We start from the raw sequence: 57671 nt of genomic DNA on the forward strand, positions 1-57671 counted from the left end.
CTGCGTAGCTGCCATATCCAAAGGGTCCGCCAGTACCGAACATGCTTCCCCATTTGCTAACTAGATTTCCGCTTGAATTATATTTCAAAATACGATGATTAAACGAATCTGATACAAACACATTCCCCTTTGAATCACTTTGAACATCATAAGGCCCTGCATATTGTTTGTCCCCGTATCTGCCAAAGCCAATTGTCATTTTGTAAGAGATGTTCAATCCAATCTCCTTGTATACCTCAATGCGATTATTGCCAGTATCAGTTATGAATAAATCCCCGTCCTCATCTGGCAGAATCTGATTTGGATACACTAGGTTCGGAAACATGCCTGTTGTATAGAGAAACCTGTCTGCATGATCAAATTTCATTATTCGGTTATTATAAGTATCTGCTACATATAAAGCCCCAGACTTTGGCTCAAAATTTATTCCCCTTGGATGATAAAACTGATAAAAACCTAATCCAGGTTCAAGACCGCCTATTTTCCGCTTGAAGCTGCCATTTTGATCAAACACTTGAATCCGGTTATTGTAGGTATCTGCAACATACACTTCGCCTTTATTGTTTATAGCAATGCCTTGCGGGAGTGCCAACTGTCCATTGTCTTTTCCATAGGAACCTATTGTAAGAAGATACTGGCCATCGGAATTATATTTTTGAATACGGTGATTAAACTCATCCGTGATGTAATAATTATTTTGCTGGTCTATCGCAATTTCTCTTGGAAAACCAAATTGATTATCCCCTTCCCCTTTTGTCCCCCAGCTTTTTAAATAATTAAATTGAGAATCGAACTTTTGAATTCGATAGTTTCCCGTATCAGCAACTAGAATATTCCCTTCGCGATCAACAGCGATTCCAAATGGCATATTGAATTGTCCAGGGGATTGACCGAGTGTACCCATTGTTTTCAGTATTTTACCAGAAGAATCCATTTTTACAATTCGATGATTTCCCATATCGGCCATGTATATATTACCTGAACTATCCTTAGCTAGAGCTACTGGAGTCCGGAACTCGTTTGCGGGATCGGTTTCATTTCCCCATGCATGCTTGTAGCTATAAGTTGCTTCTGCAAACCCGCTGCTCCCAAAGTAAAGGGAAAATAGAAGGAGGCACAGAACCATTCCCTTTATCCTTTTCATCTTTTCTCTCCTTTCCACTTCACAACAGTCGCAGCCCATGTGTACCCTGTACCGGCACTGACTGCTACAGCAATATCACCAGGATTTAAAAGTCCCCGTTCCTGGGCAAAATGGAGCCCAATGCATGGATCAAGTGCAGACATATGGCCATGGTGATTAAGATAGATGGCTTTTTCTTCAGGTAGTTCCAGTGATTGTAGAAGTTCTTTGAACATTGATCGTTTTGTATGCAGTGGCAATAGGAGTTTAATATCTTGAGGAGTATAACCGCTCTTATGAAGTGCTTTGCGAATTACATGGTCAAAATTTGAAATGGATACAGGATCCAGTCTTTCTTTCATTGATTGTGGATCTTTTACATCAATATAATGAAGATTCTTTTCGACTGTTTCGCGGCTGGAAAAATGTTTCGACCCTCCTGCAGGAGTTCTGACATCATCATGAAAGGACCCATCTGTCAGGATGGCGCTTTCCAATATTTCGCTCTGGGAGGAATCCCTGGTGACTAGTGCAGCCGTGCCACCATCCGCAAAGTTGAACATAAAGCGTGACCGCGGGTTTTCATAATCCACGATTTGTGATTCTTTGCAACCCCCAACAAGCAGGATGTTTTGGATTGATTGGTCAGAAGCAATCATGTCCTTAGCCACCTTTAAGGCAATCGGAAAACACGAGCTGACATTCATTATTTCAAATGCATAGGCATTTTTCGCACCCAATACATGCTGGATTTTTGGCGCGCTCGACCAGACATAATAATCCTTATGAGGGCTTCCAAAGTAAATCACTGCATCGATGGTAAGCGGGTCAATCCCTTCAATCGCCTGCCTTCCAGCAGCAATGGCCAGATCAGATGCATGAAGGCTTTCATCTGCCACATGCTTCTGGACTAATCCGAACTTTTCGATAATCACCTGTTCAGGTATACCCGTCTTTACAGCCAGATCGGCAGCTGTTTCTATTCCAGGAGGAAAGAACGCTCCAGTTCCATGTATGCCGATTCCCATTAAATAACCCCTCCATCTTCAGGCACCATCATTTTGGCTGTGCCCGTCAATACTAATTTCCCATCTTGGTTAAAACATTCTGTGAGCAGCGTCAGTATACGTCTTTCCTCATCTATTTCCTGAACCGTCCCTGTTGCGGTAATCGTTTCACCTATAAAAACGGGTGCTTTAAACCGGATATTCTGCTCGACATAAACAGCCCCTCGTCCTGGAAGATGAACACCCAGCAGCTGCGATAATAAGCTTGAAGTTAAAAGCCCGTGTGCAATCCGCTTCTTGAACCTCGTTGTTTTAGCATACTCCCCATCGATATGGATTGGATTAAAGTCACCGCTTATTCCTGCAAAAAGGACAAAGTCTGTTTCCGTAATGGTTTTACTGCAGGAGGCCTGCTGGCCGATACTATAACTAACCATCCCTTCACCTGCTTTCAATAAGTTTTGTTTTTTGAATTTTGCCCGTGGCATTCTTCGGCATTTCTTTTAAAAATGACACTATTTTAGGAATTTTATATTTTGCCAGATTCCCTTGACAGTATTGAATAACATCATCCTCCGTTAAAGCGCTTCCATTCTCCTTCACAATAAATGCTGCAGGCACTTCCCCCCAAAGAGGATCAGCATTCCCGACTACGGCTACTTCGGCTACACCCTTCATTTCGCTGATGACTTGCTCCACTTCAAGCGGATAGATATTTTCGCCGCCGGAAATGATCATTTCTTTTTTCCTGCCTGCAATAAACAGGAAGCCTTCATCATCTGTTTTCGCTAAATCTCCTGTCAGCAGCCACCCTTCTTTCAGTGCATCCTTTGAAGCATCAAGCCTGTTCCAATATTCCTTCATAATATTTGGCCCTCTAACAGCAAGCTCCCCAACCTCTCCTTTTTCAACCTCGATACCCTCAGAATCAATCAGCTTATATTCGGAAAATAACACTGGCTTGCCAATGGACCCTCTCTTTCGCGGCGCGTCTTCTTTCGTAAGCATAAATAGAGTCGGAGACGTTTCAGTCATCCCAAACCCCTGGCCGAATAAGAATCCTCTATCAAAATAGGCATCTATTAATTCTCTCGGACATGGTGCTCCGCCATTATAGAACCAGCGGACTGAACTCAAATCGGAGGTATGGAACGCCGGGCAAGTGAGTAATGCCTGATGTATGGCAGGAACTCCCATCACGATGGTTACTTTATATGCTTCAATCATTGACAGTGCTTTTTCAGGCTCGAACTTGCCTGGGATAACTATGGTTCCCCCTGAAAATAAGGATGGAAATGCAAACAGCCCAATCCCGCCAATATGAAACAGCGGAAGCAGAACGATGCAGCAGTCCTCTGAAGTTAAATCGATGGCAAGCTTATTATTGATGGCATTCCAGAACATATTGCTCTGTGTAAGGACGGCCCCTTTTGGCTTGCCGGTTGTTCCTGAGGTGTAACAGATAATATAAGGTGCATCCTCATCAATCCTGCTCTCAGGGTTAGGATACTCTCCTGGTGAACCATGACATAGTTCTTCCATGAACTCCAAACATTCCAGGTTACTTTGGTCAACTAGAGAAACGGCAAACTCCGCATTTTCTTTTTCGGCAAAGATGATTCTTGAACCGCTGTCATTGAGCTGAAAAATAAGTTCTTTCGCGCTCAATCGGATATTTAATGGAACTGCCACACATTCAATCTTAGCGATTGCAAAAAGAAGGACAATGTATTCAATCCGGTTGTGTGACAAAATAGCAATCCGTTCGCCTTTTTTTCCTTGCAGCTTTTCCTGAATCTTCTGAGCGGCTGAATCGACCATTTTATGCAGCCGCCTATAGGTTACTTTTCCATTATCTGTAATAACCGCTGTTCGATCTGGATGTGTGTATGCCCATTTCTGAATCCAATAGGCAATCCCTTTCATCGAACTCCCCCTTTTACTTTTTTAACCCTTGGAATATTAGTGTCATCGCAGCATCAAATGCTTCTTCTGGAACCTCTTTCTTTTCCCAGTACACCCATCTCATTCCCAGAAATTGACCAATTGACATTAAACAGTAGGCGACAGTCTCCTGGTCAAGATTCTTAAACTCACCTGCCTCCATTCCTTGAGACAAACTCTTTAAAAAACCATTGGCAAGCTTTCCGTAATACCAGCGGAATAGCTCCTGATCCACCACAACCGCCTGCTGGACAATGCTGTACAAATTGGGGTGATTTTTTACCCAGCTGAAGAAGGCGAAGAAGCCATTTCGCTGTGCATCTTCATAAGACGAGCTTCCTTCCATTCCTTCTTTAATCGCAATTCGCAAATCCCTGCTGTAGCTCCGGATTAACTCATCATAAATATCCTTTTTTGAAGGAAAATAATTATAAAAGGTTCCTTGAGCAACTTTGGCTTCCTGTGAAATATTAACGATGGAAGCTTCAAAATAACCTTTCTGCCCAAAAACCTCCTCAGCAGCTCTTAAAAGCTTTTCACGAGTTTCAATTCCTCTTGGGGTTAGTGCTTTTTCCTCAGACACATTATTAACTGACACCTGAATCACCTCTCAACTTTATTATAAATAATATTCTTAAAATTACAACAATAATTTTTGATTTTTAAAAATACCAGATGAGAGATCCACTCTTCTAATCCGATTGCACATATAAATTGATTCTTGCATTTAATTAAACACAGGACTGTTTGGCTGTTTCATACTTTTCCAAAGGGAAAATAAAAAAAGAAACACAGGAATTCCTCCAATGTTTCAAAACTAAATAAATACAATCCCTCCTAATGATCCTATCTATTCAACATTACATATCTCTTGCTATGCTTTTGAACTCCCTCATCATCCCTTCACAAATTCCCCTCCCACAGCAACTTCCTCAATTCCCTCCAAATTCCTCAAATCCGCCAGCGGATTCTCCTTCAGCAAAATAAAATTCGCCCGATAGCCTTCTTGAATCTGTCCTACATTCCTATCAAGTAAAGCCGTGTAAGAAGTCCATATTACATGGTAGAGATTGTGAGGTCAAAGCGATGGGCTTCTTTACTATATTCTTAGAGATGCAGGTATCGTGTCCCCTTTTATGGTCGATTGTTAAATAAATGCAGATTATCATTCATATCCTTAATTATTCGTTTTGTAAATGCTTCAATTGCACAGAAACGCTTCATTTCACCCTATGTCTTTTTTTGACGAAGAAAAGAAGAGTCGACATAATCGACTCTACTTAATTCATTTCTATAAATTCCAGCATTCAAAATGTGTACATAGGGTCTAAACTAATTGATTGACTCACTGCATAATGGAAAAAGGAGCCAAAAACTTTATTGACTGTTAAGTATTTTACATTATTTTCTGAAAAATTGATCTATAATAAGCTTATGTCAATAGCATTTTTTCATTTGCAAGATTAGCCAGTTCATCAATATTTTTGATTATGTAGGATTTTCCTTGTTTAGAAATATGCGCATTGTCTTCTAGCCATTTAATATTTTTTGCGACCGTAACTCTTGTAGTTCCTAAAAGATTTGCTAACTCTTGATGGGTAAAATTAATGGTTAATTTAATTTGTTTTTCATCAATTTTCTCACCGTATTGAATCGACAACTGGATAAATGCGGCACAAATCCTTGGCAATGCTTTCATGTAGCTTAATTGTAAAGACTGTGAACATAGGAGACGATATTTCTTTGTAATTAGATCAAATGCTTGGGAAATATACTGTGGTTTTTTAGAAAGAAATTCAAAAAAACTTTCCTTAGAAGTCCTTAGTAATACAACCTCAGAAGCGGTAATAGCATTAGTTGCATAACCCGAATCACCATTTAAAGAACACTCACCCAAGATTCCATTTTTCCCGATGATCGCAAGAGCTTTTTCCTCCCCATTGGGGGAGATTAAAAAAAGACGAACACGACCACTTTCAATTATGTAAATATAATTTCCTGTTTCGTTCTGATTAAAAATTGTTTCATGCTTTTTATAAGTAACTTTTTCACTATGATTCTTTAACTCAGACCAAGTATATGGAAGATTATCTAGCCAAGGGTTGAGAAAATTGAATTCTTGAACCACATCATTCATATTTATCACCTCATTAAAGGAAGGGATTTTGAAAATGAATACTGAAACGTTACTACAAGTTAGATCAGAGTTCCCAGGTTTGGAAAAAAAGATAATACTTTCTAGCTGTTCTCAAAGCGCTATTTCTCTTGATGTAATGAATGCCATGGATGAGTATAAAAATAGTTTACTAGATGAAGGAATGTCTTGGGAGACTTGGATGGAGAAAGTAAATCGAGCCAAAGAAAGATTTGCTAAAATCATTAATTGTGATTCGAGTGAGGTTGCAGTCCTATCTTCAGTTTCTGATTCTATTTCATCTATTTTACATTCACTTGACCTAAATAAGCAAGACGTTTGTATAACTGAAATGGATTTTCCTTGCGTAGGACATGCCGTCTTGGCACAAAAACATATCCAAGATTTTCATGTTACGTTTATTCCAGCAGAAAATAATATGATTCCTATAGAAAACTATGAAACTCATATTACGGAAAACACAGCTCTAACTTGTATCTCTCATGTTTCATATTACAATGGTTTTAAACAAAACATTAAGGATATTGCTAACATCGCTCATAAAAAAGGCTCTCTTCTATTAGTGGATGCCTATCAATCAGCTGGTGCGGTAAATATTGATGTAAAAGACATGGACATAGATATCTTAGTTACGGGAATGCAAAAGTATCTACTCGGGGTACCAGGTATATCCTTCCTTTATGTAAAAAAAGAACTGGCAGAACGGCTGTATCCAACTACAACAGGATGGTTTGGACAAGCAAACCCTTTTGCCTTTGATTTAAAACATTTAGATTACGCCCATTCAGCACAGCGTTTTAATACAGGTACACCTCCTGTTATCAATGCATACATTGCAGATGCTGCTTTGTCTTTCATTGAAGAAATTGGAATGGATACAATAAAATATCATCTAGCAAAACTTTCTTCCTTTACTATTAAAAAAGCTGCCGAACTTGGTTTTGAAATCGCAAGCCCTTTAGACAATAATAAGAAAGGCACATGTACGGCTATTTATGTTAATAATGCGAATAACATCGAAAAGCAATTAAAACAGGCGGGATTCGTGGTATCTGCACGGAAGGATGTTATAAGAATTGCACCACACATCTATAACAGTGAAGAAGATATAGTCAATTGCTTATTACAATTAAAAGAATTATCTCATTGAATGTTTTCGACTTTTAATAGATATAACAAGGCTAGCCTGTTTTTAAGGCTAGCCTTATTTATATAGAAATTAAAAATTACCTAAGGAGTTATCCATGTCTGTGCTTGATCATGCTGTCATATTATGAACCAAAATGTTGCTTGTATGTCACTTGTCACCCCAATTCAATTCGTTTTACTCATGAAACCACCATTACTATTCAATCGATGCCAGAGTTAGCCAGAGTGTACAAAAAAACACCTCAATAAGAGGTGCAGATAAACTATTATTTTCACTCTAATTCCAGCAATAGTCTTTGCTGACCTTTAACATGTATAATCTTTCCAATTTCCTCTAATTCTTCTAAATCCTTCTCTACGACTCTTGCAAATAGATTGCCAGGAAGCCATCCGGCTGGGAAAAAAGTTCGTGCATCTCTGCCATAGAAAAGACCGAAATCATATATCGGGGTGGGAACACCTCCCCATGCGTACGCAGGCATAAACGTATACAGAATATCACCTGGTTGAGGGAAGCATGTTAAGTTCTCCTTATTTGGATTATGTAGTGCAGTTTCTTGACATGCTTCAACTGGTAGCTGGATTGAAATTTCTTTCCCTGTGTACATAGCATGCCTTGCCATTGATGGGATCGGGTATTCGAGTAATTTCATGAATGCCTCGCTCGTCGAAGGAGCCTTATCACTTAACACTTGTGCTCGAATGGAAACATCTAAATCTAAGAATGCGATTTTTAATGTATTCATCACTTCACTCCTTATACTACACTCGGTTCAAAAATAAGCTTCTGATTTGCAAAGCGGCGGTAATGCAAACTTGAAACATCTATTTTTAGTGTTTTTCCTGTAACAATTGATGCAACGGCTTCCCCAATTGCTGGAGACATCATAAAGCCATGTCCGCTCATCCCCGCTGCTTGATAGTAACCAGGTAAGCCATCCACATCTCCTAGTATCGCTTGGTGATCAGGGGTACTGTCATACGTACCATCAACATGGCTATGGAAAACGAGTTCCTCAAGTTGAGGAAAAATTTCCGTTCCTACTTCAGCAGCGCGTAATTGAAAATCAAACATATTGTATGGTGGCTGCAAGTCTTTCCCAAGATAGCTTAAGTAAATTGTTCCATCGGTTAATTGCTTAGCTGCAAATCCCTTTTCAAACGAAATAAGTAATGGCTCAAGAATACGTTCAGTCACTCTGTTCGTGTAAAGAATACGCCTTACCTCAAAATTAATTGGCAAATCAACCCCTGCCGTCTCTGCCAGTTTCTTAGATCCTAATCCAGCAGCATTTACGACCTTTTCAGAAGAAATGTATCCCCTATTCGAACAATTTACTCCTTTTACAATTCCATTCTCAACGACGATATTTTCAACTGTATCACTTACAAACTTTACTCCTTTTCGCTTTGCTGCTGCAGCGAAACTATTTGTCACATGATACGCATCATCCGCGAAGCCATCTGTCTCACAAAATGAAGCCGAAATGAAACTTGATTCGTTAATTCCAGGAACGATCTCTTTTGCCTCACTTGGTGTGATAAATTTTGTTGGTATACCTAGTGAATTTTGGAGGGTAACACTTTTCGCGTACTTATTTTTTGCATCTTCAGAATGGAACGTGTATAAGTAACCTACATTTCTAAATTTTATTTCATACTCGGGATCGAGACGGTTATTAATTGATTGAAAAAACTCGGTAGACCTTTTGGACATGATACAGTTTATTTCAGTTCCCCATTGCTGCCGAACTCCCCCAGGGCAAATTCCAGTAATATCAGAAGCAATCCCAGTTTTATCAATGACTAACACATTCGAATACCCTGCTTCAGTAAGAAAGTAGGCAATCGAACAGCCGATTATCCCCGCACCAACTATTACAACATCATATTGTTCCATTTCACTCTTCCTTTCTAGTTATTACCGATTCAAGATGACAAGCTACAAAATGATTATTTCCAGCATCCTTCAATTCTGGCTGTACTGATTTGCATATATCCATCACATACGGACAGCGAGTATGGAATCGGCATCCTTCTGGGGGATTAACAGGACTCGGTATATCCCCATTTAAAATAACCCTTTGTCTTTTCAATTTTGGATCGGGTTTAGGAATGGCTGAAAGTAAGGCTTGGGAGTAAGGATGTTTCGGATTTTCAAAAAACTCATCCCGTTCTGAGATCTCTACAATTTTCCCAAGATACATAACAGCAATCCTATTTGAGATATGCTTTACAACACTCAGATTATGAGTAATGAACAAATAGGTTAGTTTATACTTTGCTTGTAAATCTTGAATGAGGTTTAACACTTGGGCTTGAACAGACACATCAAGGGCAGATACCGGTTCATCCATAATAATTAATTTAGGGTTCACAGCTAAAGCTCTTGCAATTCCGATCCGTTGTCTTTGGCCTCCTGAAAATTCATGAGGGTATCGATCAATATATGCAGCATTTAAGCCAACATCCGCCATGATCTGCTTCACTCTTTCTTTTCTCTCTTTCTTACTAATGTTTATGTGAATGGACATTGGTTCCTCAAGAATTTGCCCAACCTTTAAGCGCGGGTTTAATGAAGCATAAGGATCTTGGAAAACAATTTGCATATCTTTTCGTTTTTTCTTTAACTTTTTTGATGATAACGCACGGATATCTTCATTCTCGATTATGATTCTTCCTTCTGTCGCTTCAATGAGGCGTAAAATAACTCTTCCAGCTGTTGACTTTCCACACCCCGATTCACCTACAAGGCCAAGTGTTTCCCCCTTCTCAATATAAAAACTAATATCGTCTACAGCTTTTACTATATTTTGATTTTTAGAGAGCAACCCATCTCCTTCGATTGGAAACCACTTTTTAAGCGCCTCTACTTGAAGTAACTTCTCCGGCATTCGTTTCCACCCCTTTTTCAATCCAATTATCAGAATACATCCAGCATCTTACCTTATGACCTTGTAAATCAATGAGGTTTGGCTCATCCTGCAGACAGATTGGTTGAACACGTTCACATCTGCTAGCGAACCTGCATCCGCTTTTGACCTCGGATGGATGTGGAACCTGCCCAATAATAGGATTAAGTCGGTCGACTCGATTATCTATACTTGGAACTGATTTAATTAACCCTTGTGAATAAGGATGTTTAGGTTCCTCGAAAAACGTTTCCACATCAGAATATTCAACAATCCGGCCAAGATACATAACAGCCACTTTATCTGCTGTTTCTGCAACAACTCCGAGATCATGTGTGATCAGTAAAATTGCCGTTTCCAGTTTCTCTTTAAGCTCATTCATAAGTTCTAATATTTGTGCCTGGGTTGTTACATCTAGAGCAGTTGTCGGTTCATCTGCAATGAGTAAATCTGGATTACAAGCTAATGCCATCGCAATCATGACTCTTTGTCTCATGCCGCCTGAAAGTTGGTGTGGATACTGATCGACTCTTTGTTCTGCAGAAGGAATTCCTACTACCTTCAACATCTCTATGGCTCTTACCCTAGCTTCCTTTTTTGATAGGCCTTGGTGTTGAGTAAGCACTTCCATAATTTGATTTCCTACAGTAAAAACGGGATTTAAGGAAGTCATTGGTTCCTGAAAAATCATTGAGATATCGTTTCCACGAACTCTTCTAATTTCCTTTTCTCCCATTTTGACAAGATCTTTTCCTTTAAAAATAACCTCTCCATCAATTATTTTTCCATGTGGCTTTTGAATTAGCTGTAAAATAGAAAGAGAGGTCACACTTTTTCCACTTCCTGATTCCCCTACTAGACCAAGCGTTTCACCCTTTTTTAATTCAAAAGATACCCCGTCTACTGCCGCCGTTTCAGCACCGTCGTTATAAAAATAGGTTTTAAGGTTGTTAACCTCCAATAAGTTTTCCATACCCGCACTCCTATCCACCTCAAATATAGATATGCCTTGGTGTACCCGTTAAAATTTCGCATCCACCATCCTTCACAAGAACAATATCCTCCACGCGGACACCCACTTTTCCAGGTACATACAAACCTGGCTCAATGGTAAATACCATTCCTGGTTCCAGAACTTCTTCAGAATCGAGGACAACTCTTGGATTCTCATGAATCTGTAAGCCGACGCCATGTCCTAATCCCCTTAAGCTATATTCTTCAACGCCTTCACGTTTAAATACATTTCTAGCCACAGCATCTAATTCGTGTCCAGTCATTCCAGATTTAACAGCTTCAATGGATTTTTCTAACGCCTCATGAACGAAGTCATAGTATTTCTTTAACTCTTCATTAGGTGATCCTATAACGATGGTTCTAGTCATATCCGACATATATCCCATGAATTTTACTCCATAGTCAATTAAGAGGAATTCGTTATTGTTAATAATTTTAGAAGAAGGAATCGCATGTGGGAATGCTGCACGATTCCCTGCGGCAACAATTGTGCCGAACGCTGGGCCTTCATGTCCCAATTTGCCCATCAGATACTCCAATTCGACAGCAACTTCTTTTTCAGTCATGCCTGGCTTCACTAATGGAATCAACTCCGCAAAAGCCTGGTCTGATATGGCAATAGCCTTCCTAATCATCTCAATTTCAGTATCATCTTTTACTTTTCGGATAGTTAGGAGTTCTTTCGTTAGGGGAAACCATTCATATTCGCTAAACATAGATTTCAATCTATTAAATAAATGAACGGATACTGATTCCGACTCAAAGCCAATCTTTGAGATGTCTTTCCCTTTAAATACGGCTTGTATTGTGGTAAAAGGGTCGATCCCATGAGTGATAATTTCAAAATGTGGAGATTGCTCTTTTGCTTGTTCTGTATATCGTTGATCAGTAATCAACCCACAATACTCATTCGTAAGTAATAAGTATCCATTGCTTCCTGAAAATCCGGAAAAATATCTTCTATTTTCATATGAATAGATGAAAATAGCGTCTAGTTCCTTTTCTTGGAGAAAGCTTCTTACTTGCTCGATTCTTTTTTGCATCATTCCACCTCCGGCCCCCTTAAGATAAGTAGATAGGGTGGTACCCCTCCATTAACACAAGGGATAACACCCTACCCTCTTTTAGGATTTTAATTATTTTACAGACCAGTCTTTAGCGTTAAATGTAGCACCTCTAAAGTCAGGTTCGAACCCTACAACTCTATTATTTACTACAAATGGAGAGACTTGTTCGTATAATGGAATCCAAATCTCATCCTCCGCAAGTTTCTCTCCTACTTGCCAGATTAATTGCTGACGTTTTTCAAGATCAATTTCTTTTGTTTGAGCCTCAAGCAATTCATCAACTTTCGGATTAGAATAACCAACAAAGTTATACCCATTAGGAGGCATATACGCACTGCCGAAGTAGCTTCTATATTCATCTGGATCTGCTTCAATACCAAATCCTAGAATATAAGCATCATAGTCTTCTTTCGTCACTTCTCTTTGCTTTCCATCATCAGTAGTAGGTAATAGTTTCGTTACAAGCGTTGGGAAATCAAGTGAACGAATTTCCATTTTCACACCTAGTTCTTCCCACATTTGCTTTAATAAGACGCCTGATTTTTCTCTTTCTTTCGTACCAGTAGGAACCTCCATTAAAAAGCTTAGCTCCTTGCCATCCTTTTCATAAATACTCTTGCTATTTTTTTGATATCCAGCTTCTTTAAGCAATGCATCTGATTTAGAAGTATCATAGTCATAAACTTTTAAATTCGGGCTATGTGACCAGTGAGCGGATGGGAACACATCATCTGCTACTTCTCCATATTCCCCTAGAATTGAAGCAACCATTGCCTCTTTATTGACTGCATGAGCAAGGGCCTGTCTAACCTTCGGATCATTAAAATGATCATTTTTCGAGTTAAATCCTACATAATAAACACTTAATGCATCCTGATTTACTAAGCTAGCAAAATCCAGTGTTGCAACGGACGGCGTTTCCGCAACTGGTACGGAAGTGATATCTACATCCTGACTCAATACAGATGCTAGCATTGTATTCGCATCTCCAAAACGAACAATTACTTTATCTAATTTTGGTGCTCCAGCAAAATATTCTTTGTTTGCCTCTAGCTCAATATATTGACCTGATTCCCATTTCACAAACTTGAATGGCCCCGTACCAATTGGTGAACGGTTTGAAGCATGCTTTTCCCATTCACCAGGAGGCGTGTCTTGTAGAATATGTGCAGGAAGTACGGCAATAAACAGCCCTGAAATAAATGGAGCAAACGGCTCCTTTGTTGTAAACTTAATCGTATGATCATCTACAACTTCGATTCCTTCAATTTTGTCTGCCTTCCCTTCCTTATATTCAGCAGCACCCACGATTGGATCAACTCTCCAATACGCTCCAGCATCATATGTGCTATCGGCTAATGACGTAAATGTAAACTCCACATCCTTAGCTGTAAATGGCTCGCCATCATGCCATTTCACATCTTTTTTCAGATGAAAAGTATATGTTTTGCCATCCTCGGATACTTCCCAGCTTTCCGCAAGACGACCTACCATTTTCAATTCCTTATCTGGAATAACGAGTGAGTCAAATACCATATGAGTTACGTTCGTATCTGATGTCGTTGCCCAAATAACAGGGTTAAGATTCCCTGGTTCACTATTGAAGGCAACTGTTACAGTACCTACCTCTTTTGGCGTTTCTTCTTTTGAGGTTTCAGTTGAAGATGTATTATCGTTTTCTTTGTCTGTATTATTATTATTATTATTTGTTGTTGTATCCGATGAACAAGCGGCTAAGAAAAGGAACACGAATAGGAAAAATACGCTAATAAGACCAAACTTTTTCTTCATTTAGTTTCCCCCATATGTTTTAATTTTTTTCCTTAGGATCTAATGCATCTCGGAGTCCATCTCCCACAAAGTTAATACAAAGAATAGTGAGCAGAATTGCAAATCCGGCTGGCATCCAAACCCATGGCTTAAATTGCAGAACCATAATCGATGTTGCTTCATTTAGCATATTACCCCAGCTTGGAATTGGCTGCTGAACACCTACCCCTAAGAAGCTGAGTGCAGATTCCGTTAAGATGGCCTCGGCAGTCTGAAGTGTTCCTTGTACTATAATCGGTGCCATAATGTTTGGCAGGATATGTTTAATTATTATAATGAAATCACTTTGCCCCATCGCTTTCGTTGCTTCAATATACTCCATTTCCCTTAATCGCAAAACTTCTCCTCGCACGAGCCTTGTCATCGTCGTCCAACTTACTAAACCAATAATGATAATTACATTGAATAGACTAGGTTTGAGAATAGTTGCAACCGTGATTGCTAAGAAAAGGACTGGGAAACAAATGACGACATCCGTGATTCGCATAATTACCGTATCGACCCATTTTCCATAATAGCCTGCTACAACTCCGAGCAGCACACCGGTAAATGTCGCAATCATTACAGCAACAAAAGCAACTGTTAAGGATACTCTTCCGCCATATATAATCCGTGATAACATATCCCTTCCTAAGCTATCCGTACCAAGCAGATGCTCACCACTAGGAGGGGCAAGAACATCAAATAATCCCAGCTCTCCTTTTGTCGATTCGTAAGGGTTATGTGGTGCAAGGATTGGAGCTAATACAGAAACGATGAGTAACGTTATAAGGACGATTGCTCCGAACACGGCTAGCTTATTCTTTTTAAATCGTTTCCACGAAGCATTGGTTCGCCATCTTTTTTTTCTATTTATTTGAACTAGTCCCGCTTGATTGTGCTGTAATTCCACGTTACTCATATAATCCCCCCTTTACTCATAGTCAGTACCTAATCCTTGGATCTGCCCATGCATACATAACATCAGCCAATAAATTACCTGTCATCACTAAGATTGAGGTAAATAGATTTAGAGCCATGATGACGGGGTATTCTCTTGCAACGATTGACTGAATTCCTAAGCTTCCCATTCCAGGCCAGTTAAAAATATGCTCTGTAATATAGGCACCACCGAATAAGAAGGGAATGGATAAACCAAATATCGTAATAACTGGAATCAGCGCATTTCTTAATGCATGCTTCAGGTTAACCTTTAATTTGCTTAATCCTTTAGAATCAGCCGTTCGAATAAAGTCTTGGTTAAGTACTTCTAGCATGCTGGAACGAGTAAAGCGCATAACAACAGCGATTGTCGGTAATGCAAGTACAATGGATGGCATCGTGACATGCTTGACATAATCCATAAACTTAGCAAAGCCCGTCAAATCAGCACCAATGGTAACCATTCCAGATGTAGGCATCCACCCAAGCTTTAATGCGAAAATAAATATCATCCCTAACCCGAAAAAGAAAGACGGAATAGAAATACCAATGAAAGACAAAACGGTTAATACATAATCTGGTGCCTTAAAGCGATTGGTTGCTGAATAAACCCCTAATGGTATGCCAACTACAAATGCCATTACAAAGGCCGTACCTGTTAATAACAGCGTGGCAGGCAAACGTTCCAAAATCAGTTGACCTACTGGCTGACCTGTTTTCACGGTATATCCAAGATTCCCTGTGAAAACTTCCTTGATCCAAGTAAAATATTGAACCGGCAATGGGTCATTCAAACCGAGATTCTCTTGAGCCCTTTGCATTTCTTCAGAAGATATTTTAGGGTCAATCATTGTTTGCATGGGATTTCCTGGAGATAATTGCATGATTGCAAAGGTCATAATTGTGATGCCAATTAAGATGGGAATGGATTGAAGCAGTCTTTTAATCAGGTATTTTTTCAAGAATCTCCTTCCCTTCTTTTTTGGTAGTTTGGATGCAGATTATTTCATCCTGACGTTCTGTTAAATACTTAACTCCATCAGATGTAACGACAACATTTTCCTCAACAATAAAATGGATCCCATTGTCTAAAAATAACGTTGGTTCAATTGTAAAAACCATTCCTTCTTTAAGCTCTCCGAAAGGTGCATTTCCGTATCTTTTCCATCTCGGACCTAGCAGTACACCTCCATCATGTACATCTCTTCCGATTTGGTGACCAGTCGCATGGGTAATTTCCGGATAGCCAAGCGAACCATAATGGTTTCTTGCTGCTGAATCTACTTCATGCCCTTTAACACCCGGTTTTATCATGAGGGCAGCTTTTGTAATAGCCTCATGTACAGCTGAGAATGCAGCCTGAATTTCTTCAGGAGGTTCCGTTTCACCTTCTCTTAAGAAATAGACCGTTCTTGCAATATCCGAAACATACCCATTTACCTCAACACTAAAGTCAAAAATTACAAGGTCTCCTTCTTCAACAACAGCATTCCCTGGCCCTCTATGTGCAATGTTCTCTTTTAATACAATTGGCATAGACAGCGTGCGATCTACTCCGTTGACCACTTTGTGTTTCTCCAACTCTTTAACAAATAAAGCTCCTAATTCTTTTTCAGTCATTCCTGCTTTCATTTCAGTAAAGACCTGTTTATAGATTGCCTCTGTGATCTTAACTGCCTTGTCAATATGCTCAATTTCAGTTTTTGATTTGATACTTCGAATTAATGTGAGAAATTCCTCTGAAGAGACATATTCACCTTCGAATACATCTTTTAACGTTTTCTTTAACCAGCGATACCGTCCGGCAGTTAATCCATCTGTTAAATGTTCTTCTTTCGAAATATTTAGCGCAATCTTGTTCGGATTAATCTTTCCTACCACTTCAGCAAGTAAAACTGCTAAACTGCCAGAATGCTTGTAGACCTCATCGAATAGCTCAGACTCTTCTATATCCTGCGCATCAATACTGCTGCAAAGAGCGAACTTTTCTCCCTCTTTCGTTACAATAAAAACACCTGGTCCAACCGTCCCCACACCTGTGACAAGAGGGATACACGGATCACTTCCCTCCGATGTAAGGATCAGCCATATATCAATATTTTGTTCGCGTAAACTTTCGAGCGCTTGGTTCAGTTTCTCTTTTTGTACCTGATACACTTTCTCCACCTCCATTTGATATACATAACTTTTTTAAAACGGCTGTCATAAGTTTTACACCGTATTCAAATGACTCTACTTCGATTCGTTCATCCTTGTTATGAACCCTTTTGAGGACCTCTGTAAAAGGAGTTAAGGTTGGAGATAGGCCATAAATTTGGCTCGATACATCTCCAACAAACCTTCCATCTGTTTTACCTAACGCAGTGAAAGGTACCCATTTTATCTTTTTTCCATATAGAGAGGATGTCTCTTTAAACAACTTGATGATTTCTTCCTCTGGATCACTTTCATATCCTTTTTCAAAAGATAGCAACTCACAATTTACATTTGGAGGGAGGTGCCATTCTTTTAAGTATGATTCAAACTGCTCTCTTGTTTGATTCGGAAGCGTTCTAAATTCAAGGATTGCCTCTGCCTTATACGGAATCACATTCAACTGCTCTCCGCCAACAGTAAGTAATTCAGGTGTGAATGTCATATGCGCCATGTAATCAAATAGCCTTCTAACTAAATCGCCTTGTTCCCCCTCCTTACTCATCATCCCTTTTAATTCGTGATGAAAATAATGAAGGATTGGATAATCGCCAGAAGGAAGCTTTAAATGATTAATTATTCTAAGAGCTTGTGTTAATATTAGGACAGCCTGATTCTCTGGCGGACTTCCTGCATGTCCCCCATCTCCAAAAGATGTGAGCTTAACTCTAGCAGTCCCTTTTTCACCAGCAGCAAATAACATATATATTTCATCTTCACAAGGGACAATAAAGCCTCCTCCTTCACTTAGGATAGTTGCCTTTTCAAAAAATTCAGGATATTCACTTGAAACAAATTCCATTCCCTCTTTGCTTCCGTTTTCCTCATCAGCTGTTGCAATAAAGAAGATGTTACCGTTCAAAGGTTGATTGCTTCTTTTTAATTGAATGAATGCCATCAGATGCATAATGGTTAGCTGTTTTGTATCAAGGGTTCCACGCCCCCAAATATTTCCACCGTCTATGGTTGCTGAAAAAGGAGGAAATGTCCATTCCTCTTCTGTTGCCTCCACCACATCCATATGAGATAAAAGGACAAGTGGCTTTTCCGCCTCATTATTTCCAGCTAATTTCGCAATGATCGAAGCCCTGTTATTTGGACTATAGACAAGTTGTGATGCAATTCCCTCTTTTTCTAAAACACCTTTTAAATATTCAGCTACCTTATATTCAGTCTCAAGCTGATTTGTCGTATCAATCTTTATTATTTCTCTAAAATGATGCAATGCTTCTTTGATCAAATCCATCATCATCAGCCTTCTGAAGAGATTAAGATAAGTTCAGTCTGGCGTTTGCTCAAAATGATTGGCTGACCTTCTGTTACAAGAACATTCTCTTCAACTAAAACACATGGCAATGCGTTATCCTGAATAACAGTTGGTTCAATCGCATAGACTTCACTCACTTCAATAATTCCTTCCACTTCTGGTCTCGGGGGTACCCGTTTTGGACCAAGGATGGTTCCACCATCATGTGTGGCTCTGCCGATTTGGTGTCCAACAGAGTGACGGATAGTTGGATATCCCGCTTCCTCAATCACGCTTCTTCCAACCGCATCCACCTCATAGCCTGCCTTTCCTGGCTGTAATGCATGAATGGATGCAGTGATCGCCGCAATTGCTGTATCAAAAGCTATCTGAATATCTTCAGGTGCTTGTGTTTCACCATCTTTAAGAATATAGAAAGTTCGGGCAATGTCTGAACAATAATTGTTGTACTTCAGGCTGAAATCGATGATCACAATGTCGCCTGGTTCCGTCCTGTGGTTACCTGGCTTTCTGTGGGCTAATCCCTTACGAACGATACATACGAGAGGCGGCTCATTAGAATCACCGTGGCCGTTTGCTACCCCTCGTTTTTTCATCCCTTCGACAAACAATTGCCCAATCTCTTTTTCTGTCATGCCGCATTTGATCTGAACAAATGCTTCATCATAAATATCTGTCGTATGATTGATCGCTTGTTTGATATTTTCCAACTCACTTGGGGTCTTGATACTGCGCAGCTTTTTTAGAATGACTTCACTTGATACTTCGATTTTAGCTAGTCTTTCTACGCCAAGAACATCCTCCAGCCATTCATACAAACCTTGAGTAAGTCCATCACATAAGTGATCACTTTCTGATATATTTAATGCGAGATTTTGTGGCTGGATTTCATCAAATAGGTTAAGAAAAGCTTCTTCCATGCTCGCCTCATAGACTTGCACCTTTTTAAATAGATTCGTAGCTTCATAGCTTCCTCTATCACTTACAGATGTAAGTGCAATATGCTCCCCATTGCTTCGGATAAAGATGGCTGCCTTATGAACGGATCGGACCCCCACTACTAATGGCATTGCGGGGTCAGACCCTTCCCTTGTAAGTAATAACCATGTATCCAAGCCATACTGATTTAATAGATTAGTTGCTTGTATCAATTTTTCGGATGTAATCTCTTTCGTAGCTGTTATCATATCAATCGCTCCCTTCCAATTTAACAAGGATGTTGTACATATTTTGAATACCGAATCTTAATGATTCTAAAGGTATTCTTTCATTTACTCCATGAACCATTGTAATGACCTTATCAAAGGTCATGTCAGGTAACATCGGGCAATACCCATAGATTTGAGAACCAAGTGAATTCAAATGTCTTGAGTCACTTCCGCCAATTGATAAAAATGGAACCACCTTTGCATGTGGCACTTCTTTTTTTACTTCTTCTTCAAAAATAGCTAAGTGAGTCTGATTGATTTGAGATTCATAGCCCTGTGAGAAAGACAATATTTCGTATTCAACAGGCAGATCGCCTAGAATTTCTCGTAACATTTCCTTAAATAAATCTCTTGTTACTGAAGGAATAGGTCTGCAATCCAAGTACATCTCATATTTTTTTCCTGCGGTGGAGTGTTTCTTACCCCCATCCCATTTTGTAATTGAAAAAGTTGACTTCGCCATTGCTCTAAATAGAGAGACATAGGAAGACGGAATAATCTTCATAAATGTTTCAAAGTCTTTATCTGAAAAAGATATCCCTTTGTCAAAAGCAATTGTAGAGAATAATGTATTCGTCGATGAAGGAATTCTTTCGATGATTTCTGGAGACTGAAAAGCTTCAATTATCTTTATACTAATTTGCAATGCACTGTTATTAGGAAGGTAAGGGGTAGAAGTAACGTCGTTTTTTGCTGTAATTTTCACTTTAGCCAAACCTTTTTGTCCCAATTCACATAAATAGTATATGTTTTCATCAATCAGGATTGGGAAGCCTCCCCCCTCATTGAATACAAAAGTATTTTTAAAAAGATATGGATAATCTTCTAAAAAGGGAATCAACCCAAATTGACTGCCATTTTCCTCATCAGAAGTTGCAACCATAATTACATCTTTATTTATTGTGATGTTATTTCGTTTTAATAGAAGGAGAACCATAAGGTGAGTAATGGTTAATTGCTTCGTATCAATCGTTCCTCTTCCCCACATCACATCATCTATAATTTCTCCGCTAAAAGGTGGAACCTTCCAATCTTCATCATTTGCAGGAACAACATCCAAGTGAGACAAAAGAATGATTGGCTCATGATAATCAGGTTTTAAGGAGATAACAACATTCCCTCTATTTTCTCCCGTTTGATGTACCTTCGTGTACAGCCCATTTCTTTCTGCAATCTCTACTAAAAACCTAATCGCTTCCATTTCATTTTGCAGGGAATTGCTCGTATTAATCTGAATCAACCTGCTCAGATACTCTGCAGCTTCCTCCTTTACATCCATCCACTCCTTAATCAAAACTTCACCACCTTCATACATTAACTACCAAGATTAAATCAATTATAATATCAAGAAGTTTTGATTAATGTAAAACACTTTACAAAAATTCAGACTTTTTAAAAAATAAATCAACTATGAATTTGTTTTGGAGGCAAATCTATAAAAAGAGGATATTCTTTCAGGTGCTCCGTTAGATGTATTCTCCAATAAAAACAATTCTTACGTGGATTAGGTACAGTATGAACAAAAAAGATTAAAGAGTTTATCACATTCCAACTCTTTAATCTTTTTGACTTCATAATAAAAAACACGTATTTCCCTAGTTTTACTTAACTTAAAAGTCCTCTATCATCTGGTAACAAATTCCCCTCCCACAGCAACTTTCTTAACCCCCTCCAAATTCCTCAAATCCACCAGCGGATTCTCCTTCAGCAAAATAATATTCGCCCGATAGCCTTCTTGAATCTGTCCTACATTTCTTCCAAGTATTTTCCCTGCATTAACGGTTGCTGTCTTCAGTATCTTTTTGGCATCAGGAATTATCTCGTACATCGTATATAATTCATCTAGTAACGCCGTGTGGGAGGTACATGGGGAACCTGCGTCAGAACCAGCGCCAATTAAAAGATTCCGTTCAAAGTAGGATTCAAAGGCTTTTCTATGCCTATTCACTATTTCAATAGCTTTATCTCTTGCATAGGCTGGAATGCCTTCCTTTGTTGCGATTTGCTTATAGACGAACAATGTTGGAATCCATGCCGTATTTCTTTCTTCCATTAAACCAATTAATTCATCATCTAAAAAATGCCCATGTTCAATTGTATCGACACCTGCAATGATCGAATGATAGATTCCCTCACTGCCAATGGCATGGGAGGCTACTTTGAGGCCAAAGCGATGGGCTTCCTCACATATGACTTGCTGCTCCTCCAAGCTGAGCTCGGCATTTCCTACTTCTTCCCCCTCTGTTCTTCCGTAGACCCCTCCGGTCGCACTGACTTTAATGACTTCTGCCCCTTTAAAAATTTGTTCACGGACCCCTTTTAGTGCTTCATCCTTCCCATCAACAAATCTGGCCCAAAACGGATCATGTCCACCAGTCATCGTTAATGTTTTTCCGCTTGCGATCACGTCTGGTCCTTGAATGAGCCCTCTTTTGATCCCCTTTGCTACGTGCAGGGCAATATCGTCAATCGAACCAATGTCTCTGACTGTGGTAATTCCGTGATGAAGATAGGTTTGGCAATTAGAAACGGCTCTAATGAGCATTTGTTCAAAGCCTTCCGATTCAGAGGTTCGTACGGGGTTTAATGAACCATCCCACATCATATGAATATGTAAATCTATTAAACCAGGGGCTAGATATGCTCCTTTTCCATCAATCACCTTTACACCTGCTGGGAGCTGTGACTCATCTACTACTTCCTTTATTAAGCCATTCTTTATCCATAGAGCCGTATGTTCCCTTACCTCTAATTCTTCGCCATACATTAATTGTATATTTGAGATAATATATTCCATTTGAGATTCCCTCCTTAAAGAATTGAAAGGAAGAAGCACAAGCACTCCTTCCTTTCTAAATTAGATTAATAGAGCAGTGATTCCATATCACTTGGATAGTCAGTAATTAACCGGCACCCATCCGCTGTAATGAGAACGGTATCGGAATGTCTGAATCCGCCTACTCCCGGGATATAAATACCCGGTTCAATCGAGAAAGCCATCCCTTCATCTACTACATCGTGATGATCATATCGTAAAAATGGCTGTTCATGGGCGGATACTCCAATCCCGTGGCCAGTCCGATGAATCGCATATTGATCAAGCCCTGCTTTCTCAAATACCTGCCGTGCTGCCCCGTCTACTTCTGACAATTTAACACCAGGCTTAATAAAATCAATGGCACGCTGCTGTGCATCGATAGCTGCTTGAAATGCTCTCTTTTGTTCTAGGTTTGGCTTTCCTACTATGACGGTTCTCTCTAATTCTGCACGGTAGCCATTTAACCCAACCTGTCTGCTATGAATAATGACATCACCCGCTGCAATTCTTCTTGTGTTCGAAAATACATGCGGCATGATACTTCTCTTTAAACCTGAAGGGGACATCACCACGACATCAATAACTGCATCCGGATGCTGTGTAGCAGTTGCTTCAAATAGGGCTGCATTTCCAGCTGCATCAATTTCCATTTCCGTCGTACCTATACAAATCTTCTCCAATGATCGGGCGACAGCTAAATTCACAAGCTTTCCGGCTTGTTCGAGCATATGAATTTCTTCTTCATCTTTTATAAACCGCATCTTATAAATATACTGGCCAATATCCACTGCCTGGTAGCCTAATTCCTGAATCAATTGAAGGATTTCACCTGGAATAAAGGATAGATCTACCCCAACTATTGATGACGCAGGACTTTTTTCAAGCAATTGCTTGATATACTGCATATGAGTTGTCTCTGTCTTCTCCGCATTCGGATGCTCATAATAAACAAGCACATCATCTACTATCGCATGCTCTTTAGCGTGGGTTTCTTCCAGCCCAGGAACAATCATCGCTGTCTTTTCATGCAAATGAAAGACAATGGGTCTGGAGTAGATAAGGGCTTTAAAACCCGTTATATAAAATTGATGATCCGGATGAAAGACAAACGCGGCAGAAATGGACTGTTCCCTCATATACTCTTTCAATCTATTAATTCGCATCTTTGTATCCATAATCTCCAGCTCCTTTTATATTATCCAGCATGATTAGTTGTAAGGTCAGATGATACCGTTTTATTTTTCGTTAATAAGCTGACAATGATCAGTGCTAATACGGACAATGGCAAGGCGAATAGCACACTATTCCAGTCCAGCGGGCGATCTAGCCCAAGCTCCCATAGCATGGTAGATGCCCCGCCCACAACCATGGAGCTTACTATCCCTGCTTTTGTTGCACGCTTCCACAGTACAGTCGCAAGTAGAGCAGGCGTGATGGATGCTCCATACATCGTATAGGAATACATTTGGATGGCAAGTACACTTGGGAAGAATTGTCCCAGCACATAGGCAAGAACCCCTAGGATAATGACAATGACACGGTTGTACCATAATAGCTTGCCTTCTGAAAAGGTCTTTTTACTAGAGCGCTGGATTAAATCACGGACAATATTTCCAGATGCTGATAATAAATAGGAGGTTGCCGTTGTGATGATAAATGCTACAGCAGCACATAGCATAAGCAATCCAACTACTAATGGCACGCCTTCAATCGCAAGGGATAAAATCGCTGTATCTGGTGCAATATTCGGGAATAGAACAATGGATGTTGTAGCTAGGATGATTGTTAGTCCAATAACAAATATACTTCCAACAAAAAAACCGATCGTTGAATTTTGTGCAACCTTTGGATCCTTTGCAGCTGAAAAACGCTGATACATGTTTTGATCTCCTAGTACAAGCAGGAATAAGGGCAGAAAGAAACCAAGAAGCTGCGGAAAGGACAGACCTCCGTTCCATGTCTTATTTATTTCTGGTAAGGAAATAGCCAATCCTTCAAAACCACCTGCTGCATTTAATGCAAATGGAACCCCAATAATAAATCCAAGGATGATTAAAACCGCACTTAGTGCATCCGAATAGGCCACTGAAAACAGCCCGCCGCTAACCGTTAAAAAGATGACTAGCACACACATAATAATCGCGCCTGCCTCTAATGGTATCCCTGTAGTTAATTGGAGGACGTAAGCTCCGCCAGTGAACTGGTAGGCTGTAATCCCAACGAATGCAAAGATGATAATAATGGAAGAGATGAATAAAGCCGCTTTGCCGAATTTCCTCTCCAGTAATTCTGGTACCGTATAAATCTCAACTTTTCGAATTTTGCCAGCGATAAAGTACAAGACAATCGCACCAACAATCCCACCTGACAGATTAAAAATAGCGGCAAATGGACCATATTGATAGATAAAGCTCGCACCGCCAACCACCGTTCCTGATCCAACAAACGTTGCCAGCAACGTCCCCATCACTACAAATAACGGTAAACTGCGGCCTGCCACCATAAAGTCATCGCTGTTCTTGACAGACTTTTTTCCGAAGTATACGCCAATTAACGCCATTAAAGCCAAGTAAATGATAACTGCTACTAAGTACGTATTCATGTGCTCACCTCTTTTTTATTGTTTTGATCCTTATTGCTATCCTACAAAAACACCATTTTTCATAATAAGCTTCTCTTCTCGTAAACGATTTAAATCCTCAAGTGGGTTTTTATCTACAATTAACAGGTCTGCCCGCAATCCAGAAGTAATCCTTCCCATTTGATCCTCAACCCCAAGGCATTCCGCTGCCACACTTGTTGATGCTTTAATTACATCCATCGGCGACATGCCAGCCTCATGCATAATAGCTAATTCATCAAAGTAGTATGCAGGCGGGGTTAATGGTGAGCCGCAATCTGTGCCTGTCGCAATTTTCACGCCGATTTGAACCGCTTCCTTTAGCATATTAAAATGCGGTTCAACAACCTGCTTTGCTTTTTCTAAAGCAAATGCGGGAATATCCGGACTGCTTGTAAGCTGTCTCATCACAGCCATTGTCGGGACTAGAAACGTTCCTTGATTCTTCATGATTTCAAGTGCCTGGCGATCAGCATAAATGCCATGCTCAATCGTATCGATCCCTACTTCTAAGCAGTTCATAATTCCTTCCAGTCCATCTGCATGTGCCGCCACTTTTTTGTTCTTCTTTAGTGCTTCTTCCTTTGCTGCACTTAATTCATCAATGGTTAATTGGACCGAACCAGGCTCTTCCCCTTTCGTGTAAATCCCGCCTGTCGCCATTACTTTTACCAGGTCCGCGCCTTCCTTTAGAACCTTTCTTGTGTTTTTACGAACCTCATCCGCACCATCTGACTCGTATCCTAAATAATGAACATGTCCACCAGTCATACAGATCGGTGCCCCAGATGCAATAATCGTAGGTCCTGCAAGCAAGTTCGAGTTGATCACATCTCTCACATGCAATACCGTTCTGTCAGGTGCCCCTAAGTCTCGAACCGTTGTTACTCCTAATCGAAGGGTATCTAATGCATGCTTGTATGCTTCGAGAACAATCCGATCGTTTTCTTCATGCTTAATAACGGATTGTGGATCAGCACTTCCATTCCATACAAGGTGCACATGGCAATCGATTAAGCCAGGCAGTATATACTTCCCTGTACAGTCAACGACCTCAAAACCTTCTGTTTGTTTCAGCTCCCCTTGCTGAACCTCAATTATTTTTCCCTCCTCAATTTTGATGAAGGCATTCTCAATGATCGAATCACTCCATCCATCAATCATGCTGCAATTGGTTAATAGCCATTTCGTTGTTTTTGTCATTTGAACTCTCCTTTTTGTTAAATTAACTGATTTTTCAAAATTATAACAACGAAATAATGGAATTACATTGTTGGAAGGAGACAAAAAAAGAGACATGACTTTGTCTCTTCTCAACAATGGCATGATCAATCATCTTTCCTTTGCTTGTAATGGTAGAGTGAATAAGCGAGCATGAGCATCGAGTAGTGGGTTGGATTTTGAATATCGATCTGCAACAATTCATTTATTTTTTGCATTCTATACTTAATCGTATTTGGGTGAACAAATAATTCACTGCTAGATTTCTGCAGGTTAAAAAAATATTTTAAGTATACATACAGTGTTTCTGTTAAATTTGCACTCTTCTCCCTATCATACGAAATCAGTGGATCGAGTATTTCTTCGTCAAGCCTATCAAATAAGGAATTTGGCTGAATATGATAGGCCATTTTTTCAATCCCTATCTGCTCCCAAAACACTAGCTGCTTATTTTGGACATGACAGTGTGTTAAAGCTAATGCGGACTGTTCATACATCTTTTGGAGTTTTTTAATCTCGGCACTCTTTTCGATGGAACTTACACCTATCCGAGCATCCGGAAAATCGCTGAGGATATTGGTCATTTTCTCTTTTTCGCAAGCAGTCTCAATCACTCCGACAATTTTTTTATTATAAATCCATATGCGGGAGTTTGAATGATTTTCGATAAATAGTTCAGAGAACATCTGTAATTGTGACTGGAGAGAATTTGGAGAATAGGATTGGACCTGGAAAATACATGTAACCTTTTTTAAGTCGATATAAAAGTCTGAAACACTTATTTCTGCTGCGTCCCCCTGGAAAATCCTTTCGAACAATTTGATATCCTTTCTCTTTTGATAATTGAGTAAGGTATTTTTATTATGAGCAGCCAGACTTAACGCACGGATTCCGTTTTTTATCACCTCTTCAGAATACTTATCACGGATCCCTTCCTGACAAATAAGCATATATCCTAAAAAGGTCATATTTGAAAACAAAGGAAATACTTTAAAATGGGCAGCTGCAGCCATTTCGTCCTTTACAGTTATTGTTGCTTCGCGGCTAGTAAAGCGCACCTTTAATACATTTTCCTTATTTTTATTGATAATTAACTCAATCAAATATTTTATCTGACTTCTCGTCTGGTCTTTCTTTTTCCAAAAAGCAATCGGTTCAAAGTATGGGTCCAATACGCATACAATATTGTTTATGTGCTCGCCAATGACTTTGACGATTGAATTTAAATCCTTTTCTAATAAAACCGATTCAATCAGCTTCTCATTTAATTTATAAATAGCCGCAAGCTGTTCATTTTCTTTTTCATTCATTAGCCAATTGAATTTCTCAAAAATCATGTAATAGGGAATGTCCTCAGGGATTTCAAATAGGGCTAAAGCATTTGCATTCGCAAACTCAATCACTTCTTGGGGAATTGCTTTCATTGATGCTGTATGAAAGCCAATAGCACTAATTTTTATTTCATCGATTAACCATTCTAAATGGGCAATAATTTGCTCTACATCCTTGAAGGCATGAAACGTAGACAGAACAAAGCCATTTTCCTTGATGCGCGACGTTTTTTCAGTAAGCTCTAAGCTGGTTATGTAGGAAATCTCACGATCAGCCTTTTTCCTTCCCCCTACTAGTTTGATATTTTCCTTTTCGAGTGCTTTTGCTATAGCTTCCACAGTGATCATTAGACTCCCCCTTTTTCTGAGTGGCTTGTTTTTAACGATTGTTATTATTACGAAATTCGAAATTTAATAGTAGTAATTCTACATTTCATCGTGTTTCCCTTTATTTCTCTTATAACTTTAAAGTGGTAAACCATTACATAAAAAAAGAAACACAAACAATTTCTCATGCTTCTTTTTTTAAGGCTTTGTTAATATTCATTGTTGATTTTCACGTATATATTAGGCGGAGAATTTCCGTCTAATATATACAGTAGAAGCTTAAGAGGCAGATATAAACGGAGCTATTCCGCTTAACTGCTCTATAAAAGACAATATTCTAAGGTTTGGATAATATAAGCGGAAAAACTCCCTTTAATTTTAAGGAAATATGTGTATTTCCCGAATTAAACGTAATTTTTCCGTTTATTTTTCAAACATATTAAAATTAACATTCAGTTTTAACAGAGCATTTTTTGAAGTAATATAATTTGCTAATTTTAATGAATTGCTTAATTAATTTGCTTTAATAAATGGCGCTATCTTGAACCATCATTTTACCGAAAACTAACTAACACTATAAACTCTTCCTTGGTATTTGGTATTTGGAACATAGCTTGCAAGTAATTCCAACAAAATGTAAATCAAAATAGCGAGACAACTTATAGAACTTTCAAATTTAATCATTACAGACTTGGTACTTGCAGGCTTATTTTGTTTTTTATCTTGATGTTTATTAGGAATAATTTATCATACCATTTTAATAGCTCTGGTTGACCTTATACATATGGCGATTTCTAATGAACTTAGGTTTCTATGAATAATCAAATAGGCATCTATTAAAGATGCCTATACCAATCATTCATTTCCTTATTAAACCAAAGCACCCGTTACAGAAAATAATAGCTACACATATTAGGTCAAATTCTTACTAAATTTGGCACCCCTGAGTAAATGAAGAGGGAGTGGTTTAAATTTGCACCTAAAAAAACAATCGCCTCTAGTCAGTGTTAATTACAGTTGCCACAATTGCTCGGTCTTCTAAGGAACTATCATCCCTATCAACATTAAAAACATTTGTACTAATCACAAGGGCATAGGTATACACACCAGGTTCTAGTGCATCCAGCCACACGAAAACAGTGTTTAATAGAATAAGTTGCTTAAAACCTGCAACATCTAGTTTTATACCCACATAATAAATCCTCGTAAAAATGTGTTTTTAAGCCACGCTGTTTGTCCATTCCTTCAATCTCATCTGCTCATAAGCTATTAATGTTCCACCATCCTTAAAAAGAAAGGAGGGTCTTTGATGTCAAACTTTGACCATTCGAAAAAGTGTCACTGCCATGATTGTGGAAAATCCAAGGATGACCACTGTGACAAATGTAAAGGTTGTATTTGTGATACGTTAAGAAAATTACAGACTCAAACTGAAGTAGATGTTTTCCTTGATGGCGGTCAAGTGTTAGAAGACGTTAGGTTCATTAACTTAAACAACAAAAATTGTTGTGCTTACTTCGTAGATCTTGAAACCGAGCCAGGTTCAACACTGATTGTAGACTGTCAAAAAATTGCAGCTATTCGTATAGAAGCTGACTAATCTCATAGAGAGAGCTGCCATCCTAATGGATGGCACTCTCTTTTAACTGTAAAAATCCATACATAGTTCACTATTAAACAACTACTTTATCCTTTTGTTTAGCCCTAATGACTATAACACTTTATTATTCCCAATAACTTGGTCTGCATAAAGGTTTAACCGTGTGATTACATTCCAAAATAAATTACTTAATATTTCCTATGACAAATATCTATACAAGGAAAATTGTCCTAACACATATATTTAATAATTCTTCACGAAATGAGGTTGACTGTGTGGCAAGCCCAACCTTTCATCCGGCAGCTGTTTATCCTATAGGAGTTTCTCACGTTCATAATGCAGCTGCAGACTTGAATAACGACGGGTCTATCGATTTAGCAATTGTAAATATTGGTTCAAACGATGTGACTATTCTTCTAAATACGGGTGCGGTATATTTACTGAAGCACCAGGAATCCCCTATTCGGTCGGTAATTCTCCAATTGCCATTACCGCAGCTGATTTGAATGGAGACGGTTTTATTGATATAGCCACAGCAAACGTAGGAACCAGTGATGTCTCTATTCTTTTAAATAATAGATTCGAGATATTTTCCCCGGGGAAAACAGTTCCTCTGACCATATACAGCTTTCCTTTTGATATCACTTCAGCTGATTTTAATTGTGATGGCATACCAGATTTAGCGACAGCAAATCCAGGTACAGATAATGTTTCTGTTTTAACTAACAACGGAGCTGCCCAATTTTCCGTAACTAACTTTCCAGTAGGTACCTTATGTTTATTTAATGGATTTTTTGTTATCATTTTACTAATAAGGTATAATAATCCACATAGGAGTGATATCCAATGAATATTCAAAAAAATAGTTTTGCTGATTTACCCACTAATCTAAATCGATCATTAATGAAAACTAAGATCCAAAAACAAATTAACTTAAATATGGATGAGAAAAATGATTTTAAAGATATGCTTTTGTTAATGATAAAATTAAGCAATGAAAAAAAAATAATGAAAGCTTTAGGTAGTGTAGATGCAAAAATACCTAAGACTGATAAAGAGCCTAATTACAAAAACAATGATAATAATAAAGAGTCCTGTCAAACTGATTCAGCTAAGAAAATGGATACCGATTCTATAAATAGTACAAATAATGAACTTAATGCTGAAGGATTAGAAGCAATTAGTATTAAATTAACTGCCAAGATACTGGGCATTAACGAAAAAGAAAAATTTTTTTAAAAGGAACGAAGTAAGTCCTTTTTCTATCAGTATGCTTTATGAGAATTAACAATAAATTTACAGTGCAAATATACTAGATAAATAATCAAACTTTATTATTAAATTATTGAAAAACTGAATTTGAAAGGAGTTATGTTGATGGTTGAATTTCTGTCAAGACTAGTTATTTTAACCACCTTTTGCACTATTTTGCCTTAATAAGATGCAATTATTTCCCCCACTTCTTTTTAATAAATTACTTATTTAGTTTAATTAAGCAGAAATAGTTATTAGTGAGCAACTACCAGTGATTTTAAAAATCCTCCGTTTGCAGTTCCTCCCATACCCTATGTGGCCTCTAATGCATGCCCCTTCCCCGCCTCTATTCAAAAAGGTCCTTAATCTACTTAGTATTCACACATTTTTTTAAGAAGCACTGACAAGTTATTAACAATCGAATATTTTATAATGCGTTATATTTTAACGCTCACTCCTTACACCATGCAGGTATATAGGTAAGTTCCTGCATGGTGATTTATTTTTTTACTCTTTTACACATTTACATCAAATTTCAAATACATTCATTTATACCGATTAAGAAATCCCATCTCCGAAATTCAACTTTTTTGTTAAACACAAATAGCTTGCTCGGTAACATTCTATTTAATCTTTCAAATAGCCTAATTTTAACTTTTATTGAAATTATCTAGACAAGTCTTTCTAATTTTACATATGTTATAAGACATTAAATGAAAGGAAATACTACTATGTCATCCTGTCAACAACTTGCAGATATTATCGGAGGCGAGGTAATTACCGCTGCTCCTGTCTGTATAGTTCAACGTCTTCGAAATAATAATGCCACTATTTTAGGCCCTCGTACTCGTTCCCCTTTATCACTTCCATCTGCCCTATCCTTTGAAAACAACAAAAATGGCCGAACACTTAACCTAGGTGAAACTGTCATCCGTCAAAATGAAATTAATCCATTCCTTTCTGCATTAAGAAGAAGAGGAATTATGGTTATAACTGTTCATAACCATTGGCTTTTTGATAAACCACGTTTAATGTATATGCATTGGGAGAATATTGGGGACCCGTTTGTGTTTGCCCGAAATAGTTTTGAAGCTGCTAGAGAGGTAGGCATTCTGTAATGACCAGCCATTTTGTGATGTTTTAAACGAATGTCACAATTGGCTCTTTTCTTTTTGACATACATAACTACTCTTTTATTTCCTAAAGACTTCATTCTCCTTCAAGATCTATTTTCTTTACTTCCAGCTGTTCAAGTGGATGATACTATGAAACTAAAATTCGAGTTAGAATTAGATTTATTTTTACTATTAGAGTTTGCGAAGCTCGCACTCGGCATCTACCTTTAAGAAGATGCTTTTTTATTTAACCGGGCTATTATTAAGTTCACTTAAATTTCGTACTATGAACAAAACATAAGTACTTATCACATTTTCATTCCCCTAATACTTTCAAACAATTATTTTTAGTATTATTTACCCTAGTTTTATTGTGATATAATACAAATGTCCTAATGTAAAAAAGCAAGGAGTTTATTATGAAAAAACTAGTCGATCCAATTGAGAATTTTGAAAAATTGTTACAGAAATATCCAGATGAAGTAAAGAATACATATGAATTTTATTCCTTTTTCAAAAAATTACCTTTGGCTAATCAAAGGTTTGATTACGTTCCAATCATTGAGTTAGGTACGATCTTCAAGTATAAAAAGCCTAAAATCTTCTTCGAAATGCGGAAATTTTCTAAGAAAAGTTCTGTTATTGATCTTATAACTTCTTCTGAAACGGATTTAGAGAGAGCGATAGACGTAATTAACAAATTAAAAAACCAATAAGTTCCTTCTATATCACATTTTTTATTAATAAATTACTTAATTACATTTAATTCTTATGTCATAGACATTTGATACTTAGAGCTAATTTACCCCTAATAATAGGCTTCCAGGGCGAGTCACCAATCTTATACTTACTCAACGTACTCTTTGCCCTGGATACATCGTGCTTAAAATGGTTCTAGACAGATACTTTTATTTAAACTCATAGTGAAAAAATTTATTCAATATGATTTAATAGGAATTAAGCACTATTTACTTGGAGGATTTTTCATTATGTTCTTGATTATGGCTATATTAAATAGTTTTTCACTTTTTGTTCTTGTTTCATTTATAATTAACTTCTTCGGTAACACAATAAAAACAAGATTAGCAAAAGTAGTATTAATTCCAACATCCATAATATTGTATTTTTACATTTTAAATTTTGCAGTTGACAACGGAAACAAATTATCTTTATTAACAAATTCAGCAATTCTTTTAGGACCATTTGTAATTCTCATAGTTGTAAAGATTGTTGTCTCACTGCTATCTTATATAATGGGCTGGAATGCGAATAAACAAAGACAGTACTAACATTAATTAAATACTTGTATTGATAAGTGGTAGCTTTAATGAGCTATCACTTATTTTTTTACAAAAAAATTTATTCCTTGATTTCATTAAGCGACACACATCTATCATTAAGTTAATTAACCATTTCTTTAACTCCTCAAATTAGGTAAAATAATGGAAAGGAGATGAATACATTGAGTGATACTAAAAGGTATTTTATTTTACTCCCTCCATTTGTCTTTTTATTAATAATGCTTATATTTTTACTTCCAGAAAGTAAATTGTTGTACTCTGTAATTGCTCCTCTTCTTTTTTGGTTGACTTATTATTTCTGGAAACATTTCGATAAAAAGTCGAAACAAAATGATAGTCAGCACAAAAGTTAAGTAGTTTATGCCTCTTGTTGAGGCTGTTTTTAATTAAACACTCTATCCAGAAAACATACTTACCCTTGTGTTTCACTAAATCCCCGTTAAAAATTTATAATAATTTATTTCATCACGGTTTTATCAGCCACTACAACTTGTAGATTATCTTCACAGCTTTGTCAGTTAATATAATTTAAACTTGTCACAATCACAAAACTTACGCAGGAGGAAAAACAGTTGCAGTGAGCCCGAGGTTAAGAGCATTTATAGCTGATACACCAACTCGATCAAAATTATCAGTAACTGAAACTCGATAGGTATAGTTACCAGCAGCACCAGGCACATCGACGTAAGTAAAGTTAGGGTGCCACTGATAAAATCTGGCTAGAGTAGCTCCTGATGTTCTTACGTAGTTTCCTTGCTGAAAGGTAACTGTTAATGTGTCAGATGGGTCTCTAATCAGATTATAAGTCAAACCATATTCTATGCTTGTTGCGGCTGAAATTGCTGTAACATTAGTGGTCACTGTAGCATCTAATTTAACCCTTTGATTAGCTTCAGTCGTAGTTACTTGTACATCCATAATAAAAAAATCATCAACGTCAGGGGGTATGTCAATAGAACTCCCTTGTTCGCCAGTAACAAAAAGAGTCGATCCTGGCCCAGCAGGACCTTGAATTCCTTGTATTCCCTGTGGTCCCGGTATTCCCTGTGACCCCGGTATTCCCTGTGGTCCTGGTATTCCCTGTGGTCCTGGTATTCCCTGTGGTCCTGGTATTCCCTGTGGTCCTGGTGGACCAATTAATCTTGGGAGCTGTGGCGGTTTTGAACCCGGACTAAGTGGACAACACCCCTGAAAAGGTTGGTTATTGTGAGCCATATCAATCACCTCATAAATATTTTATTTTATTAAATATGTTTTTAAGTATAATAAGGATTGGACGACTATACAGAACCTACCTTTTGTTTACAAAAATTGCCTTTTTTTATAAATGATAGACTAATATTGTAAATATTTTCATGGTGGTGAGATAGATGCAGTTAATAAAACACCTGACCTTTTCATTTCTAGGTGGTGTAACAGGATTATTAATCTATTATTTTGCTACTGGTAAAGATATAAATTGGACATCTGATGGGATATTTTTTGCCGTTATTGTATTAATCACCCTAATAGCCAATGGTAAGCTTGGCAAAAAACTTAATTCGAAAAATAAATAATCAACTAATCTATCATTTTGTTTCTATTAAAAAACATATAGTTGAATATTAATGAAGAAACAATATTGTGACGGCATGTATTTAACCACATATATTAAAAAGTGACAATAATGTCACTTCCTTGGTTAATATGTAACCATAATCGAAGGCTATTATTTTCTATTCCTTGTAAAATGGTAAAAAGAGGAGGAGGAATCTAGAAAATGAAAGCATTAAAGATAACAATTGGAATTTTATTTGCTGCAGTTATAATTGCATTGTCTATGACTCTTTTTGTAAAGAACGAACTTGCGGATATGTTAAACCCTTTTATCCCACATAAGGATGTTTTCGTAAAGATTGATCAAGTGGGGAAAAAGCTGGATCAATCAACATACGAATATTCCTTAGAAGGAATTAATGAAGATGGTAAGAAAATAAAGATTACATTCACCGCAAGTAAGCAATTACGGGAAGGCGCATACTTAAAAGTTGATACCAAAAGAACTTATGTGAAATCTTGGGAAGAGGTACAGCCGAATGATATGCCAACCGTTGCACAAAAAAAGCTAAAATAAGATATATGTATTTAAAGGTTAAGCAGTGAAGTATTTCACTGCTTTTTTTATTCACAAATTAAGTTAAATGTAAAAAACATAATTAACAGTTCTACGCCTTTGCATATAAGAATCAAAATTAGGTACTTTAATCTATAGCGAACAAGCCTGATATTCCAAACCTAGAATAAGAAGACTCAGATCCTTTCTCAGCAAAATTTTTTTCATTTTCTCTGCAATTTACGGGCTTTATATAAGTTATTTGGTTCGTATTTCTATTTATAATTTTGGTTATTATAAATTTATGAGCTTACTTTCAATCCCCTATAAGTAGCTCAGCAAGGCAAGTTAGCAATAACCAAATCCTTTGACAACAAAGCTTGCCTTGAATAACATATTTTCTGCCAACTTGTCCCTAATCATTACGTGGAAAATTACATATAATAATCTGAACAAAATATCCTTAGCCAATCAGTTTGCTTCTGAGCCATAATTGGCTCTTTTTTTAATTTACATTTTTACTCTTTTGCTTTCTAAAGATTTCATTCCCCTCCAAGTTCTATTTTCTCTAATTCCATCTGTTCACCTGTTGTATTCCATTCATCGTACTCACGGCTGCAAAAGCAAACCATCGCACGATTAATATCATCTGGAGAGCTATTGTGATTGAGGCAGCCTCGCTCCTAATTGTTGTGTTCAATTTCATCCTCTTCGATTATTAGATACTCACTATTGCGATATTCCTCATTTTTATTTCAAATTTTTTTAAAGCTTGATCAAGGTTAAGTTGATTTTCTGTATTAATCAAAATGTTCACTCTTTTTCCATTCAAATAAACAAAACATACCTTTTGCTTCATTAAGTTACATAATATTAAATAATTATCACATCCTAAGAAAAAGTTGGAGGTGATTAGCTTGATTGTGAATTTTTTTAGAGTATTTAACGCAATTGTTTTGTGGGCAATTGTTATATTTTTTCTTCCAAAGAAATCCTTTAAAAGATACTTACCCGTTACTTTATTTTCTTCATCCATTTTATTAATACAATCACTTTTAAACATATTATTTAAATGGTGGAAGGTAAAAGGAGGAACCAAATTCCTGATTTTTGATGATTTAGCATTTATATTTGGTCCATTTTTCACGATTAACTTATGGGTATTCCATTTCACTTATGGAAAATTTTCTTTGTACACACTAACAAATTTAGTAATAGATACAATTTTTGGATTTATATTAAATCCTTTTTTTCAAAAGTTGGGACATTACAAATTAAAAAATATGAATTCATTCGGACTCTTTCTCTTCTACTATTTATTTTCATTTATTAATTATGGTTTTCAAAAATATTATGAAAAACCTAGTACTTCAGAAGAACTAATTTCTATTTCCGAATTTGAAAGGAGGTAGTTTGATGGTTGAATTCCTATCTAGACTAGCACTCTTTTGCCTTAATGAAATGTAAAAATTAAAATCCCTCTCATATATAAATTACTTAACGAGCAGGTCGCTTTCATAGCTATTACTTTGGTTCATAATTGACTGTGACATTGAAGTCAGTATCTCCGATATAGCAAGTCAATTAGTCCTATTCATCTATATCATCACTTGAATTTTCTGTTCCACATAATGGGCCGATAATTTTTTCTACATTACATAATAAGACATCTTCCGAATTCCCTCATTCCCTTGCTAATTCAATAGTGGCTGATTCTTGTTCTTTTGTGTGGCAAGTGTCTCATTGCCAGCCGCTCTTTACACCCCATGATGTTTTGTCTTTCAATTCCTCCCCATGAATTCCACATGTTTCGCATCGATTATGTTCATCACACACGGTGTATGGGTAAGGATCATCATTCCCATGGCATTTCGGACAATCTCACACCCAATACTAACCATCTTCAAATCGGTCGGCGTACAATCCTCGATGGGGCAAGGTGAATTTCTGATCATTCATTTTGGTGTGACCAGATCGTGTCCGCTGAGGTATTTCTGGAATAAATAATTTAATATACTCAAATTCATTTATCCATCTCCCCTTTTACTTCGCACTTTGTGCTGAGAAACTGGTTGCTTATTTTGATATTTTAATTTTCCCCTATTACATAAAAGAAAAATATTTTGTAAAAAATAAATATTATTTACTTGGGGGCTGATTACATAAATGGCATATAAAAAGGAAAAAACGATAATAGTCTCAGCACTCACAGTTACCTTTTTTTTAATCGTTCGATTTGTACCAAAAGATAAAATACGTGAAGCACAACTAATATTTTTGTTTAAACAAGTATTAACTTGGCTATTTGGTCTGATAGTAGTCGAAATGGGCCTGATAAAATATCCCTATCGACTTTTCTTTAAAAAAGCTAGTAAATCAAGTTTTAGTTTTGAGTACTTTATTTACCCAGCCCTAAGTGTTTTGTATAATCTCCATTACCCAGAAAAAAGAAAGCTTTTAGTCAGAATTTTATTTAATACTTTATATCCATCATTAATAACTTTGTTAGAAATGATTGCTTTAAAATACACAAGACTTATTAAATATAAAAAGAATTGGTCCTGGTATTGGAGTTTTATTTCGATGTTTATAACCAACTACCTATCACATTTGTACTTCAAATGGTTCTTCAAAAACCAACAGCCAGAAAAGGCACGTCAGTAATCCTTTATTATTGATGTAGCTATATCTATTAAAACTGCCTTCTTGCAACAAGGTAGTTTTTATTTTTTGAAACACCTTTCCTACCTAAAGTTTTCATTCCCTTCAAGTTCTATATTCTCAAATTCCAACTGTTGTATCCCAATCATTGTCTCATGGCTGCACTTAGCAAAACCTCACACGTTTAATATCCTCTGGATTAACGAAAGTTCGCTGCTAAATGTTGTGTTCAATTGCATCCTCTTCGATTGTTAAATACTCACTATTACGAAATTCCTCAATTTATTCTTCAAATTTTTCAATGCTTGATTTAGATTAAGATAATATTCCGCATTGATTTAAATGTTCAACCCTTTTGATTCAAATAATCAAAATCGATCATTTGTTTACATAATATTCCTTTTACATTAATCTTAGATTGATACTGTTAATTTTTTCAAGGCGGTGTGATCTATGCATAGAATTAAACGTCTATCCTTTTCTCTTCTTTGTTTTATAATAAGTTACCTCGGTTACACCTTTGTATCTGGTACCAATGTTGATTGGATATATATCGGGATATTTGTTGGGGTTAATCTTACGCTTATAGTATTAGTTACTCTCATTGCCAAAGGGAGAATTGGCGAAAAACTTAAATCAAAAAACGAATAATCAATAAAGCTCTAACACTTCTGCAAAATCATTTATTCTATCCATATTTATTAGAAAATGACTGCCTGAATTAATTGTGTCTATTGTTGAAGACAATTTTTACTTGATCCATCCTTCATCCATTACTTGAAGTGCTGCTGCATCTTATTTATAGGTATCAACAGTCCCCACTGTTTGATCATTTCTTGATATATAATTTTCTTTTACTCTTCATTCATGCATCTCCCCTACATGAATTGCTTATTAAGCAGCTAACATTCATCCTCTTTTAGATCTGTCCTTCTACCATTTTCGAAATCTGTACCTTTTCAATATTTTTCCTTAAAGTAAAATAAACAATCATAACAATTTTTCAAAGGTGGGATTATTAAAATGGCTTTAGAAATGAGAAAAGAATGTGAGCGCTGTACGTCTCCAATTGAGAATGATTCAATAGCTTTTATTTGTGTACATGAATGTACCTTTTGCTTGCCTTGTACAGAAGAAATGAAAAATATCTGTCCAAATTGTGGTGGTGAATTAGTAAGAAGACCAAAGAGACCGCAACAATCTTGCTCCTTATAGCAAACAGGGTTGATCTCTGTTTTTTATTACACTATTAGCATATTAATCAGGCATGCCCTTCTAACCAAGTAAACTTAATAAATTGATTACTAAGACCACAACAGCCTGCATATGATATATTAGAAAAATTACACATAAAAGTGGTTATATTCTCATGGGGGAAGCATTTACTGCCATTCTTCTATTATAGGATTCCCGCTTTGGTTTTGTATTAGCCTGATAATAGCTCAAAGAGAAAGGAATCAAATATTAAGGGACATTTTATCAAATTTAAAAGATGCTGCATTTTTAAAGAAGGAAGAGTAGTAAGCTCTTTCTTTTTTTATTTCTAGTAAACTGAATATTTATTTGCAAATTACTCCCCGTTTATGAAAATTATGGTATAATTTCCTAGAACTACAACTAGAAAAACAAGAAAGTGAGGTAAAATCCATGCCAGAAATTAAATGGGGATCCCCAATAAGTTTAGCTTGTTTAGGTGTATTCTTAGGGGGATTAGGAATCTTTTTTAAGGCTATATGGAGTACTTTTTTGTAAACAGACTAATTTAGTCTGTTTTTTCATTTCATCATTTGGAAGCATGATCGTTCAAGAGTTGATTAATCTGCCTCTATCTTGATACAATTACTTTCTTTAACTCTGAGTCCTTTCGTTCTATCAATTCCTCAATGAATAGTATTTAATACAAGAATCATTCCGAAGTATTTATATATTTGATTCAAGGGCGTCAACCACTATCCAAATGTGAAGCTCTTTGCTGAACCCAAAAGGATTTTTATCATAATAGCCAAACTCTTCCTTTGGCTATCCTTCAGATACAAAAATCGGGCCCTCCCTCCAATACCTTTTGGAAGCAGACCCGATTTTTTACGTGCTCTATTAAATTTCAATCAGAATAGGAACAATCATAGGCTTTTTCTTTGTTTGCGTGTATACATGCTGTTGAATGGATCGTTTCACTTGTTTCTTAATTACGTTCCATTGAGTTCGATTTGCTTCCTGAAGCTCCGTTAGCGTTTTCATTGTCAGTTGATTGATGTCTCTGCGGAATGCCTTGAAATCTTTATCCATAAATCCGCGAGAAATAGTTTCTGGTTCGGAAATCAGTTTTCCTTCAGCTTTGCTCATCGTTAAGACAATGATTAGCATGCCATCCTCTGCAAATTGTTTACGATCTCGCAGCACATATTCACCCACATTCCCGACATCCCCACCATCAATATAGGTATTCCCAACTGGAATTGTTCGGGTCTGGCGGGCTATGCCCTTTTCAATATCAACCATATCGCCGTTTTTGATGATAAATGTATGTCCCTGCTCTACTCCAACCGATTCAGCTAACAGGCGATGATGGTTAAGCATTCTAAATTCACCGTGAATAGGGATAAAATATTGGGGCTTCATTAATGTAAGCATGAGCTTTAAATCTTCTTGATACCCATGGCCGGAAACATGCATGCCAGAAGTCGTTCCTGATCCATAAATTACCTTTGCTCCAAGCTCAAAAAAGTTGTCGACAATACTCGTTACATTTCTTTCATTCCCAGGAATGGGACCTGCTGCAAAGACCACCGTATCTTCTGGCAGAATCTCGACCCCGCGAAAGTTTCCAGTAGATAAGCGAGCTAGTGCAGCCAATGGCTCCCCTTGGCTACCCGTACATAAAATAGCTACCCTTTCTGGGGGCCATTCATTTATTTCTTGTTGGTCAATCAACATGCCATCTGGAACCGTTAAATACCCGCGTTCCATCGCAACCGCTACTACATTAACCATACTTCTTCCAAGCAAGGCAAGCTTTCGATGTGTCTTATGTGCGGCATTCACGATTTGCTGCACTCGGCTAACATTGGAAGCAAACGTAGAAAGGATAATTTTGCGTTTGGCTTTCCTAAAAGCCGCTTCCACATGTTCACCCACCATTTGTTCCGATGGAGTTAAGCCAGGACGTTCCGCATTCGTACTCTCAGATAATAAAAGCAGAACACCTTCTTTTCCGATTTCAGCCATTTTATGAATGTCCGAATGCTCATTATTCTCTGGTGTTAAATCAAACTTGAAATCTCCCGTATGTACAATATTTCCTTCTGGGGTGTGAAAGACCATGCCCAAGCAATCAGGAATACTATGAGTCACTTTGAAAAAGCTTACACTCAAATTCTCAAATTTCAAGTTTGAGTTTGAATTAATTTCAATCATTTCGCTTTCTCTCAGAATTCGATGTTCCTTTAATTTGAGTTCAATTAATCCGAGCGTGAAGCGTGTGGCGTACACCGGTACATTTAATTTTTTCAAGAAGAAGGGAATTCCCCCAATATGATCTTCATGCCCATGTGTGACAATTAATGCCCTGACTTTCTCTTTATTTTCTTCTAAATAAGCAATATCAGGTATGATCAAATCAATTCCTAATAAGCTTTCATCAGGGAACTTATTGCCACAGTCAATAATTAAAATATCGTTTGCATATTCTATTGCATACATGTTTTTCCCGATTTCGTTCAAGCCGCCTAGGGCGAAAATAGACAATATATGATTCTTCGCGCTCAAAATCCTATCCCCCCACAATAATTATAGGGTTAGTATGCCCTTTGGGGTCAGCTTTATCAGCAGGGTGACGTTCATCTAGGAAAAATTATGATGTCAGGCGAAAAATTCTCCTGTTTCCCGTACTTTTTCTGAAAGGATTGCAAAATAATCACAGGCTAATCCAGCGATATCTTTATCACATCATCCACATACTTTGTTGTATTATATCCATAAATCTCCAGCCTTTTTGGAATGACCTTTTCTCCCGGTATGTTTTCGTACAGCTCCATGCCTTGAACTGTGATAAAATAGCGTGGCAGATCCAGCTTATCAATTGGGACTGGGGTTCCATTCATTTCGTATTCCCGCCCGCTTCTATCGACGATCACCGCTTCCGTTTCTATTCCCATTGAACTCAAATGCGTTTCATCCTCTCCTATCATTCGGAAATGCAAGGACTCATATTGTCGATTTTTAACTTGATGATTACTTATGACTACTTTGCTCGGAGTCCCTATCTCCACCTTGTCAATTGAAATCGTACTGCCTGCATATTCAAACAATTGAGGTTCATCTTTCGAAACATCGAAATCAATGGTCTTATGGTCTTCGACCGTTAAATAAAGAGATCCAAATTGAACATTTACTTCTTTTGGATTTTCTTCAAATAGAGGGTCGAAGTGTGCCTGGTAGCTATCCCCACCCAAACCTTGATTGCCATAAGAGCTGTTAAGTAAATCGGTTTTTACTTTTCTCTTGTTCACTTCAATGCTGTCAAAGGAAACAGATTCAATCCGCTTCTCCAGCTGCATATTTTGGATATCATACTGTAATAGGGATGCAGTTGGCGCAATCGTTAATTTATTTATTCTAACCGGAATCCCCTCAAGTTCTATTTCCTTATCCAGCGAATATTCGCGGGAAGGGCTTTTTGTTACTGGGATTTCAAAGTTCCACTCTCCGCCTCTTTTATTGCCATCTACTCTGTATCCCATATAACTAACAGGATCAGAAGGATCATGGATCAATTTCTGCAGTCTTGTGACCTTCAGCTTGATCGTCCCACTATCTGTTTTGAGCGGTAGCAGACTGATCTTCCCCTGATACACATTCTTTTCTTCATTCTTTTGGTTAGGGAGATAGTATTTTGGATTTGCTGAACGGTTCATAATTTTACTTTCGTTCTCAACCACAACCCCGTCACGATAATTCATTATATATTGATTGTCCTCATTCATATCTACAATTTCGTAGAAAATTAACGTCTGAATTTCATCTGCAATCACACTTTTAATCGTAATTTTCACACCGGCACTTTCCGATTCCAGATTCAGTCGTTTGCCCAAATCATGTTGAAGATAGCTGCGCAGCTCCAGATCTTCTTCTGTCCACGAATAGTAAAGAGAGGAGAACCAGCCCGTAATAAATCCCGTACATACGAACACGATGAAGACACTTGCTGAAATGAGTCCGATTTTTTTAATTTTCTTTACCCTCAGCTGTTTTTGCTTTTCCTCTTCTGCGAATCTGGTTTTAATTTTCTTCATGAAACCTGATGGCACATGAAAATCTCCAACCTCTTCAGTAAGCTGTAGCATGGCGGACATGACTTCTTGAAATGTAGCCAAATCCTCCTGACAGTTTTGACAGTGATAAAGATGCACCTCGAATTCAACCTTTATTGGCCTAGCGAGTGTTCTTTCTAAGTAATCAATGTAAAGCTTATGATTTTCCTTACAGCCGTCATAATGTGATCCATATCCCGACTTTTCACGAAGTGACTGGATGCCTGAAAATAAATGAGCTTTCATCTCCTCAACTGAAACCTTGAGAATGTGTGCGGAGTCCTCCAGAGAAATTCCTATTACATATGTAAGGACCAGCGCTTCTTTTTCATAATCTCTTAATTGATCAAACGCTTGAAACACATTCTGACGCTGTTCATCTTTCTCTGAAACCTTGAAACGATTTTCTTTCGTAAGCTCCCGGCAGATATGTACGAAAATAGAAGTAATCCAGCGATCAAATGAAGCGTCTCTGTTAAATCGAGACAGCTCCTTATGTACTCTTAAAATGACACGATAAAAAAGCTCTTCCATTTGCTCCTGATTCCTAAAATAGGACCAGCCGAGCGTATAAAAAGATACCTTATGATGATCAAGCCAATCTATGATGGATTCCAAGCTCATTTGAGACTCCTCAGAAATTCGATTGGAACCAATTTTTACTGGGATCAAATTGGTTTCCCCCCTTTTTATAATTGATTTAAAACTTCATGCTGACCATTATTCTGATCATGTGCATTTTAGCTATCCAACTTTCCAGTTCCACCATATTTTTCTATTTTATTCATCATATCATATGGGTGCATAGCCTGTACCTATGGATTAATTGATGATTCAGGAATAACTAAATGATAGACTAAGTCCTTCAATCCCTGCATAATTGGAAAGTAATAAGTCCATTAGCTTGTAAGTTTTCAAGTAAATCATAAATGGCAGCCAAAGCCTAAGTAATCATGTCCAATAGGCAACTGGGTACAATCATCAAGAATATTATCTTCAATTCAGCCATTGTAATTAAAAATTAAAATAGATATTCAAAATATTAAACAACAAATTAAGATTATTAATTTTTTTCGATAAAAATATTTAATTTTATTGTTTATTTTTAAAATTACTTGTTATATAATCAAATCAATTAAAAGAAAGGAATGTCAATATGGCTTATAAAGTAATCACAAACTGCCCTGTCTGCAGTAAAACATTGAAAATTACAAAGCTGCAGTGCTCTCATTGTCACACGACGATTGAAAATGAGTTTGAATTATCCAAGCTGGCATCCTTATCAAAAGATCAGCTTCATTTTGTCGAAGTATTTTTAACATGCAGAGGGAATATCAAAGAAGTTGAAAAGGAACTGGGGATTTCGTATCCAACGGTTCGGGGCAAGCTAACAGACATTATTTCATCGCTTGGATATGAGCAAAAGAAGAAAAATGAAGTAGACGAGAAAAAGATTGTTACTATGCTGGAAAATGGAGAAATTTCACCAGAGGAAGCGATTAAGCTCTTAAAAGAGGAATAGGGAGGAATGTATCATGAAAGAAGAAATTTCAAGAGTGTTAACAATGGTTCAAGAAGGAAAGATTGATGCAGATAAGGGATCTGAACTGATTCAAGTATTAAAAGAGAAAGAAGACACTGGTAATAAGCCTTTTGAAAAACCAAGTAAATATTTAGATAAAACATTAAAAATTCGTGTAGTATCAACCGAAAATGATAACGTCACGGTCAATTTGCCTATAAAACTTGTCAGGGCCGTATTAGTAGCTGGACACAGCATCGCATCAAGTATTCCTCAATCCGAAAAATATGTTAAAGATATAGACATAAACCTTATTATTGAAGCAATTGAGAACGAATTAGACGGCCAAATTGTTGATATTAAATCGGCAAATGGGGATACCGTTTCGGTTATCATTGATTAGTGATTCGCTTATGATGCATGTAAAAGTGAAAGCAAAAGACGTTCGGTTTACCATCCCCATCCCCTATGCTGTGTTAAACATTGTTATTTCCATTTTGTCCTCAAAATTTGTTCAGCACCAAGCAAACAAATGGACAAAAGAGCACTTCGAAAGAAAAAAACTGGACCTTTCCATCCCACAAATAGACAAAGAAATGCTAAAGCCTATCGTCCAGGAACTGAAAAGTTATAAAGGGCTCGTGCTAATAGATGTCAAAGCTAAGGACGGGACTGAGGTTAAGATTCGGCTATAGTTTATTACTCGCTTAACAATACCGAGAAAATTGTCATGTGATTATTTTTAAAGCATAAACAAACATACCCCCGTTCTTCTTTTAGGACGGGGGTAAAAAAATATAACCATTATTGTCGGTTATAAATCTAATTATAGCAGCTGATAAATTCAATAATATTTAAAGATATTTTAAAGAATAACCCCTGAAAAGCTCCCTTTTAATCCTACTTTCCATCCTGATTTTTGCATAAAAAAGGTGAAGACAGCAATAACTCTTTATTGCAATCCTGACTCCATTCATCCTACAATAGAGGCAAATCTAGATTGTCATACTGTAACTTTATCTAATTGGTCAATCACACAAGAAATCGAAGGATTGCTTCAATTTAACTGCATTCAAGATGTTCAACCTGATCATAAAGAAGGTTGAGTGGCAGAGGGTATCTTGCTAAAGGAGGAGCTAAAAACATTCTATAAATGTGGAAAATGTAAAGGGAAATATCAATGATGGCAATGTAAAGTTCGTTGAAACACCTGCTCAAAGAATCTGCATTACAAATAAACAATTCGATTTAAAAGAAATAATTCATTTGCAGCAATTCTACTTGGAAATATTTTGGAATTACATGTTAAAATATAGTAAATATAAGAAAGGAGGAGATACGTTTGCCTTTATGGCTATTTATGGTAGTTTTAGCTTCTGGATTTATAGCTATAGGAGTTTTTATTGATTACAATTATAAAAAGAATGAACGATTCATTGATACAAAAAGACTATCTAGAGAAACTAAGGATAACTTTGGTAATAGTAGTTCTTTTATGTAGTTCAAACAATTTTCACTCATACTAACCGATTTACTTTTGAGGTGCAAAATAAAAAATAACACTTAATATGGCAAAATAAAAAGCAGGGCAATTTGCAAAGGAATACGCCTTGCTTTCTTTTAATGCTCAACAATGTTAATCCTTCCAACATATTGAGCATCACCTCTGTCCGTATGAAGATTTACCTCCATTACATACTCACCTTTACTTTTTGGCAAATTGAAAGAAATATCGCTTACCTTCAAATCTGACTTTTTATCATTTTGCCAAACTGAAACACTTAACCCTTTAGGTGCAAAATCTGTATGTTCAAAAAGTAAATCAACTTTTTCTCCTGCAATAAAGTTCATTTGTGGTTGTTGTTTTGCCAACGAAGAAATGTCTTTTATTTTTAATTCTTTTTTAACTTTATTACCCTCTCCACGCCAAACAATATTTGCTTCTGCTAATTCTTCTGACTCAATAGTACTATTGCTTGAAAGTTTAACAGAGGGTGGGTTAAAGTTATAACTTTCCCCAAAGCATCCTGTTAAAGAAAAGACGAAAAACAATCCGACAACCATTTTCCAAAATTTTTTCATATAAATTTCACATCCATACATTTTTTTACTAAAAATCCTTTTATCAATTGAATTATTAAATTATTATTTGCCTGTAACCGCTAATTTATATTTTATCATAGATGATTATTGGCTAAAAATAACAAGTTCAACATTAAAATGCAGGGATTTCAAGACATATAAATGTTGTCTTTTAAGTCAGTATTTCATATGCTAAGTCCTTTCTCATAACCCTCTATAAATCTATAAAAATTAGGATGCTAAATACATTGCGATTTTGCATCCTATTTGCGTTGCTTTTTACTGTTTTGCACTCTTAAAGAGAACCCGTTAGGTTCATACGAATGCCTTTTCTTATGCTATTTCAAGTGCTAAATATGGATTGAATATCAAACCAATTCAATGGCTAATCATTCCACATCAGATGATGGTATCTCCGTTGAATACAGTTCTTCAAAATTCATCGTACGAGCCTTTATTTTATTTCTTTATTCTCTTTTCCATCTGTTCTGCTGTCTGTTTCGAATGTGGATTTTCTTCCTTTTGTAATTTATCAATGATGTTCATATAATCTGTTTCATTTCTGTTCTGACTTAGTTTATAAGCGGCCTGGATTTCTTCCACTTTAATCTTAAATCCAACAATTCCTTTAAGTTGAGTTTCTAATAGTTCCGGAGAAAGTTTATCCCATAATACTGGCTTTTCGCGATTTTGTTCATATTTTTCCAGCATCCTTGTTAAATCTTCTATTAACTCATTTCGCTCTAGTATACTTGCTTTTCCATACATATGGATTGACTGATAATTCCAAGTCGGGACGTTTTCATGGGAATACCAGGAGGAAGAAACATAAGCATGCGGTCCCTGAAACATAACAAGCACACTTTCACAGGCTTCAAATGTTCTCCACTGAGGATTTCCATATGCCATATGCCCTGTAATATAGGTATCATCGCCTTTTTTTATTACCCCTAATGGCAAATGAGTGGCAATTGGTTTCCCTTGCTCTGTTGTAATAATCGTGCCAAAAGAGTGATTTTGAACAAAATCCCAAATCTCATCATCATTTGTGACCTTAAAATACTTTGGAATATACATCATCATCCACCTTTCCTATAAAAAGTTATATAAGTGTTTTGGCCATTATAAAGTCGATTTGTTCTTCATCACCCATATAAAAAGAGTGAGCTCCCGTTTGAACAAACCCCATTTTCTTATAAAAAGCGATCGCATTTTCATTTTTTTCCCAAACACCTAGCCAGATGTTCTTTTTCTTGCGATCCATCGCAATTTCCATCGCTTTATTCAGCAGATATTTACCAAGTCCATGTTTTTGAAACTTGTTCTTTATATATATCCTCTCGATTTCAAGCGACTCATTCCCCATTTCTTCAGTTTGGGCATCACCGGTATTGACCTTTAAATAGCCAGCAATTTCACTGTTATAATAAACAAAAAAGAATTCGGAAAAGGGATTGCCTACTTCTTTTTCTAATTGTTTTAAGTTAAATGCCCTTTCCAAATAAGCTTTCATATTTTCCTGCGTGTTCTGATGCTTGAATGTGTCATTAAATGTTTCATGACTAATCTCCTGAAGATTGCCTAAATCATCAGGGGTGCATTTTCTTGTCTTTATCGTCATCTAAATCGGTCGCCCCTTTTGCTAATCAATAATTTCTCTTGTTTCCCTTTTTTACAAATTCCCAGTCCTTTTCTACATTTTTTCTCACTCTTTGAAGAAGATTGAAGATGGTATCTGCCTCTATTTCGGAAAATCCCTCTAATGCCACACCATTGGAATAATCATTTTCCTTTTTGATAAACGGATACACCTGTTTTCCTTTCTCTGTTGGAAAGAGCTTTTTAATTTTTTTGTTCTCTTGATCGTCTTTCTTTTCAATAAAGCCATTCATTTCTAGTTTTTTTATCGCACGGGCTGCAGTTGTTCGATCTACTTTTATCATTTCCGCTAACTTTTCTTGGATAATTCCTGGGTTTTCACAAATTCGCACAAGGTACAAATATTGCCCTTTTGTAAGTTCATATTCTTTAAATTCGATATTACTTATAGAATCTAACGCTCTTGCTATCATGCCGATTTCTCGAAGAATTTCCTTCATGCTTACCTCCTCTATGTGAATTTTTGATGTAGATGCAACAAAAAAATCCTAAACTTAATTTAATACACTTTTGTTGTATTTGCAACAAAAATATAAGTTTAAAAGCCCATTTAATTAGAATGTCTTTTCAATCGATAGGTGAATTTCTGCTCGAACATTTGACACCCATTCGCCTGAAAGATGCGCTGCATGGGGATATTTTTATGTCCTGTTGCCCCGATGTAATAAGCAGCACCCATTTTTTTAAGGAGGTACAGGGAAAGTTTATGAAGAGCGGAACCCCACCCTATTCCACGATACTCGGGGAGTAACCCAAAATAAAATAATCGGCCTTCATCAACGGTTCCTGGTTCGATGTGAGGCATGGTGATGCCTATTGGGTTTTTCCCATGAAATGCAATCAGACAACTTTTGGCATACTCGAGACCCAGTTCGGATTTCATCCCGATAAATTCCTTTTCAACGGAAAGTGTCGAAGAAGCATTTAGCGAACCTTTCATCGTTTCTTGCCAAACGGCTATAAATAATTCAGCGGTTGTTTGTTCAATTGATTGTATTTCGAGGGATCCTTTCCCACTATCCACATTAAATGAAGAGAGATCTCGTTTATAAAAATATTGTGTCTCCTGCTGCCAAAAATCAAAGGCTCCGAGTAGTTCAAGATAGTCGGTGTTCGCAGCTTCTTTTTCGTTCAAAACGATGGATACAGATTGAATCCCCTTTTCTGATACATGGTCCATCATCTCTTGCAGAAGCTTTTCGAAATGTTCACTAGAGGATACCTGTCCGATATCCTCGATAACATAGTAATTGGGTGTCCCATCAAGAATTTTCATGTCTATTGTTTTCAGCACTTCCCGTTTCCTTTCTATCAAAAATTCTTTGGCAAATGAACCTAATTGAAAAACAAGCAAACGCTTATTCTATTAGATGGCAGGTTTCATTATGAGCATTCAATTCAGAAGATCCCATCAATCCCTATTTAGGCAGAGGGTAGATATTCTCTCCATTCTTTCCATGCTTCCATATAAACGCTTAGGTCGTGCGGATGTACTTTCATACAGACTCCAATGCGTGTATACAACTGAAAAAGAACTTCATCCAAAAGCCGTTCCATAGTAAAAGAAGCATCATTGTTCCATAAGGAAAACAATGACAGTAGCGTACTTACATTTAGACTATCTGGAGAAGAACAAAACGCATAAGTAAAATCGTAAATTTTGGGACCGATTAAAGGCGATGGGTCAATCACTCCTTTTAACTGGTGATCTAAATATACAAAGTTATGAACACCAGTATCCCCATGCAGATAATATTTTTCTTCTTGATCATGATATGTCTTCAATTTATTGATCAGTTTCTCTGCTCTTTTATGCTCCTCACTAGAAAAGAAATCTCCTATATTTTTTTGAGCAAACTCTAAACTGGCCAGGTTAAAGTCTGACCAGGTGTTTCGATAGATGCCATTCACTCTGCCCCAGGGAATATCCTTATCCGCCCTTTGGTAATTATTGAATAGCTCTTTTATTAGAATCGTCATCCATTCCAATTTGGACCCTCGATTAAAGTGGGTCTCTCCAGGAATGTAAGAGTAGATCATATATTCTTTTTTATCGTCCGTATAAAGAACATTTGGAAACAGCTTTACATCCTTATACGCGAGAAGAAAATCCTGAGTGGCTGCAATGATCTTAGGGTTGTCTATTTTTATCACATAGGCTGGCATTCTTCTTATAAGGAGAGTATATAAAATGCCGTTGGTTGTGCCGCTCTTTAACTCCTTTAGTTCCAGACCATCATTTATAATATCGCCTTTATGAATAAGCCGATCAATGATTTCATTTATTCTTACCATCTCTTGCTCCTCTTTGGTTAATTTTGTTATCTATCTAAGGAATACATTCGCCATCTTATTCGGCTATCCTTCTTTGCGGATTACTTACATCCCTTCATCATACTAAATTTTAGGAAGGCAGACAGAAGAAAAACAGAGAATGATTAAGTAAACTTTTCTATTCTAGCTTTAGAAAACAATAGAGTTAATGTTACACTAGGAATAGATTAACTGGATATTTAATCCAGTAATGGAGGCTTAGCATGAAGATGATGGAAGAAGTTATCGTAGAAATTACAGATTTAAAGAAAAATTATGGATCAAAGTCCGTCTTAAATGGCGTTTCTCTTCAAGTAAAAAAAGGAGAAATCATTGGGTATATTGGTCCGAATGGAGCAGGAAAAAGTACCACTGTTAAAATCATTCTTGGCATTGAGGAAAATTATTTCGGCGAGATCAAACTTTTCGGTCATGATATTTCTGATGGAAATATCGACTATAAAAAGAAGATTGGCTATGTACCGGAAATCGCCGAAGTATACGACAATTTAACCGGCCAAGAGTATTTAACCTTTATTGGCGAATTGTATGGTCTCGACCTTGACCTCGCTGATTATAAGGCAAAGAGCTTAATGGAATTATTCGGGGTAGGCGAAGTCTATTATTCTCGAATTGCCTCTTACTCAAAAGGCATGCGTCAAAAGCTTTTAATTATCTCAAGTCTATTACATAATCCAGAGCTTTTATTTTTTGATGAACCGATCAACGGGCTGGATGCAAATAGCGTGATGATTTTTAAAGAAATCATGTCCCAGCTTTCCGAACAAGGAAAAACGATTTTCTATTCCTCTCATATTATGGATGTAGTCGAAAAAATAAGCAGCCGCATCATTCTCCTGCATGACGGCAAAATTGCAGCCGATGGGACATTTGAAGAATTAAAACAGCAAAATACGAAGGGGTCACTTGAACAAATTTTCAACCAGCTTACAGGGTTTAATGAACATAGAGAACTGGGTTCAAGATTTGTATCAGTCGTAAAGGAGATGTAAGCATGCAAGACTTTCGCACGCTGAAACTATTGGATCGTTTTGAAAGAGTTTTTAACAGCTTTGGCGTAGATTACAAGATAATGAGAAAGATTTTACAAGTTAAGTTAACGATGGATGGTCGGCGGGTGCCCACCATTTTCTCACAAAATGCGAAAAAAAAGGACCAGGAAAGCAACAATCAATATTTAAAATCATTATGGATTTACGTGATATTTGGCCTGTTTACGATCCCTTTTGTCCTTATGGGTGAAAATTATCTTTTTCAAATGAGTCTCTTCTTTGGGATATTCACCTTTTTTGTCATGACATCAATGATATCGGATTTTTCATCTGTTTTGCTAGACATCCGTGATCGGAACATCCTGTTTCCGAAGCCAGTTAATCGAAAAACGATTAGCACCGCAAAACTGGTACATGTGGCTATTTATCTGTCTTTTCTTACGATAGCACTTGTCAGTATCCCTTTGATTGTTGGCCTTGTCAAAAATGGGCTGTTGTTTTTCCTAGTTTCAGCCTTAAATATCATCCTAATTGACCTGCTGATCATTGGATTAACTGCCCTTATCTATTTATTTATTCTGCGGTTCTTTGATGGAGAAAAATTAAAAGATATTATCAATTATGTTCAAATTGGGCTGTCACTTATGATTATGGTTGGGTACCAATTACTTATTCGCTCTTTTCAGTTCATAGACTTATCCGTCTCGCTAGAACCTCAATGGTGGCAAGTATTTATCTTTCCGATGTGGTTTGGGGCAAATATGGAAATGATCATGCATGGTTCCTATCAGCCGTTTTACCTTCTCTTTACTGCTTTAGGAATCCTGATTCCTCTTCTATCCATTGGAATTTATATGAAGTTTAATGATGCTTTTGAACAAAATCTTCAAAAGCTCACGTATCATGGAAAGGCGAAAGAAAATAAAAAAGGCAAGCTCCGTCAGATGTTCCTTAAAGTGATATGCCACACGAAAGAAGAAAGAGCCTATTTTCGATTTGCCAGTTCCATGATGAAAAATGAACGTGATTTTAAATTAAAGGTGTATCCATCTTTGGGTTTCTCCATCGTGATCCCTTTTATTTTTATCATGAACGGATATAATACCAATTTTAATGAGCTATCAACTAGCAAATCCTATTTAACAATTTATTTTAGCTTAATCATTATCCCGACCATCATGATCCTCCTAAAGTATTCAGGTAAATATAAGGGTGCGTGGATATACCGGGTTGCTCCGATCCAACAGCTAAATCCAATCTTTAGCGGTACGATCAAGGCGTTCATCTTTAAGCTATATCTACCCGTTTATTTGCTTCTAAGTATAGTATTTATTGCATTATTTGGCGTTAAGGTAATGCCCGATCTTGTGATTGTATTTATTAATGCCATTATTTATGCGGTCATTTGTTTTATGGTTCTGAAAAAGTCTATTCCCTTCTCGGAGTCTATTGATCAATACAATCAAAATAGCAATGCGGGCATAATATTCGGTTTAATGCTGTTTGTTGCATTGTTTGCTGGTCTGCATTATGTCAGCACGCTGTTCTCTTACGGAATCTATCTATATATGGTGATTGCCATCATTTGTTTGGCTGCTCTTTGGAAACAGGCTTTCAATATTACTTGGACCAAGCTTATGGGATAATTTGTTGGGGACAGGCGACACAAGTTCATCTTAAAAGCCAATACGGGGCTGTCCCAAATGGACAGCCCCGAACAGACTTATATACATAGAAACATGCTAAAAAATTGTCGGAATCATTCCCCCATCCATCCGGATTGGAGATCCTTTAAATGCAGATGCATAAGGACTGCATATAAAAGCAGCTAGTCTTCCAATTTCAATTGGTTTGATAAAGCGCTGTATTTCAGACTGAGGTAAGTTTGCAGTCATAAATTTTTTCTCTTTTTCTGAAAAAGTCATTTCTTCATTAGGGAATAAACTTTCAATAATTTGATACACGTTTTCCGAGAGTGTTGGCCCTGGCATGATCGTATTAACAGTAACTTCTTTTCCTGCTGTTAATTTAGATAAGCTTTTTGACAAAGATAAGAGCATTGATTTTGTCATGCAATATTGAGGCATTTGTCCTGAAGGCATAATCGCTTCTTCGCTCGTAATAAATATAATACGCCCAAAATCATTTTTCAGCATTTTAGGCAAATAAAATTTTGATAATCCATTTGCTGCAAGAACATTCGTACGGAAGTATTTTTCCCATACTTCATCTGTAACGTCGTCATATTGCATGATTTCATAAATACCCATATTGTTTACTAAAATATCAATAGCAGGATATTTTTCAAATAAGGCTTCTCTTTGTTGACTATCAACAAGATCGGCTGTAGCATTTTGTGGATCGGTTGCCGGAAATTCTGACTTAATTTCTTTTACCGTTCTTTCTACCTCTTCATCATTTCGTCCATTTATAAGGACATTCACACCTTCCTTTGCAAGTTCAATTGCAATTGCTTTCCCTATTCCTTTCGTTGATCCTGTAACTAAAGCTGTTTTATTTTTTAATCCCATATCCATAAGATCGTTCTCCTTTTAATTTCCTAGATGCTGCGTACGCCAATTGGAAGGAGTATCCCCTTCCCAAAGTCGAAAAGCGCGGTAGAATGAGTTCTGGTCTTCATATCCAATCAAGAAAGCCACTTCTTTAATATCGAGCGAGGGGTCTGACAAGTAATCTCGTGCCTGCTCATGTCGGACCTGTGTTAACAGATGCTTAAAGCTTGTCCCTTCATCAGTAAGCCGGCGCTGTAAGGTACGATCACTCATCCCTAACTCGCTTGCGACCATCTGAATGTCCGGACGTCCTCCTGTTAGGCTTCGTTTCAAGATCCACTTAACCGTCTCGATGATTGAGCGGCTGTTTTGCTGTTCATCTAACGAGTGGTCCAGTACGGGAGTGAGAATCTCCAGCAGCTCTGCATTGTACGAGACGAAAGGAAGGTCTAGGTCTCCTCGATGCAGTGTCAGCCGGTTGTGATTCGCACCGATCCGGATACGGCAGCCAAAGTAAGTTTCAAGTGTCTGTATATCGCCCATTGGCTGCGAAAATTCAACTAACCTAGCCTTCAATGGCTGACCTGTGCCCCGGCGTCCCAGCTCCAGAAGAAATGCCAGCGTGATCCCAACGAGCATCGGCGGACCAGGCTGCACGGTATCCTGCCAATCCAGTTCGATTGTACAGATCTCACCTTTCTCGGTGATACGTAAGCTTTCAGGAGGGCACAGTTGTTTATACCGGGCCATTCGATTTAGAGCATCGCGGAAGTCAAGTGCATGGTAAGTCGCTAATACGGGCGGTGGGTAATGCGCTGTTTCAAAGACGGTCGCAAGCTTGATAATTCCTTTAGCGATGTCATCGATAAGATCGGAATACGACTGCCAGATCGCGAAATATTGGGCGGTGGTGACAGCTGATTCCGTAATAATGGTAAGCGGCAGCCGTGCTTTTCGAACGACGTCATGTGGAGAAATCCCCAATTGATGTAATCCTGTCCAAAGTCCTGCCGGAAATTTAATACGAGTATGAGACGTCATAGTTGCCCTCCTTTAGTTATTTATACATTCACTTACCATAGTTGAGATTGTGTGAGGCCAACCTGATAGGATAGATATTATTTTACCTGTCCATTGACCATTTTTAACTAGCAAAAGACGACATTTTACTTGCCAACTACGCCGATTGAAACCAGCAAGTAATAGGTGCCATTAAACGTAATAACGCTGCCGATTGTACAGGCAGCTTTATTAAAAAACAACCTAAGGGTGAATCTAATTTACCTTGCTAATCCTTGTTTCAAGATAGCTTCCACTGTTATTGAAGAAAAGTACCATTGAATGAGTTTATATGAACTTCTATTTGCTAGGTTCGTTCAACAAGAAGAACGGATCATTTCATCTAGTTAACTTAGTTACAATCATTTGCTTTATATTTTTTATATGCAAAAGGTGTCATGTTCATTGAATTTCGAAATTTCTCAATAAAATAGCTTGTACTATTAAAGCCTACTTGATAGGCAACTTCAGTAACAGTAGGCTCTGCTTGCTGCAAATGGATTAAGCTTTTTTGAATACGATAATCGATAACATAATTTAATGGTGTAGTTTTTAAAATTCGCTTGAAGTACCGACAGCATTCAGATCGACTCAACCCCCCAGCTCTTGCGATATCCTCTAACTTAATCTTCTCAGCATAATGCAGGTGTATCCAGCTTAACATTTGCTTCATTCGTTCACTCTTTACTATTTCCGTCTGTACGTACTCTGGTTGAAAACCATTAAAAATTAAGTTTTTCCAGATTAACGTTAATTGCATAGTTATATCAATTTCAAAATACTGCGATTTTTGCTCAATCAACTGTTTGATAGCTATAATGGCATCTACTATGTTTTTCCCCCAAGGCTCATTTGCTTTTACAAAAACGTAAGGTAAATTAGTAGCTTGTATATAAGGAGTTACATAGGTTGTGTAGAGTTCCTGCGACAGAACAAAATGAGGGGACACATTTAAACAAATATAGACACAGCCCGATTGATTCTTTTCTTCTGCCATGTGCAGGCATCCACTATTTATAAATAGCCCCTCTCCTTTTCTTACTACTATTCTTTCTTCATTTATTTGAAAGATGGCCTCCCCTTTTATAATCAAGACAAATTGAATTTCCTCATGCCAATGGAGTGGGATATACCCATGTAAATTTTGATTAATGGTGGTTTCATAACATGCAATCGGTAAGTTAACTGTACGATGTTGGGTCAGTTCTTTTAAATTTTGATTTACCATAAAATTTTTTATTTGCATGTAATCCCCTCAATATATTTATATTTTTTCATTCAATTTAAGTATTATTAGATCAAGTTCTCACTTATTATAACAATATTATTATATTTAAGAAGGAGAATCGATCATGAATAGACCTACTAGAAGAACAGGATTATTTCTCGTAATTACAGGAGCGATATTTTGGGGTGTTGGTGGTACAGTTGCACAGAAGCTCTTTCAACAATACGCAATCAATGTAAATTGGCTCGTAACAACACGCTTGCTTATAGCTGGTTTATTACTCCTAACCGTTCAATTTATTTGGAAAGATCGTTCTCAAGTTTTTGGGGTCTGGAAAAATAAAAAAACAGCTGTTCAACTGATTATTTTCGGGATACTCGGCATGCTTGCGGTTCAATACACCTATATGGCATCCATTAAATATGGAAACGCTGCGGTTGCGACACTATTACAATACTTAGCTCCAGTAATGATTATCATTTACTTAATTTTACGTAAACAAGCCATTCTAACCCGACGAGATTTGTTAACTGTTTCGCTTGCTTTAGGCGGCTGCTTTTTCTTATTAACAAACGGTTCAATCTCCGGTCTATCTGTACCGACACTTGCAATCATTTGGGGTGTATTATCTGGACTAGCGTTAGCATTTTACACCTTAAATGCAGTTCCTCTCCTTAAGCAATATGATTCCCTTGTCATAGTTGGCTGGGCTATGATGATCGGTGGTTTTGCATTAAGTTTTATCCATCCACCTTGGCAAATGGACTTTTCAAGCTTACGAGCAGAAGCCTTTTTATATTTAGGATTCGTGATCATATTCGGTACAATGATTGCATTTTGGTT

General features: G+C 37.2%; 56 protein-coding genes (2 of these 56 cut by a window edge). 19 read left to right on the top strand and 37 right to left on the bottom strand.

Annotation, left to right across the window (positions count from 1 at the left end):
* From ASU02_RS16025 to ASU02_RS16050, 6 genes are all read right to left on the bottom strand, one after another.
* Window positions 1–1144, bottom strand: the 5' portion of a protein-coding gene (locus tag ASU02_RS16025) for a 6-bladed beta-propeller (protein ID WP_057765391.1). It extends 725 nt beyond the left edge of the window; 1144 of the gene's 1869 nt are visible here — the first part of the coding sequence; its start codon is at window positions 1142–1144; its stop codon lies beyond the left edge, outside the window.
* Window positions 1141–2151 carry a 3-oxoacyl-ACP synthase gene (locus tag ASU02_RS16030; protein ID WP_057765392.1) on the bottom strand — a complete coding sequence of 337 codons (1011 nt, stop codon included), beginning with the start codon at window positions 2149–2151 and terminating at the stop codon, window positions 1141–1143. The genes ASU02_RS16025 and ASU02_RS16030 overlap by 4 nt, the downstream gene beginning before the upstream one ends.
* Window positions 2151–2567: a MaoC family dehydratase gene (locus tag ASU02_RS16035; RefSeq protein WP_057765394.1), complete on the bottom strand. Its 417-nt coding sequence runs from the start codon at window positions 2565–2567 to the stop codon at window positions 2151–2153. The genes ASU02_RS16030 and ASU02_RS16035 overlap by 1 nt, the downstream gene beginning before the upstream one ends.
* Before the next feature lie 4 nt (window positions 2568–2571).
* Window positions 2572–4056, bottom strand: coding sequence for an o-succinylbenzoate--CoA ligase (locus ASU02_RS16040; RefSeq protein WP_057765395.1), 1485 nt, complete (start codon window positions 4054–4056; stop codon window positions 2572–2574).
* A gap of 13 nt (window positions 4057–4069) precedes the next feature.
* Entirely contained in the window at window positions 4070–4672 is a 603-nt protein-coding gene (locus tag ASU02_RS16045) for a TetR/AcrR family transcriptional regulator (protein ID WP_057765397.1), read from the bottom strand.
* A gap of 834 nt (window positions 4673–5506) precedes the next feature.
* A complete protein-coding gene (locus ASU02_RS16050) occupies window positions 5507–6211 on the bottom strand; it encodes a Crp/Fnr family transcriptional regulator (protein WP_057765399.1) in 705 nt (234 codons plus the stop codon).
* Between the two features lie 34 nt (window positions 6212–6245).
* Between ASU02_RS16050 and ASU02_RS16055 the strand changes: the two genes are divergently transcribed.
* Window positions 6246–7379: an aminotransferase class V-fold PLP-dependent enzyme gene (locus ASU02_RS16055; RefSeq protein WP_057765401.1), complete on the top strand. Its 1134-nt coding sequence runs from the start codon at window positions 6246–6248 to the stop codon at window positions 7377–7379.
* Between the two features lie 271 nt (window positions 7380–7650).
* Here the strand turns inward: ASU02_RS16055 and ASU02_RS16060 are convergent, their stop codons facing one another.
* The 18 genes from ASU02_RS16060 to ASU02_RS16145 all read right to left on the bottom strand — a co-directional run bounded on the left by ASU02_RS16060 (window position 7651) and on the right by ASU02_RS16145 (window position 29299).
* Window positions 7651–8124 carry a DUF3830 family protein gene (locus tag ASU02_RS16060; protein ID WP_057765403.1) on the bottom strand — a complete coding sequence of 158 codons (474 nt, stop codon included), beginning with the start codon at window positions 8122–8124 and terminating at the stop codon, window positions 7651–7653.
* An 11-nt stretch (window positions 8125–8135) separates the two neighbouring features.
* Window positions 8136–9278, bottom strand: coding sequence for an NAD(P)/FAD-dependent oxidoreductase (locus ASU02_RS16065; RefSeq protein ID WP_057765405.1), 1143 nt, complete (start codon window positions 9276–9278; stop codon window positions 8136–8138).
* Window position 9279: 1 nt separating this feature from the next.
* Window positions 9280–10272: an ABC transporter ATP-binding protein gene (locus ASU02_RS16070; RefSeq protein WP_057765407.1), complete on the bottom strand. Its 993-nt coding sequence runs from the start codon at window positions 10270–10272 to the stop codon at window positions 9280–9282.
* Window positions 10238–11263: an ABC transporter ATP-binding protein gene (locus tag ASU02_RS16075; protein WP_057765409.1), complete on the bottom strand. Its 1026-nt coding sequence runs from the start codon at window positions 11261–11263 to the stop codon at window positions 10238–10240. Before ASU02_RS16075 ends, ASU02_RS16070 begins: the two co-directional genes overlap by 35 nt.
* A gap of 19 nt (window positions 11264–11282) precedes the next feature.
* Complete coding sequence (locus ASU02_RS16080; RefSeq protein WP_165571580.1) at window positions 11283–12347, bottom strand: M24 family metallopeptidase; 1065 nt, start codon at window positions 12345–12347, stop codon at window positions 11283–11285.
* A 93-nt stretch (window positions 12348–12440) separates the two neighbouring features.
* Entirely contained in the window at window positions 12441–14162 is a 1722-nt protein-coding gene (locus tag ASU02_RS16085) for a peptide-binding protein (RefSeq protein WP_057765412.1), read from the bottom strand.
* A gap of 19 nt (window positions 14163–14181) precedes the next feature.
* Window positions 14182–15102 (bottom strand): oligopeptide ABC transporter permease, encoded by a 921-nt coding sequence (gene opp4C / locus ASU02_RS16090; RefSeq protein ID WP_082631829.1) that lies wholly within the window; start codon window positions 15100–15102, stop codon window positions 14182–14184.
* Between the two features lie 22 nt (window positions 15103–15124).
* On the bottom strand, window positions 15125–16084 hold the full coding sequence (locus ASU02_RS16095; protein ID WP_057765414.1) for an ABC transporter permease: 960 nt from the start codon (window positions 16082–16084) through the stop codon (window positions 15125–15127).
* Window positions 16065–17279 (bottom strand): M24 family metallopeptidase, encoded by a 1215-nt coding sequence (locus ASU02_RS16100; protein WP_232426270.1) that lies wholly within the window; start codon window positions 17277–17279, stop codon window positions 16065–16067. The genes ASU02_RS16095 and ASU02_RS16100 overlap by 20 nt, the downstream gene beginning before the upstream one ends.
* Window positions 17215–18564: a M20/M25/M40 family metallo-hydrolase gene (locus tag ASU02_RS16105; protein ID WP_057765418.1), complete on the bottom strand. Its 1350-nt coding sequence runs from the start codon at window positions 18562–18564 to the stop codon at window positions 17215–17217. Before ASU02_RS16105 ends, ASU02_RS16100 begins: the two co-directional genes overlap by 65 nt.
* Window positions 18565–18566: 2 nt before the next feature.
* The gene (locus tag ASU02_RS16110) at window positions 18567–19769 is read right to left on the bottom strand and encodes a M24 family metallopeptidase (protein ID WP_057765420.1); all 1203 of its coding nucleotides are present in this window, start codon (window positions 19767–19769) and stop codon (window positions 18567–18569) included.
* A gap of 1 nt (window position 19770) precedes the next feature.
* Window positions 19771–21084, bottom strand: a complete 1314-nt coding sequence (locus ASU02_RS16115) for a M20/M25/M40 family metallo-hydrolase (protein WP_057765422.1) — start codon at window positions 21082–21084, stop codon at window positions 19771–19773.
* Window positions 21085–21414: 330 nt separating this feature from the next.
* Window positions 21415–22587, bottom strand: coding sequence for a metal-dependent hydrolase family protein (locus ASU02_RS16120; RefSeq protein WP_057765424.1), 1173 nt, complete (start codon window positions 22585–22587; stop codon window positions 21415–21417).
* 65 nt (window positions 22588–22652) lie between these two features.
* Window positions 22653–23783, bottom strand: a complete 1131-nt coding sequence (locus ASU02_RS16125; protein ID WP_057765426.1) for a M24 family metallopeptidase — start codon at window positions 23781–23783, stop codon at window positions 22653–22655.
* A gap of 20 nt (window positions 23784–23803) precedes the next feature.
* A complete protein-coding gene (locus tag ASU02_RS16130) occupies window positions 23804–25210 on the bottom strand; it encodes a sodium:solute symporter family protein (RefSeq protein ID WP_057765428.1) in 1407 nt (468 codons plus the stop codon).
* 36 nt (window positions 25211–25246) lie between these two features.
* A complete protein-coding gene (locus ASU02_RS16135) occupies window positions 25247–26431 on the bottom strand; it encodes a metal-dependent hydrolase family protein (RefSeq protein WP_057765430.1) in 1185 nt (394 codons plus the stop codon).
* 125 nt (window positions 26432–26556) lie between these two features.
* Window positions 26557–28128, bottom strand: a complete 1572-nt coding sequence (locus ASU02_RS16140) for a PucR family transcriptional regulator (protein WP_057765433.1) — start codon at window positions 28126–28128, stop codon at window positions 26557–26559.
* A gap of 976 nt (window positions 28129–29104) precedes the next feature.
* Window positions 29105–29299, bottom strand: coding sequence for a hypothetical protein (locus tag ASU02_RS16145; protein WP_057765435.1), 195 nt, complete (start codon window positions 29297–29299; stop codon window positions 29105–29107).
* Between the two features lie 117 nt (window positions 29300–29416).
* Between ASU02_RS16145 and ASU02_RS16150 the strand changes: the two genes are divergently transcribed.
* The 7 genes from ASU02_RS16150 to ASU02_RS16175 all read left to right on the top strand — a co-directional run bounded on the left by ASU02_RS16150 (window position 29417) and on the right by ASU02_RS16175 (window position 33365).
* The gene (locus ASU02_RS16150; RefSeq protein ID WP_057765437.1) at window positions 29417–29707 is read left to right on the top strand and encodes a hypothetical protein; all 291 of its coding nucleotides are present in this window, start codon (window positions 29417–29419) and stop codon (window positions 29705–29707) included.
* A gap of 275 nt (window positions 29708–29982) precedes the next feature.
* Window positions 29983–30213 (top strand): hypothetical protein, encoded by a 231-nt coding sequence (locus ASU02_RS25955; protein WP_082631832.1) that lies wholly within the window; start codon window positions 29983–29985, stop codon window positions 30211–30213.
* Window positions 30210–30557, top strand: coding sequence for an FG-GAP repeat domain-containing protein (locus tag ASU02_RS27400; RefSeq protein WP_157684520.1), 348 nt, complete (start codon window positions 30210–30212; stop codon window positions 30555–30557). The genes ASU02_RS25955 and ASU02_RS27400 overlap by 4 nt, the downstream gene beginning before the upstream one ends.
* Entirely contained in the window at window positions 30554–30946 is a 393-nt protein-coding gene (locus ASU02_RS16160; RefSeq protein WP_057765440.1) for a hypothetical protein, read from the top strand. The genes ASU02_RS27400 and ASU02_RS16160 overlap by 4 nt, the downstream gene beginning before the upstream one ends.
* Before the next feature lie 746 nt (window positions 30947–31692).
* Window positions 31693–32079 carry a DUF1259 domain-containing protein gene (locus tag ASU02_RS16165; RefSeq protein WP_057765442.1) on the top strand — a complete coding sequence of 129 codons (387 nt, stop codon included), beginning with the start codon at window positions 31693–31695 and terminating at the stop codon, window positions 32077–32079.
* Between the two features lie 416 nt (window positions 32080–32495).
* Window positions 32496–32792, top strand: coding sequence for a hypothetical protein (locus ASU02_RS16170; RefSeq protein WP_057765444.1), 297 nt, complete (start codon window positions 32496–32498; stop codon window positions 32790–32792).
* A 273-nt stretch (window positions 32793–33065) separates the two neighbouring features.
* Complete coding sequence (locus ASU02_RS16175; protein ID WP_057765446.1) at window positions 33066–33365, top strand: hypothetical protein; 300 nt, start codon at window positions 33066–33068, stop codon at window positions 33363–33365.
* A gap of 564 nt (window positions 33366–33929) precedes the next feature.
* Here ASU02_RS16175 and ASU02_RS25965 read toward each other — a convergent pair.
* Window positions 33930–34592 carry a hypothetical protein gene (locus tag ASU02_RS25965; protein ID WP_082631834.1) on the bottom strand — a complete coding sequence of 221 codons (663 nt, stop codon included), beginning with the start codon at window positions 34590–34592 and terminating at the stop codon, window positions 33930–33932.
* Window positions 34593–34747: 155 nt separating this feature from the next.
* On the opposite strand from ASU02_RS25965, the gene ASU02_RS16190 reads away from it, so the two are divergent.
* Window positions 34748–34933: a hypothetical protein gene (locus ASU02_RS16190; protein ID WP_057765450.1), complete on the top strand. Its 186-nt coding sequence runs from the start codon at window positions 34748–34750 to the stop codon at window positions 34931–34933.
* Between the two features lie 203 nt (window positions 34934–35136).
* Window positions 35137–35490, top strand: coding sequence for a YxeA family protein (locus tag ASU02_RS16195; protein ID WP_057765452.1), 354 nt, complete (start codon window positions 35137–35139; stop codon window positions 35488–35490).
* Between the two features lie 697 nt (window positions 35491–36187).
* Here the strand turns inward: ASU02_RS16195 and ASU02_RS26450 are convergent.
* Window positions 36188–36616, bottom strand: a complete 429-nt coding sequence (locus tag ASU02_RS26450; protein ID WP_157684521.1) for a hypothetical protein — start codon at window positions 36614–36616, stop codon at window positions 36188–36190.
* Window positions 36617–37635: 1019 nt separating this feature from the next.
* Between ASU02_RS26450 and ASU02_RS16205 the strand changes: the two genes are divergently transcribed.
* Together ASU02_RS16205 and ASU02_RS25970 are read left to right on the top strand one after the other, a co-directional pair.
* Window positions 37636–38133 (top strand): CBO0543 family protein, encoded by a 498-nt coding sequence (locus ASU02_RS16205; RefSeq protein WP_057765456.1) that lies wholly within the window; start codon window positions 37636–37638, stop codon window positions 38131–38133.
* Between the two features lie 1020 nt (window positions 38134–39153).
* Window positions 39154–39345 (top strand): DUF1272 domain-containing protein, encoded by a 192-nt coding sequence (locus ASU02_RS25970; RefSeq protein WP_082631835.1) that lies wholly within the window; start codon window positions 39154–39156, stop codon window positions 39343–39345.
* Window positions 39346–40224: 879 nt separating this feature from the next.
* Here ASU02_RS25970 and ASU02_RS16215 read toward each other — a convergent pair.
* Both ASU02_RS16215 and ASU02_RS16220 read right to left on the bottom strand, forming a co-directional pair.
* Window positions 40225–41895 (bottom strand): ribonuclease J, encoded by a 1671-nt coding sequence (locus ASU02_RS16215; protein ID WP_057765460.1) that lies wholly within the window; start codon window positions 41893–41895, stop codon window positions 40225–40227.
* Window positions 41896–42050: 155 nt separating this feature from the next.
* Window positions 42051–44111 carry a DUF4179 domain-containing protein gene (locus tag ASU02_RS16220; protein ID WP_232426272.1) on the bottom strand — a complete coding sequence of 687 codons (2061 nt, stop codon included), beginning with the start codon at window positions 44109–44111 and terminating at the stop codon, window positions 42051–42053.
* Between the two features lie 484 nt (window positions 44112–44595).
* Between ASU02_RS16220 and ASU02_RS16225 the strand changes: the two genes are divergently transcribed.
* The 4 genes from ASU02_RS16225 (at window position 44596) to ASU02_RS26455 (ending at window position 46462) form a co-directional block, all read left to right on the top strand.
* Window positions 44596–44961 carry a DUF2089 domain-containing protein gene (locus tag ASU02_RS16225; RefSeq protein WP_057765464.1) on the top strand — a complete coding sequence of 122 codons (366 nt, stop codon included), beginning with the start codon at window positions 44596–44598 and terminating at the stop codon, window positions 44959–44961.
* Between the two features lie 13 nt (window positions 44962–44974).
* Entirely contained in the window at window positions 44975–45364 is a 390-nt protein-coding gene (locus tag ASU02_RS16230) for an SHOCT-like domain-containing protein (RefSeq protein WP_057765466.1), read from the top strand.
* Window positions 45365–45374: 10 nt separating this feature from the next.
* Window positions 45375–45656 (top strand): hypothetical protein, encoded by a 282-nt coding sequence (locus tag ASU02_RS16235; protein ID WP_057765550.1) that lies wholly within the window; start codon window positions 45375–45377, stop codon window positions 45654–45656.
* Window positions 45657–46303: 647 nt separating this feature from the next.
* The gene (locus ASU02_RS26455; protein ID WP_157684522.1) at window positions 46304–46462 is read left to right on the top strand and encodes a hypothetical protein; all 159 of its coding nucleotides are present in this window, start codon (window positions 46304–46306) and stop codon (window positions 46460–46462) included.
* A gap of 119 nt (window positions 46463–46581) precedes the next feature.
* Here ASU02_RS26455 and ASU02_RS16245 read toward each other — a convergent pair whose 3' ends face one another.
* The 6 genes from ASU02_RS16245 to ASU02_RS16270 form a co-directional block, all read right to left on the bottom strand.
* The gene (locus ASU02_RS16245) at window positions 46582–47043 is read right to left on the bottom strand and encodes a hypothetical protein (protein ID WP_057765470.1); all 462 of its coding nucleotides are present in this window, start codon (window positions 47041–47043) and stop codon (window positions 46582–46584) included.
* 459 nt (window positions 47044–47502) lie between these two features.
* Window positions 47503–48120: an FMN-binding negative transcriptional regulator gene (locus ASU02_RS16250; RefSeq protein WP_057765472.1), complete on the bottom strand. Its 618-nt coding sequence runs from the start codon at window positions 48118–48120 to the stop codon at window positions 47503–47505.
* A 25-nt stretch (window positions 48121–48145) separates the two neighbouring features.
* Window positions 48146–48664: a GNAT family N-acetyltransferase gene (locus ASU02_RS16255; RefSeq protein WP_057765474.1), complete on the bottom strand. Its 519-nt coding sequence runs from the start codon at window positions 48662–48664 to the stop codon at window positions 48146–48148.
* A 25-nt stretch (window positions 48665–48689) separates the two neighbouring features.
* On the bottom strand, window positions 48690–49142 hold the full coding sequence (locus tag ASU02_RS16260) for a MarR family winged helix-turn-helix transcriptional regulator (RefSeq protein WP_057765476.1): 453 nt from the start codon (window positions 49140–49142) through the stop codon (window positions 48690–48692).
* Between the two features lie 110 nt (window positions 49143–49252).
* Window positions 49253–49996, bottom strand: coding sequence for a GNAT family N-acetyltransferase (locus tag ASU02_RS16265; protein ID WP_057765478.1), 744 nt, complete (start codon window positions 49994–49996; stop codon window positions 49253–49255).
* Between the two features lie 128 nt (window positions 49997–50124).
* Window positions 50125–50997, bottom strand: coding sequence for a hypothetical protein (locus tag ASU02_RS16270; protein ID WP_057765480.1), 873 nt, complete (start codon window positions 50995–50997; stop codon window positions 50125–50127).
* Window positions 50998–51248: 251 nt separating this feature from the next.
* Between ASU02_RS16270 and ASU02_RS16275 the strand changes: the two genes are divergently transcribed.
* Window positions 51249–52028, top strand: a complete 780-nt coding sequence (locus tag ASU02_RS16275) for an ABC transporter ATP-binding protein (protein ID WP_057765553.1) — start codon at window positions 51249–51251, stop codon at window positions 52026–52028.
* Between the two features lie 2 nt (window positions 52029–52030).
* Entirely contained in the window at window positions 52031–53674 is a 1644-nt protein-coding gene (locus ASU02_RS16280) for a hypothetical protein (RefSeq protein WP_057765482.1), read from the top strand.
* Between the two features lie 96 nt (window positions 53675–53770).
* On the opposite strand, the gene ASU02_RS16285 is transcribed toward ASU02_RS16280, so the two are convergent.
* The 3 genes from ASU02_RS16285 to ASU02_RS16295 form a co-directional block, all read right to left on the bottom strand.
* Window positions 53771–54565 carry an SDR family NAD(P)-dependent oxidoreductase gene (locus ASU02_RS16285; RefSeq protein ID WP_057765484.1) on the bottom strand — a complete coding sequence of 265 codons (795 nt, stop codon included), beginning with the start codon at window positions 54563–54565 and terminating at the stop codon, window positions 53771–53773.
* 15 nt (window positions 54566–54580) lie between these two features.
* A complete protein-coding gene (locus tag ASU02_RS16290) occupies window positions 54581–55582 on the bottom strand; it encodes an AraC family transcriptional regulator (protein ID WP_057765486.1) in 1002 nt (333 codons plus the stop codon).
* A gap of 370 nt (window positions 55583–55952) precedes the next feature.
* Window positions 55953–56846, bottom strand: a complete 894-nt coding sequence (locus tag ASU02_RS16295) for an AraC family transcriptional regulator (protein WP_057765488.1) — start codon at window positions 56844–56846, stop codon at window positions 55953–55955.
* A 106-nt stretch (window positions 56847–56952) separates the two neighbouring features.
* Here ASU02_RS16295 and ASU02_RS16300 point away from each other — a divergent pair, with 106 nt between their 5' ends.
* On the top strand, window positions 56953–57671 hold the 5' portion of the coding sequence (locus ASU02_RS16300) for an EamA family transporter (protein ID WP_057765490.1). It continues 235 nt past the right edge of the window; only the first 719 of its 954 coding nucleotides appear in the window; it begins with the start codon at window positions 56953–56955; its stop codon lies off the right edge, out of view.

Source organism: Cytobacillus praedii, from assembly GCF_001439605.1.
Taxonomy (GTDB): Bacteria; Bacillota; Bacilli; order Bacillales; family Cytobacillaceae; genus Cytobacillus; species Cytobacillus praedii.

What these genes read in the sequence shown, in the direction of transcription:
- ASU02_RS16030 (WP_057765392.1), bottom strand. Translation starts at nt 2,151, where the DNA reads ATGGGAATCGGCATACATGGAACTGGAGCGTTCTTTCCTCCTGGAATA.
- ASU02_RS16035 (WP_057765394.1), bottom strand. Translation starts at nt 2,567, where the DNA reads ATGGTTAGTTATAGTATCGGCCAGCAGGCCTCCTGCAGTAAAACCATT.
- ASU02_RS16040 (WP_057765395.1), bottom strand. Translation starts at nt 4,056, where the DNA reads ATGAAAGGGATTGCCTATTGGATTCAGAAATGGGCATACACACATCCA.
- ASU02_RS16050 (WP_057765399.1), bottom strand. Translation starts at nt 6,211, where the DNA reads ATGAATGATGTGGTTCAAGAATTCAATTTTCTCAACCCTTGGCTAGAT.
- ASU02_RS16055 (WP_057765401.1), top strand. Translation starts at nt 6,246, where the DNA reads ATGAATACTGAAACGTTACTACAAGTTAGATCAGAGTTCCCAGGTTTG.
- ASU02_RS16060 (WP_057765403.1), bottom strand. Translation starts at nt 8,124, where the DNA reads ATGAATACATTAAAAATCGCATTCTTAGATTTAGATGTTTCCATTCGA.
- ASU02_RS16065 (WP_057765405.1), bottom strand. Translation starts at nt 9,278, where the DNA reads ATGGAACAATATGATGTTGTAATAGTTGGTGCGGGGATAATCGGCTGT.
- ASU02_RS16070 (WP_057765407.1), bottom strand. Translation starts at nt 10,272, where the DNA reads ATGCCGGAGAAGTTACTTCAAGTAGAGGCGCTTAAAAAGTGGTTTCCA.
- ASU02_RS16075 (WP_057765409.1), bottom strand. Translation starts at nt 11,263, where the DNA reads ATGGAAAACTTATTGGAGGTTAACAACCTTAAAACCTATTTTTATAAC.
- ASU02_RS16080 (WP_165571580.1), bottom strand. Translation starts at nt 12,347, where the DNA reads ATGCAAAAAAGAATCGAGCAAGTAAGAAGCTTTCTCCAAGAAAAGGAA.
- ASU02_RS16085 (WP_057765412.1), bottom strand. Translation starts at nt 14,162, where the DNA reads ATGAAGAAAAAGTTTGGTCTTATTAGCGTATTTTTCCTATTCGTGTTC.
- opp4C (WP_082631829.1), bottom strand. Translation starts at nt 15,102, where the DNA reads ATGAGTAACGTGGAATTACAGCACAATCAAGCGGGACTAGTTCAAATA.
- ASU02_RS16105 (WP_057765418.1), bottom strand. Translation starts at nt 18,564, where the DNA reads ATGATGGATTTGATCAAAGAAGCATTGCATCATTTTAGAGAAATAATA.
- ASU02_RS16110 (WP_057765420.1), bottom strand. Translation starts at nt 19,769, where the DNA reads ATGATAACAGCTACGAAAGAGATTACATCCGAAAAATTGATACAAGCA.
- ASU02_RS16120 (WP_057765424.1), bottom strand. Translation starts at nt 22,587, where the DNA reads ATGGAATATATTATCTCAAATATACAATTAATGTATGGCGAAGAATTA.
- ASU02_RS16125 (WP_057765426.1), bottom strand. Translation starts at nt 23,783, where the DNA reads ATGGATACAAAGATGCGAATTAATAGATTGAAAGAGTATATGAGGGAA.
- ASU02_RS16130 (WP_057765428.1), bottom strand. Translation starts at nt 25,210, where the DNA reads ATGAATACGTACTTAGTAGCAGTTATCATTTACTTGGCTTTAATGGCG.
- ASU02_RS16135 (WP_057765430.1), bottom strand. Translation starts at nt 26,431, where the DNA reads ATGACAAAAACAACGAAATGGCTATTAACCAATTGCAGCATGATTGAT.
- ASU02_RS16140 (WP_057765433.1), bottom strand. Translation starts at nt 28,128, where the DNA reads ATGATCACTGTGGAAGCTATAGCAAAAGCACTCGAAAAGGAAAATATC.
- ASU02_RS16150 (WP_057765437.1), top strand. Translation starts at nt 29,417, where the DNA reads ATGTCAAACTTTGACCATTCGAAAAAGTGTCACTGCCATGATTGTGGA.
- ASU02_RS16160 (WP_057765440.1), top strand. Translation starts at nt 30,554, where the DNA reads ATGAATATTCAAAAAAATAGTTTTGCTGATTTACCCACTAATCTAAAT.
- ASU02_RS16165 (WP_057765442.1), top strand. Translation starts at nt 31,693, where the DNA reads ATGTCATCCTGTCAACAACTTGCAGATATTATCGGAGGCGAGGTAATT.
- ASU02_RS16170 (WP_057765444.1), top strand. Translation starts at nt 32,496, where the DNA reads ATGAAAAAACTAGTCGATCCAATTGAGAATTTTGAAAAATTGTTACAG.
- ASU02_RS16175 (WP_057765446.1), top strand. Translation starts at nt 33,066, where the DNA reads ATGTTCTTGATTATGGCTATATTAAATAGTTTTTCACTTTTTGTTCTT.
- ASU02_RS25965 (WP_082631834.1), bottom strand. Translation starts at nt 34,592, where the DNA reads ATGGCTCACAATAACCAACCTTTTCAGGGGTGTTGTCCACTTAGTCCG.
- ASU02_RS16190 (WP_057765450.1), top strand. Translation starts at nt 34,748, where the DNA reads ATGCAGTTAATAAAACACCTGACCTTTTCATTTCTAGGTGGTGTAACA.
- ASU02_RS16195 (WP_057765452.1), top strand. Translation starts at nt 35,137, where the DNA reads ATGAAAGCATTAAAGATAACAATTGGAATTTTATTTGCTGCAGTTATA.
- ASU02_RS16205 (WP_057765456.1), top strand. Translation starts at nt 37,636, where the DNA reads ATGGCATATAAAAAGGAAAAAACGATAATAGTCTCAGCACTCACAGTT.
- ASU02_RS25970 (WP_082631835.1), top strand. Translation starts at nt 39,154, where the DNA reads ATGGCTTTAGAAATGAGAAAAGAATGTGAGCGCTGTACGTCTCCAATT.
- ASU02_RS16225 (WP_057765464.1), top strand. Translation starts at nt 44,596, where the DNA reads ATGGCTTATAAAGTAATCACAAACTGCCCTGTCTGCAGTAAAACATTG.
- ASU02_RS16230 (WP_057765466.1), top strand. Translation starts at nt 44,975, where the DNA reads ATGAAAGAAGAAATTTCAAGAGTGTTAACAATGGTTCAAGAAGGAAAG.
- ASU02_RS16235 (WP_057765550.1), top strand. Translation starts at nt 45,375, where the DNA reads ATGATGCATGTAAAAGTGAAAGCAAAAGACGTTCGGTTTACCATCCCC.
- ASU02_RS16245 (WP_057765470.1), bottom strand. Translation starts at nt 47,043, where the DNA reads ATGAAAAAATTTTGGAAAATGGTTGTCGGATTGTTTTTCGTCTTTTCT.
- ASU02_RS16250 (WP_057765472.1), bottom strand. Translation starts at nt 48,120, where the DNA reads ATGTATATTCCAAAGTATTTTAAGGTCACAAATGATGATGAGATTTGG.
- ASU02_RS16255 (WP_057765474.1), bottom strand. Translation starts at nt 48,664, where the DNA reads ATGACGATAAAGACAAGAAAATGCACCCCTGATGATTTAGGCAATCTT.
- ASU02_RS16260 (WP_057765476.1), bottom strand. Translation starts at nt 49,142, where the DNA reads ATGAAGGAAATTCTTCGAGAAATCGGCATGATAGCAAGAGCGTTAGAT.
- ASU02_RS16270 (WP_057765480.1), bottom strand. Translation starts at nt 50,997, where the DNA reads ATGGTAAGAATAAATGAAATCATTGATCGGCTTATTCATAAAGGCGAT.
- ASU02_RS16275 (WP_057765553.1), top strand. Translation starts at nt 51,249, where the DNA reads ATGGAAGAAGTTATCGTAGAAATTACAGATTTAAAGAAAAATTATGGA.
- ASU02_RS16280 (WP_057765482.1), top strand. Translation starts at nt 52,031, where the DNA reads ATGCAAGACTTTCGCACGCTGAAACTATTGGATCGTTTTGAAAGAGTT.
- ASU02_RS16285 (WP_057765484.1), bottom strand. Translation starts at nt 54,565, where the DNA reads ATGGATATGGGATTAAAAAATAAAACAGCTTTAGTTACAGGATCAACG.
- ASU02_RS16290 (WP_057765486.1), bottom strand. Translation starts at nt 55,582, where the DNA reads ATGACGTCTCATACTCGTATTAAATTTCCGGCAGGACTTTGGACAGGA.
- ASU02_RS16295 (WP_057765488.1), bottom strand. Translation starts at nt 56,846, where the DNA reads ATGCAAATAAAAAATTTTATGGTAAATCAAAATTTAAAAGAACTGACC.